The sequence below is a fragment of the Achromobacter sp. E1 genome, assembly GCF_037039475.1.
Classification (GTDB): domain Bacteria; phylum Pseudomonadota; class Gammaproteobacteria; order Burkholderiales; family Burkholderiaceae_B; genus Achromobacter; species Achromobacter mucicolens.
Genome location: NZ_CP146253.1, coordinates 3,845,912 through 3,902,439 on the forward strand (window position 1 = coordinate 3,845,912; position 56,528 = coordinate 3,902,439).

Here is a 56,528-nt window from a genome sequence, read left to right on the forward strand (position 1 = left end):
CGCGCCGGGCACGGCAAAGATCCTGGCCGACCAGATGCTGGACGGCAGCGCCACGGCGCGCCATCCGGCCTTCCGGCCCGGCCGCTTCATCTAGCGTTTACGCCACCTGTGCCACGTCCCAGCCGTCAAACAGCGCGCCGTACTCGTCGGCCAGGTCATTGAAGGCGTCGCAGCGCCGGAAGAGCTTGTCCGCGGGCAGGATCTCGACCATGCTCACGCACATCGTCCAGCCGCCGTCTTCGTCATCGGCCTGTTCGAGGCTTTCCAATAGGTACTTGCTGTCGGCGATCTTGCGGAAGATCAGTTCCAGCGCGTGTTCCTGCGAGGCCATGAAGCAATAGCTCCATTTCAAGCGGCCGAACGTATCCCAACCGTTCTGCGCCATCTTGCTGTACATGCCGTCAATCGACGCCTGGCTGACTTCCATCGCTGCTGCTCTGCTTATCGTTTTTCAAGAGGCGGCGATGGTAGCAGAGGTCCGGCCCTGTGCTGGGCAAAAGTCCGGGAAAAAGTCCGGGCAGAAATTCGGGGCGAAAAAAAACGCGGTCCTTGCAGACCGCGTTGTCTTCGCCATCAACCCAGCAACAGGGCGTCGTCCGACAGCTTCTCGCCCCGCACCCGCTCGAACATGGCAAGCAGGTCCGGCACGTCCATGCCCCGGCGCTCGTCGCCGGACACGTCCAGCACGACCTGGCCCTGGTGCAGCATGACCGTGCGGTCGCCGACGTCCAGCGCCTGGCGCATGCTGTGCGTGACCATCATGGTGGTGAGCTTGTTTTCGGCCACGATGCGCGCCGTCAGTTGCAGCACGAAGTCCGCGGTGCGCGGGTCGAGCGCGGCGGTGTGCTCGTCCAGCAGCAGGATGCGCGACGGTTGCAGCGCCGCCATCAACAGGCTGACCGCCTGACGCTGGCCGCCGGACAACAGGCCGATGCGGTCGGTCAGGCGGTTTTCCAGGCCCAGCCCCAGTGTGGCCAGACGCTCGCGAAAGCCGGCTTTCATCGAGGCCTTCACGGCGCGGCTGTAGCCGCGCGATGCGCCGCGCATCTGCGCCAGCGCCATGTTTTCCTCGATGGTCAGGTCTTCGCAGGTGCCCGCCATGGGATCCTGGAACACGCGGGCCACGCTGCCGGCGCGCGCCCACACGGGCTGGCGCGTCACGTCCACGCCATTGATGTCGATGCGGCCGGAATCGACCGGCAGGTCGCCCGACACGGCGTTCAGGAACGTGGACTTGCCCGCGCCGTTGGAACCGATCACGGTCACGAACTGGCCCGACGGGATTTCCAGCGTCAGGCCGCGCAGCGCGCGGGTCTCGATGGGCGTCCCCGCGTTGAAGGTGATTTTCAGGTCTTTTGCGGACAACATATCAGCGCCCCTTCTTGCCGACCAGGCGGCGCTTGAGCATGGGGATGACCAGGGCGATCGTGACGAGCACCGCGGTGACGAGGTTCAGGTCCTGCGCCTTCAGGCCGATGAAATCGCTATTGAGCGCCAGGGCGATGAAGAAGCGGTAGACGATGGCGCCGATGATGACGGCCAGCGTGGCCAGCACCAGCTTGCGCGACGGCAGGATGCTTTCGCCGACGATGACCGCGGCCAGGCCGATCACGATGGTGCCGATGCCCATCGAGATGTCCGATCCGCCCTGCGTCTGCGCAAACAGCGCGCCCGCCAGCGCGACCAGCGCGTTGGACAGCGCCATGCCGCCCAGGATCATGCGGCCGGTGTTCACGCCCTGCGCGCGGGCCATGCGGCCGTTCGAGCCCGTGGCGCGCACCGCCAGGCCGGTCTGTGTGGCAAAGAACCAGTCCAGCGCCAGCTTGCACAGGATGACGATCACGATCAGGATCAACGGGCGGGCGACATAGTCGGAAATCCACGCCGGCTGCAGGATCGTGAAGACGGTGGGTTCGGTGATCAGCGGCACGTTGGGCTTGCCCATGATGCGCAGGTTGATCGAATACAGGGCGATCATCATCAGGATGCTGGCCAAGAGATCCATGATCTTGAGCTTGACGTTCAGCCAGCCCGTGACCAGACCGGCCGCCGCGCCCGCGATGGTGGCGATGATGGTGGCGGAAAACGGATCGGTGCCCGATGCGATCAGCGTCGCACAGACTGCGCCGCCCAGCGGAAAGCTGCCGTCCACGGTCAGGTCCGGGAAGCGCAGCAGGCGAAAGGAGATGAAGACGCCCAAGGCCACCAGGCTGAAGATCAGCCCGATCTCCAGTGCGCCTAACAACGAGAACAATGACATGGGTCAGATCCAATCAAGATAAGAAACGAGCATATTAAAGAAGTGAAACGCGCGATTTCTTGCGTTCACGGGTCAGTTTTACCCGAGCTTTCGCAATAAACGTTTCCCGGCATGGATTTTCTCTCGTTTCCCGCCCACGTGTCTTCCCGCCGGCGGCGCCAGCGGACGTGCGAGACCTGTCAAGGAAGCAACAACGCCGGGCCGCGAACGTCTTGTGAACGCTGCCGCCCTATGGAACATCGGGTAAGCCAGACACCACGAAAAACGCAAGAAAAACCCCGCGCACGCCGGATAGGCATGGCGGGGCCGATATCGCGCCGTATTATTTCACGACCACCGCGGCCGACTTGATCAGCGCGTCGGACAGGGTCACGCCCTGCTTGGCGGCCGCGCCCGGATTCACGTAGAGCTCAAGCTTGGAGCTGGTTTCAGACGGAATCGCGCCGGGCTTCTCGCCCTTCAGGATGCGCACGACGATCTTGCCGGTTTGCACGCCCAGATCGCGGTAGTTGATGCCCAGAGCGGCAATGCCGCCTCGTTTGACGCTGTCGGTGTCCGAAGCGATCAGCGGGATCTTGGCGTCGTTGCCCACCTTGACCAGCGACTCATACGCCGACACGACGTTGTTGTCGGTGTTGGTGTAGATGACGTCGACCTTGCCGATCAGGCTGCGGGCCGCCGAGGCCACGTCCACCGAGCGCGGGGCGGCGGCTTCGACCAGGCTCATGCCCGACTTGGGCAGGATTTCCTGGAGCTTCTTGACGACCACGACCGAGTTGGCCTCGCCCGGGTTGTAGACGATGCCCACGCGCTTGGCGTTGGGCAGGATCTTCTTGATGAGCTCGACTTGCTTGTCCAGGGCCAGCAGATCCGACACGCCGGTCACGTTGGTGCCGGAGGCGTCCATGCTGGACACGAGTTGCGCGGCGACCGGATCGGTCACGGCGGAATACACCACCGGCACGTCCTTGGTGGCGGCAACGACAGCCTGCGCCGACGGCGTGGCGATCGCGACGATGGCGTCCGGGCGGTCGCCGACGAATTTGCGGGCGATCTGGGCGGCGGTGCCGTTGTTGCCCTGAGCGCTTTGATACTGCCACTTCAGGTTCTTGCCCGGCTCGTAGCCGGCTTGCTTGAGGGCGTCCTGCACCCCGTCACGCACGGCGTCCAGCGCCGGATGCTCGACGATGGCGGTCACCGCGACGGACTTTTGCTGCGCGGCGGCCGGCGCGGCGATAGCCATTGCCAGCGCCATCGCGCCAACCGTCAGAAAATGGTGTTTTCCGATCAGCATATGTTTGCTCCTTGAACCCGTGGTATTGCTTGTTGAAGTTGCCGGTGTCTTCATGGCCGCCGCGGGATTTGCCACCCGGGTTTGCCACCCGTTCGGCCAGCCATAAAGCCGTATAGTCTAACGTGCCGCCCACCAAATGGAGTTGGGGGGAATCCCTGTAATGGTGCATGCATAACGGCCTGCCCCGCCACGGGGCAGCGGCGTGAATATACTGACCACCGCCGGGCGAACGCCGTTCATCCCGTTCCGCGCGCCCGGCGACGGCATCCCGAGGCCAGCCATGATCAAACGCGCATTGGGCCGATCCGGCCTGCAGGTTCCCCCGCTCACATTCGGCGGCAACGTCTTCGGCTGGACCGTCGACGAGGCCGGCACCTATTCGCTGCTGGACGCGTTGCTGGACGCCGGCCTGAACTTCATCGACACGGCGGATATGTATTCGCGCTGGGTGCCGGGCAACCAGGGCGGCGAATCCGAATCCCTGATCGGCAAGTGGCTAAAGCGAACGGGCAAGCGCGATCAGGTTCTGATCGCCACCAAGGTTGGCATGGAAATGGGGCCTGGCCAGAAGGGGCTGTCGCCCGCCTATATCCGGCGCTCGCTGGAGGCGTCGCTGGCGCGCCTGCAGACCGACTACGTGGACCTGTACCAATCCCATCAGGACGACCCGGACACGCCGCTGACCGACACCCTGGGCGAATACGCCAAGCAGATGGAAGCCGGCAAGGTGCGCGCGATCGGCGCGTCCAACTACACGGCCGTGCGGCTGTCCGAAGCGCTGATCGCCAGCGAACGGCACAGCCTGCCGCGCTATGAAAGCATCCAGCCCGAGTACAACCTGTACACGCGCGAGCCCTTCGAATCCGGGCTGCAAAGCCTGGTGAAGACCCAGCAGATGGGCACGATCAACTATTTCGCGCTGGCCAGCGGCTTTCTTAGCGGCAAGTACCGCAGCCCCGGCGATGCGGGCAAGAGCGCGCGCGGCAAGAAGATCGTCGAGACCTACCTGAACGACCGCGGCTACCGCATCCTGAAGGCGCTGGACGAGGTGTCCGAGGACGCCGGCTGCACGCCCGCGCAGGCCGCGCTGGCCTGGCAGATCGCGCAGCCGGGCATCACCGCGCCCATTGTCAGCGCCACCTCGCTCGCCCAGCTGGACGAACTGGTCAAGGCCGCCAGCCTGACGCTGACGCACGACCAGCTGGCCCGGCTCAGCCAGGCCAGCGATTGGCGGTAAGGCGCTAGTCCAGCGTGACGCCGGAGTCCTTGACGACCTTGGCCCAGCGCTGGACTTCGCTGTCGACGAACTTGCCGAACTCGGCGCCGGTCAGCGTGGGCACGCCGGTGCCGTTGCCCGCCCAGGTTTCCTTCAGCTTGGGCGTGTTCAGCGCCTTGGTGATCTCGGCGGCCATCCTTTCCGTGGCCTCCTTGGGCGTGCCGGCGGGCGCCCAGATCGCGTACCAGGTCGACACGACGTAGTTCGGCACGCCGGCCTCGGCGGCAGTCGGCACGTCGGGCAGCGACGGCGAACGCTCCGTGGCGGCCACGGCCAGCGGCTTGATCGCGCCGGCGCGGATGTGCCCGGCGGACGAGCCCAGTCCGTCGAAGGCCAGATCCACCTGCCCGCCGATCAGCGCCGACAGCATCGGGCCCGCCCCCTGGTACGGCACGTCCACCAGCTTGACCCCGGTCTGCATGGCGAACAGCTCGCCGGCCAGGTGGTGCGTGCTGCCCTTGCCCGCAGTGCCGAAGTTGATTTCGCCCGGACGCTTCTTGGCGTAGTCGATGAACTCCTGCAAGGTCTTGACCGGCAGCTTGCCGGCATTGATGACGACGACCTGCGGCGGCTGCGCCACCAGGGCGACCGGCACGAAGTCCTTCTGGATGTTGTAGCTCAGGCTCTTGTACAGGGACGGCGCCAGCGCATGGTGCGCCCCGCCCATGAAGAACGTGTAGCCGTCGGGCTTGGCCTTGGCGGCAACGCCGGCGCCCACGGTGCCACCCGCGCCGCCCTTGTTGTCGATGACCACCGTCTGGCCGAGCTGCGTCGTGAGCTGCGCGGCCAGCGGACGGGCGAACGTGTCCGTGCCGCCACCGGCGGGGAACGGAACGATCAGCGTGATGGGGCGTTCGGGCCATTGCGCGGCGGCAACGCCGCCAAAACCCAGGGCTGCCACGGCAAACACGGCCGCGGCGGTGGTGCGATAGTTCATTTTGTCTCCTCTTGCTGCATCGGGGGACGGCGCCTGTTTTTTGGCGTCTCGTCGCTGGAATATCTTTTTCTTCTGAATGCTGAGGGCAGGTCTTCTCGGGGCATTGGATGGGGATGAGTCTCCTTGGATGCGGTAAAAAAATGCCGGTCCCGCAGGGGACCGGCACGATGTGGGGTTATAGCGCCTTGTAGGTGTCGCGCAGCACGTTCTTCTGCACCTTGCCCATGGTGTTGCGGGGCAGCTGGTCGATGATATGCACGCGCTTGGGCACCTTGAAGTTGGCAATGCGCGATTTCAATTCCGCCTGCATCGCCGAGGCGTCCAGCGACGCGCCGTCCTTGGGCACCACCACCGCCACCACGGCCTCGCCGAAGTCGGGATGCGGCACGCCGATCACCGCGGATTCCGACACGCCCGGCATGTCGTCGATCAGCGTCTCGATCTCCTTCGGGTACACGTTGTAGCCGCCCGAGATGATGAGGTCCTTGCTGCGGCCGACGATCGACAGGTAGTCGTCGGGCGCGGCGCGGCCGGCGGACTCGCCGCCCCAACGGCCCACGTCGCCCGTCTTGAACCAGCCATCTTCCGTGAATTCCTCGCGGGTCTTTTCGGGCATGCGCCAGTAGCCCGAGAACACATTGGGGCCGCGCACCTGCACATTGCCGATCTCGCCCGCAGCAAGCGGCTTGCCGGCATCGTCGACCACGCGGACCTGCACGCCGGGCAAGGCGCGCCCGACGGTGCCGGCCAGACGCTCGCCCAGCGCGGGGTCGTAGGGATTGGACGTCAGCATGACGGTCTCGCTCATGCCGTAGCGCTCAAGAATGGGATGGCCGCTGCGTTCCTTGAAGTCCGAGAACGTCTCGGCCAGCAGCGGCGCCGAGCCCGAGATAAAGAGGCGCATGTTGGCGCACACGTCGCGGTTGAATCGCGGATCGGCCAACAGGCGCACGTAGTACGTCGGCACGCCCATCATCACGGTGCTCTGCGGCAGGTAGTGCAGCGCCTGGTCGGCGTCCAGCTTGGGCAGCCAGATCATCCGGGCGCCCGCCAGCAGCGCGCCATGCGAGGCCACGAACAAGCCGTGCACATGGAAGATCGGCAGCATGTGCAGCAGCACGTCGTCCTCGCGCCAGCCCCAGTATTCATGCAGGGTGCGCGCATTGGCCGCCAGGTTGCCGTGCGAGAGCATCGCGCCCTTGCTGCGGCCCGTGGTGCCCGAGGTGTAGAGGATCGCGGCCAGGTCGTCCGGCTTGCGTTGAACCGTCTTGAAGGTTTGCGGCAGGCTGCCGGCGGCCTCCAGCAGCGTGCCGGTGCGGTCCTCGTCCAGCGTGAAGACGTGCGGGCAGCCGGCCTTGTCGGCGGCGCGCTTGACCCAGTCCAGGTTCTTGCTGGCGCACACGACGACGGACGGCTCGGCGTTGCCCAGGAAGTATTCGATCTCGGATTCGCGGTAGGCGGTGTTCAGCGGCAGGTACACCAGGCCCGCGCGCAGCGTGGCCAGGTACAACAGCAGCGCCTCGGGCGACTTCTCGACCTGCACGGCCACACGCGCGCCGTCGGGCAGGTTCAGCGATTGCAGCAGGTTCGCCAGGCACGCGGTCGCGCGTTCGATGTCGTCCCAGGTGTATTGGAGGTCGGGCGTTTCCAGCGCGACTTTGCTGCGGTCTTTGGGAAAGCCGCCTTGCAGGACAGCGTATAGGTTGGCGTTGCTCACCTGTCTAGTCTCCGGAAAAGGAAGGGTCTTCGCCGGCCAGGAAGGCACGCACGCCTTCTCTGTGGTCCCGGCTTTCGGCATAGGAGAAATAATCCTGGTACTCGTCTTCGGTCAAGGCCGCGCCCATGGCGAGCCTGGCGGACAAGCGCTTATTGATGCGGGCGGCCAGCGGCGCGCCCTGGGCGATGCGGTCGGCGCTGCGCCGGGCCGCAGCCGCGACCTCGCCATCGTCGACGATGCGGGTCAACAGGCCCAGGCCGCGCGCCTCGTCGGCGCCGAACACCCGGCCTTCCAGCAGGATGGCCAGCGTCGCCGCCCGGCCGGCCAATGCCAGCAGGCCGCGCATTTCGTCCGGGGCCATCGGAAAGCCCAAGCGGTTGATCGGCACGCCGAAGCGGGCCGATGCGCCGGCGATGCGCAGGTCGCATTGGCTGGCGATTTCAAGACCGCCTCCCACGCACACACCTTCGATCTGGGCGATCACGGGTTGCGGGCATTGCGCCACGGCCTGCAAGGCGGGGGCCAGGATCTCGCGGTGATAACGCTGCACGCCGGCCAGATCGGCGCGCTCGGCGGGAAACTCGCGGATGTCGGCGCCGGCCGCGAAATTGCCGCCCTCGCCGCGCACGATCACGCAGCGCACGGCATCGTCCTGCGCGATGCGCGTGAAGACCTCACGCAGTTCGCGCCACATGCCGACCGTGATCGCGTTCAGGCGTCCCGGATGCGACAGCGTCACCCAGGCCAGATGCCCTTCGCGCTCAAGCCGCACACGGTCTTGGCCTTGGCCATGGCCAGCCACGTTCTCCGTCATGTCCCCTGCCCTCGTTGTTGTTGTTGATGGAATCCGCCGCCGTGTTTCCGGCGGTCAGGCCACGCGCCCCACGCCGCGGCTGATCTGGGGCTTGCCGTCGTTCAGGCGCTGAAGGTTGGTGTCCAGTTCGTCCAGGTCATACAGGTAATTGACCATCATGGCGCACGATTGCTTCAGGCCCTTGGGAGACGTATCCGCCGCCCAGTTCAGCCGCTCGATGCGCGCGCCGTTGCCCAGGTGAAAACGCGCCACCGGGTCCACCGGCAGGCCGTTCTTCATGGTTTGCAGATAGCAGGCCGCCAGCCGGAATCCGGCGCGCTTGACGACGTCGGGCGCCTTGCCCTGCGCGGCCTTGGCCAGCCGCGCGACCCAGCGCTGCCCGTCCGGCACGCCCTCGCGGTTGCGGTCCTTGGCGCGGCTCTTGTCTTCGCGCACGATGGCCTCGACCGCCTGGGCGTCCTGCTTGCCCAGCCAGTCGGTAAAGCCCGGGATGGGCGACAGCGTGGCAAAGGCCTTCAGCTTGGGCAGCTCTTCCAGCAGCTGCTCGACCACGCGCTTGAGCAGGAAGTTGCCGAAACTGATGCCCTTCAGACCGGGCTGCGTGTTCGAAATCGAGTAGAAGATCGCCCAGCGCGCCTTGTCCAGGTCCTGCGGCGGCAGCGTGCTGTCCAGCAGCACCTGCACGTTGTCGGCCATCTGGCTGGCAAACGCCACTTCCACGAAGATCAGCGGCACGCCCGGCATCTGCGGATGGAAATAGGCGTAACAGCGGCGATCGGGCGCGACGCGGTGGCGCAGATCGTCCCAGGACTTGATCTCGTGGACGGCCTCGTAAAGGATCAGCTTTTCCAGCAGCGATGCCGGCGAATCCCAGGTCAGCGGGCGCAGTTCCAGCAGACCCACGTCGAACCAGGCCGACAAGAGGCCTTCCAGTTCCTTATCCAGCGACTGGATGCCCGCCACCTGCTTACGCCAGCGCAGCATGTCGGCGCGCAATTCAACCAGGAAGCGCAGGCCCTGCGGCTGGGCGTTGAAGCGCTTGAAGAGGCGCACGCCTTCGCCGCCCTCGCCCGCATAGGTGGCGCGGATCTGCGCCAGCGCGGCCAGCATCAGGCGGCGGTCCTTGCCGTCGGCTGCCGAGTACTGCTCGCACCAGCGGCGCGCCAGCTTGTTGGCGGCGACGTCGGTCAGACGCGCCTCGAACAGGCGGCGGACTTCCGACTCGCTGGGCAGGCGGCCGCGATCCCACAGCCGGCCCAGCCGGGTGATCAGGCTGGCGCTTTCGGCCGCGGCGGCGGCGTCGACGACATCGGCCTCGGGCTCAGGCGTGCGTGCGCCGCGCGCGGGCGCGAGATTGGCGGGTGCGGACATGGGCGGGCTCCTCGATGACGATGGGATCGGACGGCGCCGCATCGGCGGCGTCTTCGTTGCTGAGAACGCGCAGCGCTTCAAGCTGACGCATCAAATGGGTGTGCGCCAGCGTCTGCGCGGCGTCGGAATCGTGGGCCTTCAGGGCCTCGAAAATGGCCAGGTGTTCGGCGCAGGACTGGTCGATGCGGCCGGGCCGGGACAGGCTGCGATGGCGCGACAGACTCAGGACCTTGCGCAGGTTGCCGACCATGTCGGACAGCCATTGATTGCCGGCCAGCGCCTGAACGGCCTCGTGAATGAGGTAATTGGTCTTGTAGTAGGCGTCGATGCGGCCGGCCTTGGCATGGCCGGCCAGCGCGGCGTGCAGCGGCTCCAGCTCGGCCAGTTGGGCATCGGTGGCCTTGCGCGCGGCCTCGAAGGCGCAGCGCCCTTCCAGCATCGCCATCAGCGGGAAGATATCTTCCAGGTCCTGCGCCGACAGCTCGTTCACGAAGCAGCCGCGGCGCGGCTCCAGCCGCACCAGCCCTTCCGTGGCCAGCACTTTCAGCGCCTCGCGCAGCGGCGTGCGCGAAATGCCCATTTCGCCAGCCAGCCGCAATTCGTCGATCCACTCTCCGTTGCGAAGCGACCGCGCGTGGATCATGCCGCGCAGGCGGTCCGCGACTTCCAGATACAAGGCTTGCCGGACGATGGGATGGTTCATGGGCAGGCGGCGCGGGAAACGCCGTAATTCATAATTATGAATAAGCCGATGATAGACCCGGGGTTGGAGAAAGGTAAACCCCCGGGAGACTCGGGACCTTCCCTAACCCGACGCGACGCGGAACGCAAAAGCTGCCACGCCATCACGGAACACCGCAACCGAGCCGAAATAGGACTGAATTAAGCCTACAATCAGTCCGATCGCGTCTACGATTTTGGAGTGCAACCCATGAAATACTCCACTCAAGTGAAACCTATCTCGTATCTCAAAAGTCACACTGCGGAAATCGTGACCACGCTGACCGAAACTCGTGAGCCCATGCTCATCACGCAGAACGGAGAGGCCAAACTCGTCGTCATGGATGTGCGCAGCTTCGAGGAGCAGGAGCAAGCCATGGCCCTCCTGCAACTGCTGGCGGGCGGCCGAAAAGATATCGAAGAAGGACGCGTCATTCCGGCTACGGATGTATTCGCGCAGATTGAAGCGATGGATCGGGATGATTCGGAATGAACCGAACGGTGGTTTTTCTGAAGACGGCCGCAGAAGATCTTTACGAGATCCGCCGCCATATCAGAAAAAACTTTTCTCAGCAGGTCTGGCTCGACTCATACGCCCGGATCAAAAATGCCATTCTGAATCTCGAACAATTCCCGCACGCCGGGCACTCCCTCCCGGAGCTGCCCGCAACACATTTCCTGCAAATTATCGCGGTCAAGAACCGGGTCATTTATGAAGTTGTCGCGGACAAGGTGTATATCCACCTTATCTGCGATAGCCGACAGGACTTGAAGATCAAACTTGCCCGCCGACCCCTTAGGACGCTGCATCCCTGACTTCAAAAATGCAAAACGCCGTCCACCGCATGCCGCGTCAGCGAACGCGCCCAGCGGCGAGCGGGTAGCCCGTACTTGCCTTCCACCACCTCGGCGCGGGCCAGCAAGTCAGCGGGCGTAATCGCCAGGCTTGGGCCGGAGAAGGCCAACACGATCTGATTGCCGGCCTCGACTTCGGGCAGCAGCACGATGCGGTCATCGAACGCCTTGGACAGGTTGTCGATGTTCTTGCCGAAGCTTTCGTGCCGGCCAAAAAGGTTCACCGCCAGGATGCCGACCTCGCCCAGCACGCGGCGGCAGTCGCGGTAGAACTTCACGCTGTCGCGCACCGGCCCTTCGGCGGCGGCGTCGTACAGGTCCACCATCAGCACGGGGCAGCGCCCGGCGTTCAGCGGGTCGGCCACCCAGGCGCCGGCGTCGGTGTGTTCGACCTGCAGCCGGTTGGCGCCCGGCAGGCGGAAGAACATGTGGCAGGCAGCAGTCACGCGCGGGTTCCACTCCACGGCCAGGAGCGGGCTGCGTGTGTGCTTGGCGCAAAAGCGCGCCAGCGAGCCCGCGCCCAGGCCCAGCATGCCGATGGCCTCTTCCTTGGGCGGCTCCAGGAACAGCAGCCAGGCCATCATCTGCGCCGTGTACTCCAGCACCAGCGCAGACGGATTCTTGATGTGCATCGCGCCCTGCACCCATTCGGTGTTGAAGTGCAGATAGCGCACGCCGTCCACTTCGGAAAGCGTCGGCTGGTCGAGTTCGGAGGGAAAGTTGGATTTGTGCATGGGCGCGATTGTAGGCCCGCGGCCAGCCTCTTCCGCTACGCCGCCGCTTCCCAGATGCGCTCCAGCAGATCGTGGCCTGGCACCTCGGCCTCCAGGCTGGCATCCAGCCGCAACACGCGCTTTAAGTAAAGATGCGCATCGCATTCCCACGTGACTCCCAGCGCGCCGTGGACCTGTATGGCGTTTTGCGCGACGCGCCGGCTGGCCTGCCCGGCCAGCAGCGGCGCGAACAGACAATCGCGCGACGCGGATGCCGCTCCGGTATCCAACGCGGCCGCGGCGGCCCACCCCGCTAGCCGCGCGTCGTCCAGCGCCATCCAGTCCTCGGCCAGACGATGCTTGATTGCCTGGTTGGCGCCGATGGCGCGGCCGAACTGCTGGCGTTCGCGGGCATATGCCGCGGCGATATCCAGCGCCGCCGACGCCGCGCCCAGCATTTCGGCAGCGCGCAACACACGCAACCGCGTGCGCAGAACCTCCCACGTGCCGGGATCGGTTTCGATATCCGCGCTGGCCACGACCTGCGGATTGGCCGCGACCGCGACGGCCATCGTGGGATCCAGGCCGCCGACGCCGCACACGGGCGACAGCAGCATCAGGCGCAATGACGCCGCGCCCGTCTTACGCATGGCCAGTGCGCGCACGTCGTCGCACGCGCCTTCGATGAAGGCCGACCCGTCGGGACGCAAGGCCGCGTCGGCATACCAGGTGTCACCCGCCATCATGTCGCCGGCCCACCCGGCGGGCACGCCCCGCGCCTGGCACAGCGTGGGCAGCAACGCCATGTTGGCCACGAGCGGCAGGCTCAGCAGATGACGGCCCGCCTCCTCGGCCACGATCCAGGCCTCGCGCATGCCCAACCCCAGCCCGCCATGGCTCTCGGGCGCAAGCAAGGCCGGCCAGCCCTGCTCCGCCAGGTCGCGCCACAGGGCGTGGCGCGCCGCCGCGTCCTGCCCGATTGCGGCGCGCGCCACGGCCACGGGATGGCGCTGCGACAGGAAACGTTGCGCGGCATCGCGCAACATGCGCTGGTCTTCACTGAGATGCAGATTCATGAGGCGTCAGGCCTTGGGCAGGCCGAGCATCTGCTCGGCAATGATGTTGCGCTGGATCTCGGACGTGCCGGCCAAAATGGTTTCGGCGCGCGACCATAGATAAGCGTGCGTCAGTTGTGCGGCGCGCGCATCGGGGGCGTCCACGCCCAGGCTGGCGTCTTCGCCCAGCAGTTGCAGGGACAGCTCGAGCAGACGCTGGTGCGCCTCGCTCCAGTGGATCTTGGTGGACGACCCTTCCGGTCCAGGGGGATCGCCGCGCATCGCGCCCGCCAGCGCGCGCTGTGACTTGAGCGCCAGCACATGGCTGTCGGCGGCCAGCCGCGCCCAGCGGTGGCGCAGCGGCGCCGACGAGGCGGGCGTGCGCCCGTGAGCGTCGGGCTGCAAGGCCAGCTCGCGCACCTGCCGCAGTTCTTGCGCAAAGCGCACGAGCCGAGGAATGAAATACGTGCCGCGCTCGAAGCTGGCGGCGGCCATGGCGATTCGCCAGCCCTGGTTCAATTCGCCCAGCAGCGCGTCCTGCGGCACAAAGACGTCATCGAAGAACACCTCGCAGAATTCGGCCTCGCCCGTGATCTGCCGGATGGGTTCCACGCGCACGCCCGCGCTGCGCATGTCCACCAGCAGGAAGCTCAACCCCTTGTGCCTGGGCGCGTCGGGATCGGTGCGCGCCAGCACGAAGCACCACTGCGCCCGGTCCGCGAACGACGTCCAGATCTTGTGGCCGTTCAGGCGAAAGCCGCCCGGCTCGGCCTGCGCCCGCGTGCGCACGGCAGCCAGGTCGGACCCCGCGCCCGGCTCCGAATAGCCCTGGCACCACACCTCGCGGTTCGTCAGGATGCCGGGCAGAAAGCGCTGCTTCTGCGCCTCGGTGCCAAAATGCAGCACGGTGGGCGCCAGGATGCCGTGGCCGATCAGGTTCACACCCAGTGGCGCGCCGCAACGGGCGTGCTCTTCATGAAAGACCGCCTGGCGCGACAAGGGCAGCGCCTTGCCGCCGTAAGCCTGCGGCCAGCCCAGCCCGGACCAGCCGTTTGCGCACAACGTGTCTTCCCAGGCACGCCGGTAGTCCAGGTTGCGCGGATCGGCGCCGCCGGGCCACGACCGCGCAAAGCCGGCGTAGGCCGCGTCGAGCCACCGGCGCAGGTCGCGCCGGAACGCTTCGTCTTCCTGCGCCGCGCCGTCCTGCGCGGCGGTTTCCAGCATCGTCATGCGGTCACTCCAGCCGGATGTTCGAGTCACGCGCGACCTTGGCCCACGTCGCCACATCCTGCTGGATGAACGCGCCGAAGGCCTTGGGGTCGCTGCCGATGATGTCCAGCCCCAGACCCACGAACTGCTTTTTGACCTCGGGCTGCTGCAGGATCTGCGCGATGTTCTGGTAGAGCTTGTCGATCACCGGCTGCGGCGTGCGCGCCGGCGCCACCAGGCCCAGCCACGGCATGGCCGAATAACCAGGCAGGCCGGAGGCGTCCACCGTCGGCAACTCAGGCACCGAGGCCGACGGCTTGGCGGTCGTGACCGCCAGGGCGCGCAGCTTGCCGTCCTTGACGAAGGGGCCGGACGATGCCCACGCATCGAACATCACCTGCAGGCGTCCGGCCACCAGATCGTTGAGCGCCGGCGCACTGCCCTTGTACGGAATGTGCGCCATCTGGACCCCGGCCATGCTGTTGAAAAGCTCGGCCTCCAGGTGCGTCGAACTGCCCGTGCCGACCGAGCCGTAGCTGACCTTGCCCGGATTGGCCTTCAGGTAGGCGATGAGCTCGCCAACGTTCTTGGCCGGCACCGACGGATGAACGCCCAGCACGTGCACCACCGACGCCACCTGCGAGATCGGCGCAAAGTCCTTGATCGGGTCGTAGTTGACCTTGGCGTAGATGCTGGGCGCGATTCCCAGCGAGGACGCGGCCATCAGCAACGTGTAGCCGTCCGGTTCGGCGCGCGAGACATAGTCGGACGCGATCATCGTGCCGCCGCCCGGCTTGTTCTCCACGATCACCGGCTGGCCCAGCCTGCCGCTCAGTTTTTCCGCCAGCAGGCGGCTCATGATGTCGGTCGCGCCGCCAGGCGAGAACGGCACCACGATGCGCACGGGGCGGCTGGGGTAGTTGTCCTGGGCGTGGGCGGCGCCGGTGATGCCCATGCAAGCCAGTGCGACGCTGGCCAATGCTCTCTTGATCATGCTTGTCTCCTCCTGGGGGGGGTGCGCGATCGCGCTACGGGGTTGCGGGCAGGATCAGGGCGTCCAGCACCGCGACGCCCTGCCCTGCCTCTTTGATAAGCAGTGGGTTCACTTCGATCTGAGACACGTGCGCGGGCGCGGCCAGCAAGGCGTTGCCGATCGCCACGATGCGCTGGCACGCCGCCGCCACGTCGCCGCGCGGCTTGCCGCGAAAGCCGTCCAGCAACGCAAACGCCTTGAGTTCGCGCAACATCTGCAAGGCGATGTCCTCGTCCACCGGCAAGAGGCGGTGGCTGGTGTCCTGGTAGATCTCGGTCAGCACGCCACCCAGCCCCACGGTCAGCACGGGCCCGAAGACCGGATCGCGCGTGGCGCCGACGATGATCTCGGCGACGCCACGTTCCATTTTCTGGACCATCACGCCGTCGATGCGCGCGCCCGGCTGCGCACGGGCCGCCGCCCGCGTCACGTCCGCCCAGGCCGCGCGCACCGCCTCGTCGTCCGCCAGGTTCAGCGCAACGCCGCCAGCTTCGGTCTTGTGGGCAATGTCGGGACTCAGGATTTTCACGGCGACGGGATAGCCCACGCGGCGCGCGTCGCGCACCGCCTCGTCCGCGCTGCGCGCCACCCCGGTGGCAGCCTCGGGTACGCCAAACGCGGCCACGTAGGCGCGCGCCTGCGCCTCGTTGCACGGCAAGGCCGGCACGGCCACCGTGTCCAATACCGGTTGATCCGCCTGGCGCCGGGTGGCGCGGGCGTCGCACCACAACAGATAGGGCGCCAGCGCGGCCACGGCCAGACCAAGGTCCTCGAACACCGCCACTTCGGCCTCGCGCAGCGCCGCGCGGCTTTGCGCCAGGCCCGTGTCGATGGCCACGAACAAACGCCGGTGCTGGCGCGATGCCTCGGCCAGCGCGTCGGCCATGCGGTCAAGCATGTAGCCGGGCGCATACACGACCACCGCGTCGATGGCGTCCGACGTGCCCAGCGCCTGGAGCACGGTGCGCACGAACGCCGGATCGTTGACCACATTGCCGGTGACGTCCACCGGATTGCCCACCATGCCGTAGTCGGGAATTCCTCCGCGCAGCACCTCCTGCAGGTCCGGCGGCAAATCGGGCAACGACAGCCCCGCACCGATGAACTTGTCAGCCAGGATGGCGCCCAGCGCACCCGACATCGTCAACACAGCCACGCGCTTGCCCGCCGCGCGGTGCCGAAGCCTCGCCAGGCTGGCCAGATGCGCCATCTGCGCGAAGTCCGTGGCCTCGATGACGTTCAGTTGCCGGAACGCCGCCGCATACACGCGGCGATCGCCGGCCAGCGCAGATGTGTGCGACTGCACCGCCTGCGCGCCTTTGTCGGTGGCGCCCGCTTTCAGCGCGATCAGCAGCTTGCCGCGCCGCTCGAGTTCGCGGCACGCCCGCACGAAGCGGCCGCCATCGCGCAGCTGTTCGATGTAGCCCAGCACGATCTCGGTCTGCGGATCGGCCGCCAGATATTCCAGATACTGCGAAAAATCCAGGCAGGCCTCGTTGCCCGTGTTGATGAAGTGCGAGAACGGCAGCCCCACACGGCGCGCGATGGCGTACACCGCGGCGCACACGTTGCCGCTCTGCGTCAGCAGGCTGACCGACCCCGGCCCGTCCTGCGCGGGCGCAGTCTTGAACACCGAGGCAAAGGCGGTGTGCGCCTGCGTATTCAGGTTCGCAAACCCCATGCAGTTCGGGCCGGCAACCGCCATGCCGCTTTCCGCCACAAAGGCTTCCAGCTCGGCCTGCAGGCGCGCGCCCTCGCCGCCCGCCTCGGCAAACCCCGCGGCATAGACGATGGCAGCGGGAATGCCCTTGGCGTGACAGCGGCGCAGCATGGGCGTCACCTCCGCCGCCGCGATGGCCAGCACCGCCAGGTCCACCGGCTCGGGCACGGCTTCGATGTCAGGCCAGCAACGCAGGCCAAACACTTCCTGGTACTTCGGGTTGACGGGATAGATGCCGCCCTCAAAGCCGAAGCGGGTCAGCAATTCGAGCGGCATGCCGCCGATCCTGCCGGGATTGCCGCTGGCGCCGATCATGGCGATTGATCGGGGATTAAGCAACGGTTCAAGGCGGGACGTCATGCGGTTTCACCCGTCTTTCCCGAGACCGCGCCGGACTGTCCGGCCGCCTCGTGCGCATCGCGCGCAGGCAGGTCCTTGTTGCGCTGGATGGCCTGGGCCAGGCCGCGCTGGCGCACCGCCTGGAATTCCTCGGTAAGGTGAGAAAGCTGATGCGTGTCGAAATGCGCCGACAAGGCCGTGCGAAAGCCCTGCGCGTCGGCCGTGCGATTGAGCGAACGCTTCAGGAGGCGCAGCCCGAAGGGCGGCGCCTGCGCAATGCGCTGCGCCAGGCCAAGCGTCGCAGCCTCCAGCTCCGCCTCGGGCACCACCCGGTTGACCATGCCGATGCGCAGCGCTTCCTCGGCGCCGACCTTTTCGCCGGTGTAGAGCATTTCCTTGGCCTTGCGCAGCCCCATCACCCAGGGATGGATCAGCACCTCGGTGGCGGCCGCGGCCAGGGTATGCCCCACCGGGTCAGAAAAGTACGCAGTGTCGGCGCACACCACCAAGTCGCACATGTTGGCGATCATGAAGCCGCCGGCCACGCACGCGCCCTGCACCTGCGCCACGACGGGCTTCGGAAAGTCCCAGATGCGCAGGCAATAGCCGTAGTAGCGGCGCGACTCATAAGCCCAGCGTTCCTCGACGGTAAAGTCCGCGCGCTTGGCCTGCGCTTCCTTCAGGTCGTGCCCGGCCGAAAAATGCGCGCCGCGGCCGGCCAGGATCACCACCCGGATTTCGTCGTCGTCTTCAGCACGCGCCAGCGCGTGGTCCAGCTCGTCCAGCATCTGCTGGCTTTGCGCGTTGCGCGCGGATTCGCGGGCCAGGCTGATGCGGCATACCGCGTCAAACCGTTCGACGGCCAGGGTGGCGTATTCCATGGTCTCCTCGTCCTTGTAATGCCGCGCCATCGAATGCGGCGCGATCGGCTGGATTGAATTAACGCACCACGAATCCTAAAATACAAAATATTCAATCAATTATTCCCACAATATGAACACTACCGGATCAACCGGGGGAACCCAGAGCATGCGCCGCGCGCTCGGCCTGCTGCGCGTGCTGGCGCAGCACCAGGAGGACGGCATCGATCTGCAGGGTGTGATGACCGCGACCGGCCTGGAGCGCTCCACCGCCCACCGCCTGCTCAGTTGCCTGCTGGAAGAACAATTCGCCGAACGCGACCGCGCCACCCGCCGTTATCGGCTGGGCGTGGATTCGATGCAACTGGGGTTTGCCGCCTTGCGCCGCACGCCGCTGCTGGACGCGCTGCGGCCCTTCGCGCAGAAGCTCGCCCGCCTGTCGGGCGACACGGTCTTTCTGGTGATCCGCCAGGGCGACTACGCGCTATGCCTGCTGCGCGAGGCCGGCTCGTTCCCGGTCAAGGTCTTCACCATCGACCAGGGCGAGCGCCGCCTTCTTGGCGTGGGCGCGGGCGGCCTGGCGCTGATGGCGGCACTGCCCGACGAGGAGATCGCCGCGCTGTACGCCCGGCACGCCGCCAGTTACGCGCACATCCGCGTGTCCAGCTCCGCGCTGATGAAGGCGGTCCGGCAGACCCGGGCCGCGGGTTACGCCGAGATCGTGGACACCATTACGCCGGGCGTATCGGGCGTGGGCGTGGCGTTTCCCGTGTCCGAGCTGACGTGGGTGGCGTTCAGCTTTGGCGCCATCAGCAGCCGGCTCGACGCGCCCCGGCGCGCGCAGATGGGCGCCCTGCTGCACGCCGAGTGCCAGGCGTGGACCAAGGACTACCTGGGTCAGGACGGCAAGTAAAAAGCCCGCAACGCCCCGGCGCTACCGGGACGTTGCGGGCTTGCGGCCCGTAAAGAATCAGACCCGTTCGAAAATCGCCGCGATGCCCTGGCCCCCGCCGATGCACATGGTGACCAGCGCATAGCGGCCTTGCACGCGCTGCAGCTCATGCAGGGCCTTGGTGGCGATGATGGCGCCGGTTGCGCCGATGGGGTGGCCCAGGCCGATGCCGCTGCCGTTCGGGTTCACCTTGGCCGCGTCCAGCTTCAGCTCGCGCGACACCGCGCAGGCTTGGGCGGCAAATGCCTCGTTGGCCTCGATGACGTCCAACTGGTCGACCGTCAGGCGCGCGCGCTTGAGCGCCGCCTGGGTGGCGGGCACCGGGCCGATGCCCATGATGTCCGGGTCCACACCGGCGTGGGCGTAGGCGACCAGGCGCGCCAGCGGCTTGATGCCGCGCTTGGCCGCGACCGAGGCGTTCATCAGCACCAGCGCGCCCGCGCCGTCGTTCAGGCCGGACGCGTTGCCCGCGGTGACCGTGCCGTTTTCTTTCTGGAACACCGGCTTCAGGCTGGCCAGGCTGTCGGCCGTGACGTCGCGGCGCACGTGTTCGTCGGTGTCGAACACGATCTCGCCTTTGCGCGACTTGATCTTCACGGGCACGATCTGGTCGCGGAAGTGGCCAGCATCGATCGCGGCCGCGGCGCGGCGGTGCGATTCCGCGGCCAAGGCGTCCTGGTCCTGACGGTTGATGCCGAACTTTGCGGCCACGTTTTCCGCCGTGACGCCCATGTGCATCTTGCCGAACGGGTCGGACAGCGCGCCGGTCATCATGTCCAGCATGACGCTGTCGCCCATGCGCGCGCCCCAGCGCTGGGCCGGGGCGATGTACGGCGCGCGGCTCATGCTCTCGGCGCCGGCGCCCACGGCGATGTCGGCGTCACCCAGCATGATCGACTGCGCGGCCGACACGATGGCCTGCAGGCCCGAGCCGCACAGCCGGTTGACGTTGAAGGCGGGCGTCTCCTTGGAGATGCCGGCATTCATGGCGGCCACGCGCGACAGGTACATGTCGCGCGGCTCGGTGTTGATGACGTGGCCGACGGCGACATGGCCCACTTCGTCGCCCGAGACGCCCGCGCGTTCCAGCGCGGCGCGGATGACGGTGGCGCCCAGATCGCAGGGCGGCACATCCTTGAGCGCGCCGCCGAAATCTCCGATGGCGGTGCGGACGGCCGAAGCGACGATGACTTCATTCATGGTGTTTCCTCCTTGTGGTGCGTTTTGAGTCGCGCGGTGCGTGACTTGAAGTGCGGTCAATCATACTGCCGGGCCGCCGCGCCCGCGTTTCGGCCGCCGATACCGAAGCCGTATCAGAAAGGCAAAAAATACTATTGGACAGCGTTCGCCGCGTTCCCCGATAGTGGCCACCGGCGCCCCTTGCGGCGCCGTTGTCCGACCCGGAGCGCCTGATGATCGATACGCTGGAACTGACTGCCATTCCCCCCGAGGACGAAGCCTTGCGCACCGAGGTGCGCGCCTTCCTGGCCGATGCGCTGGAAGGGCTGGAGCCCGATGAGCGCGCGCGCTCCTGGATGGGGTTTGACGCCGGATTCAGCCGTCAGCTTGCCGAACGCGGCTGGCTGGGTCTGACATTGCCGCGCGAATACGGCGGCGCGGCGCGCGGCCATTTCGCGCGGTTCGTGCTGTCCGAAGAATTGCTGGGCGCGGGCGCGCCCGTGTCGGCGCACTGGATCGCGGACCGCCAGAGCGCACCCCTTATCCTGAAGTACGGCACGCCGGCGCAACGGGACTTCTACCTGCCGCGCATCTGCGCCGCGCAGGCCTTCTTTTGCATCGGCATGAGCGAACCGGGCTCCGGTTCGGACCTGGCCAGCATCCGCACGCGGGCCGAGCCCGATGGCGGCGGATGGCGCCTGAACGGCAGCAAGATCTGGACGACCAACGCGCACCGCTCGCACTACATGATCGCGCTGGTGCGCACCTCGGGCACTGTCCAGGACCGGCACCAGGGGCTGTCGCAGGTCATCGTGGACCTGTCTCTGCCCGGCGTGTCGGTGCGGCCCATCGAAGACCTGGCGGGCGACGCGCATTTTTCGGAAGTGTTCTTCGACAACGTGGCCTTGCCGGCCGATGCGCTGATCGGCGAGGAAGGCGCGGGCTGGGCGCAGGTCAATGCCGAACTGGCCTTCGAGCGCAGCGGCCCCGAGCGTCTGTATTCCAGCATCGCGCTGCTGGAATGCTGGCTGGCGCACTGCCGCGAGCGCGACGCCGACGCCGCAAGCCGCGCCACGCTGGGCGCCATCCTGTCGCAGATGGCGGTGCTGCGCGCCATGTCGCTGGCGGTTGCCGGCAAGCTGGCCGCCGGCCTGAGTCCCGCCACGGAGGCGTCGCTGGTCAAAGACCTGGGCACCGAGCTTGAACAGGCCATCCCGCGCCTCATCGGCGATACGCTGGGCCGGCATCCTGGCCGGCCCGTGCCCCTGCCGCTGCTGCGCACGCTGGCGTATCTGGAACAGGTTGCACCCACGTTTTCGCTGCGCGGCGGCACCCGTGAAATCCTGCGCGGGATCATCGCCCGCGGACTTGGCCTTCGATAAGGACGACCGCCATGGACAACATTTTTGGCGATGCCGCCGAACGCCTTTTTGCCCAGACCTGCACGCCCGAGGTGATCCGCCGGACCGAACAAGGCCAGCCGCCCGCCGCCGCGTGGCAGGCCTGCGAGGACGCGGGCTTTGCGGACGCGCTGGTTCTGGAAGCGCATGGCGGCGCGGGCCTGGGCCTCGCAGACGCGCTGCCGGTCGTGCTGGCGGCGGGCCGGCACCTGTGCCCCTACCCCATTGCCCACACCCTGCTTGCGCGCGCCTGGCTGAGCCGCGCGCAGCGTCCGCAAGCGGCCGGGTCGATCGCGCTAGCGCCGCACGGCCTTGCCATCGATGACGGACGCATCGCCGGCGTCAGCGTGGCCTGGGCGCGCAGCGCCGACTACGTGCTGGCGGGCATCGGCGGCCAGACCTGGCTGTTGCCCATGCAGGCGGCGCGCGTCGAACCGAACGGCGTGCACGGCAGCCTGGATGGCGGCGCGTCATGGGCGCTTGGCGACGCCGAACGTATCGAGGGTCCCGCGCCGCTGGACACGCTTGCAGCCGCCGCCTACGCCGGCCTGATCGCCGGCGCGATGGACCGGGTGCTGGCGATGACGCTGGCGTACGCGAACCAGCGCGCGCAGTTCGGCAAGCCCATCGGCCGCTTTCAGGCGGTTCAACAGCAGATCAGCGTGATGGCCGAACAAGTGTGGGCCGCCCGCATGGCGGCAGAGCTGGCCTTTCAAGGCGACGACGGCCTGCCCCGCCCCTTGCTTGCCGCGTTGGGCAAGGCCCGCGCAAGCCAGGCCGTGCCGCAGGTGGCCGACATCGCGCACGCGGTGCACGGCGCCATCGGCGTCACCGAGGAGTTTGACTTGCAGCTTTACACCCGCCGGCTGCGCGATTGGCGGCTGGCGGCGGGATCGGAAGCCCACTGGCACGAGCGCATCGGGGCGGACGCGATCACCAGCGGGGCCGATGCGCTGACCTACCTGCGCACGGCGTTGTACGCCCGGCCAGCCGCCTAGCTACGCCACGCGTTTCGCGACAACAACGCGAAACAACGCGTCGCGCTTGCGGCAATCCCGCAGGCAGGCTTAGGATGGAGCATGGTTCGTTTCGGGAGCACATCGTGAAGACAGTTGCTGAGCTTCTCAGGGAAAAGGCCAATCACGCCGTCGTGACGGTTTCTCCGGATTCGTCGGTCTTTGACGCGATCAAGACGATGGCCGACCGCGGCATCGGCGCGGTGGTGGTGGTGGAAGGCGACGTGGTGCTGGGCATGCTGACCGAACGCGACTACGCGCGCAAGATCGTCCTGCAGGACCGCTCATCGCGCACGACCAAGGTGCGCGACATCATGACGGAGTCGGTCTACTACGTCGGTCCCGCCGACACGCGGGAACACTGCATGGCGATGATGACCGAACGGCATTTCCGCCACCTGCCCGTCATCGACAACGACAAGCTCATCGGCCTGCTGTCCATCGGCGACCTGGTCAAGGACGTGATGAGCGAGCAGAAGTTCATCATCCACGAACTGGAACGCTACATCACGGGCGAACGGGGTTAAGGGAGAGGACCGGCCGCACCTAGCCGGCCGCACCTAGCCGGCCGCCAACATTCTCGACGCGGGGACGATCAGGCCCAGGCCTGCGGCCAGCAGCAGCACGAACACCATGCGCTTGACCGTCTTCATCGAATTCTCGGTGCTGTAGCGGCGCGCGAACCACGTCACGCCGATCACGACCGGCAGCGCCTGCACGCTCATCCAGAAAGACGACGCCATGAAGGCGCCCTGCCCGGTCACGAGCGCAAGCCGCACCGTGGCGTTGAGCGAAAAGAGGATCAAGAGGCTGTTGCGGATGGTGGCCAGCGGCAGCGGCTGGCGGTACAGGTGATAGACCATGGGCGGACCGGCGCTGGAAAACAGGCCGCCCAGCACGCCCGACACGCCCCCGAAAAACACACTGGACGTGCGCGAAGACAACTGCGCCAGCGGCTGGGTGCGCGTCACCAGCAAGATGGCGCAGGCCAGGATGGTGACGCCAAGCAGCAGTTGCAACAGCACCGCCATGGATCCGCTGATCCACGTCAGCGCGGCCACGCCCACCCCCACGCCGGCCAGGCTGCTGACCGCGGCGGGCGTCAGCAGCGACCAATTCACCTGCGGTCTGGCGCGCAGCAGCGTGACGCCCGCATTGACCAGCGACAGCACGCTCACCACGTTGGCGACTTCGGCGACCGAGGCCAGCTGGAACACGCCCGACAGGCCCAGCAGCACCAGGCCAAACGCAAAGCCCGTCATCGTCTGGGCATAGGTGGCAAGCGCCACGCAGGCCAAAAACAGCAGGTGTTGATCGATGCTCATGCGACGGGTGGAGCCAGACCTCGGCTCTGCCCGGCTGCGCGCCGGGGCGGCAGTGAGCGGATCGACGGGAAACGGCGTGGTAACAGGTTAACGAGTTAACGGGCTAAAGCTTTTCGGCGGGAATGATAGCACCGGGGCAATGCGGTGATCCGGCCCCCGTCGCGCCGAATGCACACAGTTGGTCACAATCTGATGCGCTCATGCACCCCGGCCATGCCGCGCGGCCGCTATCCTTGCCGCCCGGCTATCCCCTGCCGCCCGCCGCGCCGACCTCGTTCGCGCAGCGCTGGCGGCCCGCCTGCGTACCGAGAATGACGCCCAAACAGACCACCATCAATACGGTGACGCTGACCTGCTCCACCTGCGGCAGCGCCCAGTTCACCAAGCTGGACACCAACGAATACCAGTGCAGCCACTGCCACGCGGTCACGCTGGTCGAGGACAACGTGGCGCAGCGCCTGGAAAAAATCCTGCGCAACATCCAGAAGCCTCAGCCGGCGCCCATCAAGCCCGTGGCAATCGTGGCGATCTCGGTGGCGATCCTGGCCGCGGTGATCGTCCCCCTGGTCGTCTCCACGCTGGGTTCGCGCCCGCCATCCGCGCCCACCCGCATTGCCGAGCCGCCCATCGACGCCTCGCTGGTCAAGCTGACCGACGTGCAGGAAATCAAGACCCGCGGCCGCACCGAACTCGTCATGATCGTGCGCAACGAAACGGGCCGCAAGATCGACGTGCCGCGTGTATCGGCATCGTTCTTCCAGGGCGACCTGTCGCTGGCCACCGTGTCCGGCTCGGCGCCCGCGCGCTCGCTGCAACCGGGGGAATACACGCCCCTGAAGATCTCGGCGCCGGACAAGGCGTTCAGCCGCTATGACCTGCAGGTTGCCACGCCGTCGCCAGCGCGTGGCAAGAACAACGACGTGGCCGCCAGCAAGGTGCAGCTCGTCCGCAACGACGGCGCCTACCGACTGGTTGGCCTGATCCGCAACCAGGGCGTCCAGCCGGCCAGCAGCACGCAGATCACGGTCATGCTGTACGGCGCCGACGGCAGGCTGATCGGCACCGGCAACGGCTACGCCACCGCCAGCCCGCTGGCCCCGGATGCGCTGACGTCGTTTGACGTGCGCTGCGAGATGCTGCGCGACGGCGAGGTCGCCGCCTACGATTACATGGTGCAAAGTGAAAGCTGATCGCTCCCCCTCCGGGCGCCTGTCGCGGCCGGCCCTGGCCGCGCTGGCGCTGATCCTGTTTGCGGCGGGCGCCTACGCCGCCTGGAAGTTCACCGCCCTCGGGCCGCGCAGCCAGCTCCCCGCGCAAACCGCCGCCAAAGCCGCGCCGGCCGCGGCCGAACCGCCCGCCAGCCGCATCGTGCGCGTCAGCCCGGCCAACACGCGGGTGATCGACCATGTCCGTCTGACCACCGAGGAATTGCTGGACCCGGACTTCGCGCTGTTCGACACCGGGGCGCTAAAGCTGTCGGCCCCGCGCCGCCTGCTCGACGAGATCGAACGGCCCGTGCTGTATGCGGAACTGGTCAACACCAGCAAGGAATACGTGGCGCTGTCGCCGCGCGCCGAAATCGCGGTGTTCGACGGTTCGCGCCCCCTGGATCTGCGCCAGTCCTGGAGCCTGCCGACGTATCTGTATCCCGGCGAGCGCGTGCCCGTGGCGCTGACCGGGCGCGTGGAGCGCTTTTCCGAGGTCAAGACGAACTGGCTGCCCGCCAAGCGCGCCGCCTTGCCCGGCCCGCGGCCGCAGCTTGCCGTGACCGTGGAAAACACCGAAGCCGCCATTGGCACCGGCACGCTGAACTTCACCTACCGCTTCCGTTACAAGTACGTGACGGTGCATGGCCGGGTGCGCAACGACAGCGAGCGCGAGGTCGAGAAGGTGCGCGTGTGGGTCAGCCTGTACGACGCCCAGGACCAGCTCACCGGCGCCACCTTCAAGGAATTGCGCGTGCCGCGCCTGCCGCCTGGCGACAGCGCGCCCTTCGAGGTCGACGTCAAGCAGTACGGCGGCAATTTCGCCCGGGTCGGGGTGGTCTACGACGCCACCGCGCCCTAATCTCCCGACTGAAAGGCGTTTCCCCGGGGCGGCCATGCGGCCGCCCTTTTTCGTGGCGCCCGGCCTGATATCCGGCCCATTAACGCCGCCCCGCCCTCCCGGACGTCGCCGCCGAGCAACAGGCTATCGGCTCAAGTCTTATATAAGATATAAGACATTTGCTACCGGCCCCCACTTGCTTCTACAATTCCGGCCGACAACCCTTCTTCCAACCCGACTTTGAGCAGGCCTCACATGCTGGATACTTACCGCCAACACGTTGCCGAACGCGCGGCTCTGGGGATTCCCCCGCTGCCCCTTACGGCCAAACAAACCGCTGAACTGATCGAACTGCTGAAGAATCCGCCCGCTGGCGAGGAGCAGAATCTGGTCGAGCTGCTGACGCACCGCGTGCCGGCCGGCGTGGACGACGCCGCCAAGGTCAAGGCCTCCTACCTGGCCGCCGTGGCGCTGGGCAAGGAAGCTTGTGCGCTGATCAGCCGTGCCAAGGCGACGGAACTGCTGGGCACGATGCTCGGCGGCTACAACATTGGCCCGCTGGTCGACCTGCTGGATGATGCGGAAATCGGCACCATCGCCGCCGATGCGCTCAAGAAGACCCTGTTGATGTTCGACGCCTTCCACGACGTGAAGGAAAAGGCCGACAAGGGCAACGCCAACGCCAAGTCCGTGATGCAGAGCTGGGCCGACGCCGAATGGTTCACCAGCCGTCCGGAACTGCCGGAAAGCCTGACCATCACGGTCTTCAAGGTTCCGGGCGAAACCAACACCGACGACCTGTCGCCCGCCCCCGACGCCACCACCCGTCCCGACATCCCGATGCACGCCCTGGCGATGCTCAAGAACAAGCGCGACGGCGCCGCGTTCGAGCCGGAAGAAGACGGCAAGCGCGGCCCGGTCAAGTTCATCGAATCCCTGAAGGAAAAGGGCCACCTGGTCGCCTACGTGGGCGACGTGGTCGGCACGGGTTCGTCGCGCAAGTCGGCCACCAACTCGGTGCTGTGGTTCACGGGCGAAGACATCCCCTTCGTGCCGAACAAGCGCTTTGGCGGCGTCTGCCTGGGCAACAAGATCGCCCCGATCTTCTACAACACGATGGAAGACGCCGGCGCCCTGCCGATCGAGCTGGACGTGTCCAAGATGGAAATGGGCGACGTGGTCGAGCTGCGCCCCTACGAAGGCAAGGCGATCAAGAACGGTGAAGTCATCGCCGAATTCGAGGTCAAGTCCGACGTGCTGTTCGATGAAGTGCGTGCCGGCGGCCGCATTCCGCTGATCATCGGCCGCGGCCTGACCGCCAAGGCCCGTGAAGCCCTGGGTCTGCCGCCCTCGACGCTGTTCCGCCTGCCCAAGGATCCGGTCGACTCCGGCCGCGGCTTCACGCTGGCCCAGAAGATGGTCGGCCGCGCCTGCGGTCTGCCGGAAGGCCGCGGCATCCGCCCGGGCACCTACTGCGAACCGAAGATGACCTCGGTCGGCAGCCAGGACACCACCGGCCCCATGACCCGCGACGAACTGAAGGACCTGGCCTGCCTGGGCTTCTCGTCCGACCTGGTGATGCAGTCGTTCTGCCACACCGCCGCCTATCCCAAGCCCGTGGACGTCAAGACGCACCACACGCTGCCGGAATTCATCAGCACCCGTGGCGGCGTGTCGCTGCGTCCGGGCGACGGCGTCATCCACTCGTGGCTGAACCGCATGCTGCTGCCCGACACCGTCGGCACCGGCGGCGATTCGCACACGCGCTTTCCCATCGGCATCTCGTTCCCGGCCGGCTCGGGCCTGGTGGCCTTTGCCGCCGCCACGGGCGTCATGCCGCTGGACATGCCGGAATCGGTGCTGGTGCGCTTCAAGGGCAAGCTGCAGCCCGGCGTCACCCTGCGCGACCTGGTCAACGCCATTCCGCTGTACGCCATCAAGCAAGGCCTGCTGACGGTTGCCAAGCAAGGCAAGAAGAACATCTTCTCCGGCCGCATCCTGGAAATCGAAGGCCTGCCCGACCTGAAGGTCGAACAAGCCTTTGAACTGTCGGACGCTTCCGCCGAACGTTCGGCCGCCGGCTGCTCGGTGCGCCTGAACAAGGAACCGATCATCGAGTACATCAACAGCAACATCGTGATGCTCAAGTGGATGATCGCCAACGGTTACGAAGACGAGCGCACGCTGGGCCGCCGCATCAAGGCGATGGAAGCCTGGCTGGCCGACCCCAAGCTGCTGGAGCCGGACGCCGACGCCGAATACGCCGCGGTCATCGAGATCGACCTGGCCGACGTGCATGAACCCATCGTCGCCTGCCCGAACGACCCCGACGACGTGAAGACGCTGTCGGAAGTCGCCGGCGCCAAGATCGACGAAGTGTTCATCGGCAGCTGCATGACCAACATCGGCCACTTCCGCGCGGCGTCCAAGCTGCTGGAAGGCAAGCGCGACATCCCGGTCAAGCTGTGGGTCGCTCCGCCGACCAAGATGGACGCCACGCAACTGACCGAGGAAGGCCACTACGGCGTGTTCGGCACCGCCGGCGCCCGCACCGAAATGCCGGGCTGCTCGCTGTGCATGGGCAACCAGGCGCAGGTCCGCGAAGGCGCGACGGTCATGTCGACCAGCACCCGCAACTTCCCGAACCGCCTTGGCAAGAACACCAACGTGTACCTGGGCTCGGCCGAACTGGCCGCGATCTGCTCGAAGCTTGGCCGCATCCCGACCAAGGACGAGTACATGGCGGACATGGGCGTCATCAACAAGAGCGGCGACCAGATCTACCAGTACCTGAACTTCGACAAGATCCCCGACTACAAGGACGTGGCGGACGTGATCGAGGTCTGATCCTGATCCCCCAGCCAGGCCTCGCGGCCTGAACAACGGCCCCGTGCAATCGCCCGGGGCCGTTTTTTTTTTGCCTCTGTCTGAGCGATTGGGATCATCAGGCAGCCTGTATAACGAAACGTTTCAATACAATCCAGGCATGCCGGTGAGACGTCGGCCGCCATCGCCGGGAAAGCCCCGGCGCATTTTTCCTGGAGGAAGCCTGCCAATGATCCGGCTATTGCCGCCGACGCTGTTGCTGACGCTAGCCGGCTGCGCCACCGCGCCGCCCTCGAATCCCGACAACATCTGCGCCATCTTCCGCGAGAAACCGGAATGGCACGACGCGGCGCTGGAGGTGCAGAAAAAATGGGGCGCCCCGGTGCCCGTGCCGATCGCGATGATGTACCAGGAGTCGTCCTTCAAGCACGACGCGCTGCCGCCGCGCTATTACTTCCTGGGCTTCATCCCGTGGGGCCGCGTGAGCTCGGCGTACGGTTATGCGCAGGCCAAGGACGAGACCTGGGCCGACTACAAGCGCGAAGCGGGCGGCTGGACCTCCAGCCGCGACAACTTTGCCGACGCGCTGGACTTCATGGGCTGGTACATGAACAAGACGCAGCGTATCAACGGCATCTCGAAGTGGGATGCGTATGGGCAGTATCTGAACTACCACGAGGGCTGGACCGGCTACCGCAACCGCAGTTACGACCGCAAGGCTTGGTTGAAAACCGTCTCGCAGAAAGTGCAGGCGCGCGCCGAGAAGTTCACGGCGCAGTACAAGAGCTGCGAATCGAGCCTGTCGCGAGGCGGATGGCTTTGGTGAAGGGCCGCTGAATCGCCCGGGTGTCTGACACCCGCTGAATTGCCCCGGTGTCTGACACCCGCTGAGACATCGCCGCAGGCTGAAGATCATCTCCCCTGGGTGTCAGACACCTCCAACACATCTTCAACCCGCCTCGCGCTGCATGAACGAAAAAAAATCCCGGCGGGCCGGGATTTTTTCTGCGTGGACGGTCGCCCGCAGTAATCAGAAGTCCATGCTGGCCGACAACGAGAACGTGCGCGGGCCGCCCAGGACGAGGTAGCCATTGCCCGGATAGCCGCCCACCGACGACCAGTAGTTGCGGTTGGCGATGTTGTCCACGCGGGCGCGCAGCGTCAGGACGTGGCCGTCCACGTCCATCATGTAGCGCAGGCCGGCGTCAAAGCGCGTCCAGCCCGGAACCTTGAGCGTGTTGGCGTCATCGGCATACGACGAGCCGGTGTAGACCACGCGGCCGTCGATGGCCAAGCCTTCGACGCCCGGGATGTCCCATTCCACGCCCATGTTGGCCTGGAAGCGCGGCACGCCGATCACGCGATTGCCGTTCAGCGAGGCGTTGCCCGTCGACACCTGCTTGGCATCGAGCCAGGTCAGGCCGCCCAGCAGGCGCACGCTGCGCACGGGTTCGCCGAATACGGTCAGCTCGACGCCTTGGTGGCGGTCCTTGCCGGAATTGGTCAGCTCGTTGGCGGCGTTGTAGGCCGCGCGCGGCTTTTCCGTCGAGAAGAACGCCAGGCCACCACCCAGGCTGTCGCCTTCGTACTTCACGCCCACTTCCTTCTGCTTGGACACGAAGGGCGGCAGGCTCTGGCCCACGTTCGGCACCGGGCGGCCGCCTGCGGTTGCGGGCGCGGTCGGGCCGGCAACCAGGGCTTCGATGTAGTTGGCATACAGCGATACGCTGGGCGCAACCTTGACCACCAGACCGAAGGCGGGCGAATTGTGGCTGGCGTCGTAGGCGCCGCTTTCGTTGCCGGTGTTGTACGCGTAATCGCGCTGCGACATGCGCTGATGGCGGATGCCGGCCGTGAACAGCACCTTGTCGTCCAGGAAGGACATCGTGTCGCCGATGGCGTAACTGCTCAGGCGGGTACGGCCCTGCAGCGCGGGGTTGTCCAGATCATTGCCGCGCAGCGCGCCTGCGCTGAAGGCAGGCTTGTCGTACGAGATGGGATCGTAAATGTTCGTGGGGAACGTGTTGCGGAAGTCCATCACGTACGCGTTCTTCTTCTTCAGATCGAACCACGAAGCAGACACGACGAACTCGTGCCCCACGGGCCCCGTGCGCAACTTGCCGCGCAGGCCGATTTCACCCGTGTTGACGCTGTCTTCACGCGTGTTGTCGAAGCGGTAGAAGTTGCCGGCGCCGGTGCTGCCATTGGTCAGCGTGATGTTGCCCAGGGAGTTGGCTTCGTCGCTGCGGCGCATGCCAAACGCGCCGTACGCGGTCAGCTTGTCGCTGAAGTCGTGTTCCGCGCGCAACGTGCCGAAAACGTCGCGCTCGTTGGAATACGTCCACGGCTGCGCGTAGTTGGAGCTGGCGTCCGGCGCATCGGGCACGGTCGTGACGCCGGCGCCCAGCGTCACGTTGGGGCGCGGGCGCTTGAGCTTGTTTTCCTGCCAGCCGATGTCGGCGGACAGGCGCGTGTCGGCGGACCGCCAGTCCAGGCCCAAGGAGACCACGCTGGTGCGGCTATGTTCGTCGTCGATGGCCGTGTCGCCACTGCGCTGCGCGGCGTTCAAACGGATGCCGGTGCTGTCGTCCGGGCCAAAGCGGCGGGCGATGTCGGTGGACAACTGGAACTGGCCACCGCTGGCCACACCCGTCGTGACCCGCGTCAGCGGCTCGTTCGGCGCGCGCTTGGGCACCAGGTTGATGACGCCGCCAATGCCGCCGCCACCGGGCGTGGCGCCGGTCAGGAAGGCCGTCGCGCCGCGCAGCACTTCCACGCGCTCGAAGAGCTCCGTGGCGATGTATTGCCGGGGCAGCAGGCTGTACAGGCCGTTGTAGGCCACATCATCCGAACTCAGAATGAAGCCGCGAATGAAGTAAGACTCCTGGAAGTTGCCAAAACCGCGCGCCACGCGCACACCCGAGTCGTTCTGCAGCACGTCGCCCACGCTCTTGGCCTGGCGATCCTGGATCAGCTCGTTGGTATAGCTGGTGACGCTGAACGGCGTGTTCATGAAGTCCTCAGTGCCGAGGATGCCGACACGGCCGCCGCGGGCCACCTGCCCGCCCGCGAACGGCGCGGACAGACCGCCGGCCGATGCGTCCGCGCTGGCCTCAACCCGGATGGCGTCCATCGAGGTTACGGAGCCGCTGGTCGTGGCGGGCTGAGTCTGGGGAGCGGTCTGGGGGGCGGTCTGGGCGTGGACGGCGCCAAAGCACGGCAAGGCGGCAGCCATGCAAGCGAGAGTTCTGATTTTCATATCGGGGCGCTGATAAAGCGGAAGCGGGTCCGCGTTGCGGTGGGGAGATCCGCAAAAACCCGATTCGAATCGCGTGGCTATCCGGGGTGACCGGCGCCATCCAAGCACATTCGCGGTTGGGGTCTTGAGGTCTGACCGCGACGATGTTACCAAAGGAGAATCGTTCTCATTGATTCTCTCAAACAGAATTGAGGCTCGGCGTTGCGACCAAGCAACACATTCCGCGACGATTCAGCAGGTCGTCAGCGCATCGGCCGGTTCGGTTTCCCCATACGCCGCCAACGCCTCGGCAAGCGCCCCGTCCGCGTCGGGCAACGCCGCGCCCCCCTGCTGCGGCACTTCCCCCACCGCCGATCCGGCCACCAGCACGAAATGCACGGGCTTCTTGCCGGCCATCAGCAACAGGACCCCTTCTTCACCGCCCCGCGTGGCGCCCGCTACCGCGGCGCTGCCGGCGGGCACGACCGCAAAGTCCGGATCGCCGCCCGCCACCTTGGGCAGCGGCGTCGCACCCTTGCTGCAATGCCTGGCGCGCACGCCCAGGTCGCCCTGGATGGCGTAGAACCAGGCGGTCCAGCCGGGCGGCATGGGCACCAGGGTGGTCGCACCAGGCCGTAGCGAGCCGTCCAGTATCAGCAACGGTTCGGGCGTGCGCAAGGGCGACTCCAGCCCCCCGAAGCTGCCCGCCACGACCCGGACCTTGCCCGAAGGCGCCTGGATGGCAGGCATGTCCGCAGCGCGCAGCATCGAGGTCATGGGCGGCAAGGATTTCAGGTGCGCCGGATGATTGATGAAGATCTGCAGGCCGTGCAGCCGGGCCTCGCCCACTGGCCGCTGCGCGTGCACGCTGCCGCGCCCGGCCTGCGTCCAGTGCAGGTCGCCCGCGTGAATGTCCTGGTTGTTCTCGATGCCGTCCAGGCTTTGCATGACGCCGGTGCTGTCTTCCAGCAGCAGCGTTGCGGCGCTGATGCCCGCGTGCGTATGCGGTTCGAAGGTCGGCCCGGTCATGACGAAGTGATTCACCAGCACCACGGGCGAGATGCATCGCGAGAAATCGGTAGGGCGAAACTGGCGAATGGTGCAGGCGTCGCCCATGTATCGGCTGGAGCCCGGAACGACGGCGCTAAGGTGAAGAGTCAAAAATGCTGCCTTGCTGGTTGCTGAACATGTATTGCCGCGACAGCTTATGAGTTCGGACCGCCGGACAGTAGGGGCCAATTTCAGGAATAATTGTCCCGGCTGTCAGGACAATGCCAGCCAATATTCCGAATTCCCCTATTAAAACGCTGTATGCCTAACTACGTTCACCGCCTTGAAGACCTGCTGCTTTTCAGCGAAGTCGTTGAAAAAGGCGGCTTTTCGGCGGCCGCACGTGTGTTGAATATGCAACGTTCCAAGCTGAGCCGCCGAGTCGCCGAGCTGGAAGCGCGCCTGGGCGTGCGGCTGCTTCAGCGCAATACGCGCCGCGTGTCGCTTACCCCGATGGGCGAACAGATTCATGCCCACGCCAAAGCGCTGGCCCGCGAAGCGCGCAGTGTCTTCGACCTGGCCGCGTCCATGGGCGATGCGCCCGCCGGGATGCTGCGCATCACCGCGCCCTCGCCGCTTGCGACCCGGATTCTGGGCGGCTTGGTCGCCCGCTTCTGCGCTGAGCACCCCCGCGTGCGCGTGCTGCTGGACACGCGAGACCAGATCATCGACCTGGTCGGCGAAGGGTACGACCTGGGCTTTCGCGCCCAGTCATCGTCGCTGACCGACGCCCGATTGAATGCGATCGAAATCTCCGCCGTGCCGATGGCGTTGGTGTGCAGCCCGGCGATGGCCAAATCCCCGCCGCGTCACCCGCGCGACCTGGCCACCCTGCCCCTGCTTGCCCACGGCACGCAGGACGGCCTGCACACCTGGCGCTTGACCGGCCCGGGCGGCGAAATGGAAGCGGTGGAATTCCAGCCCCGCAGCCTGAGCAGCAATATGGACACGCTGCGCGCCATGGCGGCGGCGGGCCTGGGTCTGGCGCTGGTGCCGCGCTATCTGTGCGGCGACGATCTCGATCAAGGCCGGCTGGCGCGCATCCTGCCCGACTGGACGCCCGCGCCCGCCCGCATCTACGCCGTCATGCCGGCACGTTGCGGCGAGCCGCTGGCCTTGAAGCGCTTCCTTGAATTCACGGCGGCTGAATTGCCCGCATACCTGACCTGAAGCGCGCCTTCCGGAGCACAGGGCCTTGCAGGCTTGGCGCGCGTCCGCCAAAGTAAGGGTTTCGCCGAATCCGAACCGGTCTGGCGCGATACGGGGCCGGAACTTTGACGTGCCGCTCAAGTCTTATATAAGATATAAGACACAAACCAAGATATAGACCCTCGGCAAACTTGTCCAAGAGACAATGACAAACTCGCCGAAACGCCTGAAAATGCCGCCTTCAGCCTGGGCAAAACCACGGAGTCCATCATGCCGCACAACACCCTAGACACACTCAAGAATTTCAAGATCGGCAACAAGTCCTGTCAGTTCTATTCGCTGCCGGCGCTGGGCAAGTCGCTTGGCATCGATGTGCAGCGGCTGCCGGTCTCCATCCGCATCGTGCTGGAATCCGTGCTGCGCAACTGCGACGGCAAGAAGGTCACCGAAGAACACGTCCGTCAGCTGGCCAACTGGCAAGCCAACGCCAAGCGCGAAGATGAAATTCCGTTTGTGGTCGCCCGCGTCGTGCTGCAGGACTTCACCGGCGTGCCGCTGCTGGCCGATATCGCCGCCATGCGTTCGGTCGCCGACAAGATGGGCAAGAGCCCCAAGAGCATCGAGCCCCTGGTGCCCGTGGACCTGGTGGTGGACCACTCGGTCATGATCGACTACTTCGGCACCAAGAACGCGCTGGACCTGAACATGAAGCTGGAGTTCAAGCGCAATCAAGAGCGCTACCAGTTCATGAAGTGGGGCATGCAGGCGTTCGACACCTTTGGCGTCGTGCCCCCGGGCTTTGGCATCGTCCACCAGGTCAACCTGGAATACCTGGCGCGCGGCGTGCACCAGGACAAGAAGAACAACGTCTATTACCCCGACTCGCTGGTGGGCACCGACAGCCACACCACGATGATCAACGGCATCGGCGTGGTCGGCTGGGGCGTGGGCGGCATCGAGGCCGAAGCCGGCATGCTGGGCCAGCCCGTGTACTTCCTGACGCCGGACGTGGTGGGCGTCGAGCTCAAGGGCCAGCTGCGCGGCGGCGTCACCGCCACCGACCTGGTGCTCACCATCACTGAAATGCTCCGCCGTGAAAAGGTGGTGGGCAAGTTCGTCGAATTCTGCGGCGAAGGCACCGCCAGCCTGACCGTGGCCGAACGCGCGACCATCGGCAACATGGCGCCGGAATACGGCGCCACCATGGGCTTTTTCCCGGTCGACGAACGCACCATCGACTACTTCCGCGGCACCGGCCGCACCGAAGAGGAAATCGCCGCCTTCGAGGCCTATTTCAAGGCGCAGAAGATGTTCGGCGTGCCCGCGTCCAAGGACATCAATTTCACCAAGCTGCTGACGCTGGACCTGTCCACCGTCGCGCCGTCGCTGGCGGGCCCGAAGCGCCCGCAAGACCGCATCGAAATCGGCAACGTCAAGAACACGTTCATCGACCTGTTCTCCAAGCCGGTCGCCGAAAACGGCTTCAACCAGCCCGCCGAAAAGCTCGACCAGACCTTCACGACCAGCGCCGGCACCAAGATCAAGAACGGCGACATCCTGATCGCGGCCATCACGTCCTGCACCAACACGTCCAACCCCAGCGTGCTGCTGGCGGCGGGCCTGTTGGCCAAGAAGGCCGTGGAAGCCGGCCTGACCGTGCCCAAGCACATCAAGACCTCGCTCGCCCCCGGATCCCGCGTCGTCACCGAATACCTGACCAAGACGGGCCTCTTGCCCTACCTGGAAAAGCTCGGGTTCGACGTGGCCGCCTACGGTTGCACGACCTGCATCGGCAACGCCGGCGACCTGACCCCGGACCTGAACGAAGCCATCACCAGCAACGACCTGGTGTGCTCGGCCGTGCTCTCGGGCAACCGCAACTTCGAGGCGCGGATTCACCCGAACATCAAGGCCAACTTCCTGGCCTCGCCCCCGCTGGTCGTGGCCTATGCGCTGGCCGGCACCGTGACGCGCGACCTGATGACCGAGCCCGTGGGCCGCGGCAAGAACGGCGACGTGTGGCTGGGCAACATCTGGCCGACCACCGAGGAAATCGACGCGCTGCTCAAGTATGCGCTGGACCCGGAGGCCTTCGAAGCCAACTACGGCCAGGTCAAGAGCAATCCCGGCAAGCTCTGGGAAAACATCAAGGGCGTCACCGGCGACACCTACAACTGGCCCGATTCCACCTACATCGCCGAACCGCCCTTCTTCGAGGGCTTCGGCATGACCCCGGGCGCGATGCCCACGGTCAAGGGTGCGCGCGCGCTGGGGGTGTTTGGCGATTCGGTCACCACCGACCACATCTCGCCCGCCGGTTCCATCAAGGAAAGCTCGCCCGCGGGCAAGTGGCTGAAGGAACACGGCGTCATGAAGGCCGACTTCAACAGCTACGGCTCGCGCCGCGGCAACCACGAAATCATGATGCGCGGCACGTTCGCCAACGTGCGGATCAAGAACCTCATGATCCCGGCGCTGCCCGACGGCAGCCGCTTCGAAGGCGGCGAAACGCTGTTCCAGCCCACCGGCGAACAGATGTCGATCTATGACGCCGCCATGAAGTACGTCGCAGCCGGCACGCCCACCGTGGTGTTCGGCGGCGAAGAGTACGGCACCGGCTCGTCGCGCGACTGGGCCGCCAAGGGCACCCAGCTGCTGGGCGTCAAGGCGGTCATCACCCGCAGCTTCGAACGCATCCACCGCAGCAACCTGGTGGGCATGGGCGTGCTGCCCCTGCAGTTCAAGGGCAACGACAGCGTGCAATCGCTGGGCATCACGGGTGAAGAAACTTACGACATCTCCGGCCTGGAAAACGGCATCAAGCCGATGCAGGACGTGACGCTGACGATCACGCGCAAGGACGGTTCCAAGCAGGACGTGACCGTGCTGCTGCGTATCGATACGCCGATCGAGGTGGATTACTACCAGCACGGCGGCATCCTGCCGTTCGTGTTGCGCCAGCTGCTGGCGGCGTAAAGCACCCCCACGCCGCACTCGCTTCGCTCGCTTGCTGCCCCCCGAGGGGGCGGCCCCGCCTTCGGGCAGCCGGGCGGCGGGGCGGCAATTCTTCTGCAGAACGCCCCGGGACCTTGCGGTTCCGGGGCGTTTTTCATTGGCCCTGCGTCATGAATCGGCAGGTGTCTGACACCCTCCGGAGATGGTCTTGGGCTTGCCGCTTTGCCTCAGCGGGTGTCAGACACCTCGTCATGATTCGGCAGGTGTCTGACACCCTCCGGAGATGGCCTTGGGCTTGCCGCTTTGCCTCAGCGGGTGTCAGACACCTGGTCAAACTTAATCGAACTGATAGGCGTCCATCGCCAGCGCGCCATACGACACTTCGTCGTTCAGGCGCTTTGCCTTTTCTCCACCCGCGCCCAGCGCCACGTACAGCGGCATCAGGTGGTCGTCGTGCGGGTGCGCCTGCATCGCGCCGGGCGCCTGCGCTTGCCAGTCCAGCAGGGCGGGCACGTCGTGGCGCGCCAGCTTGTCTGCGTACCACGCTTGAAATCCCGGCACGTAGTCCGCCGCCGGCGCGTTCAGCGGCATGCGGACGTGGCGCAGGTTATGCGTCAACGACCCCGAGCCGATGATCAGGATGTCTTCGTCGCGCAGGCGCGTCAGCGCGCGGCCCAGTTCCATCTGCCCTGCCGCGTCGCGGCCCATGTCCAGCGACAGTTGCACGACGGGCACGTCCACGTCGGGATACAGGTAGCGCAGCGGCACCCAGGCGCCGTGGTCCAGCGGACGCCGCGGATCGCGGTCGGCGGCGATGCCCGATTCCGCCAGCAGCGCCTGCACGCGCGCGGCCAGTTCGGGCGATCCGGGCGCGGCGTATTGCAGCGCATAGAGCTCGGCCGGGAATCCGCCAAAATCGTGCCAGGCAACCTGCTGGTCACGGGTCGACAGCGCCAGGCCTTCGCCCATCCAGTGCGGCGAAACCACCAGAATGCCGCGCGGTTTGCGGCCCTGCGCGGCGCTCCAACCGGCCAGCGCGGGGCCGGTCCGGCCGGGCTCGACGGCCAGCATGGGAGAACCGTGGGAAACGAAAAGCGTAGGCCAACGCATGGCGATGCCTCCAGAAGCAATTAACGATGCTCACATTGTCAGCCGATTCAAATGCGCAATAAACCCCCTTCACGGGGATTGTCTGTTGCCCGATCAGCATCAATCCGTCTTCTTGCGGATCCCGCTGGCCGCCCCGGCGGCGTCGTCCGGCGCAGGGCGAACCTCGCGCCCCCGCCGCGAGTGCCGGGCGTTAAACTACGTCGTTACACACTGAATGGACGTTCCCCGAAGTTATGGCCCGATCCCGCAGCCAATCCGCTCCCCGCATGACCCGTGACGCCACCCGGCTGGTCGCGCTTGCCCAGTCGCTGAATCGCTCGGGCAGCCGCGTCGAAGACGTCTTTTGGGAGACCCAGCTTGGCGAAGCGATCCCGAAGCTGCTCAAGGCCGGTCAGGATGCGCCGCTTGAAGCGGCGCTGGACCACCTTGCCCAAAGCGACGTAGGCGCCTACGAGGTCCTGATCGAACAGGCCGAAACCCTGTCCGAATCGATGAAGATCGAGAAAAACGGCGTCCGGTACGACGTACTGCTGATCGTCGCGCCCATCGTCGCCTGGACCCGCTATGCCATTCCGACCGGCTCGATTTCCGCCAGCGCGCAGCAGGCCCTGCTGGCGCAGCTTCATGGGCACGTCCTTTCCAGCAACGCGCGCACCGCGCTGATGCCCATGCTGGTCAGCGTGGACCAGATGCCGCGCACGTTCTCCGAGACCTGGCAGTGGCTGCAGCGCCTGGGCGCGCAAGCGCTGGGCGCCGAAACCACCAAGCCGGCGCTCAATACCGACACCGAAACGGCCAACATGCTGGCCGACACGCGCTACATCGTCGGCACGGTGGCCGTGCCCGAGGGCGAGCCGATCTTCCGCTGGCAGGAACACGTGGGCGATGCCGACGCCAGCCGCGATGCGTGCCTGGCGCAATGGGCGGCGCAAGCGCAGCCCACGCTAGCCGGGCTGCTGCCCGGCTGCGGTTTTGAAGCCCTGCTGCCCGATGCCTACTACGTCAGCAACCGCGAAGCCGATCGCCAGGTTCGTCCGCTGTCGCTGCGCGCGGCGGTCAGCTGGCTGGAAGGCGCCGTCAACCTTGAAGCCGCGCAATTGCGGGCCGTCGTGGCCGGCTGCGGCGAAGGCCGCATCGACGAATACCGCATCGGCTTTACCGCGCGCAGCAGCAACGACGTGTACTACGGCTGCGTCTGGCCGCTGTACGGCCGCGAGGAAGACCTGGTCATGGACGAGGGCCAGCCCGACGTGGTCGACGAGATCGCGGCGCTGCTGAAGGAATACGGCGTGACCGACGTGCGCCGCATCCCCGGCGTGCTGCCGCCCGAATACTGCGAGGACTGCGGCGCGCCCTACTTCCCCAATCCCCTGGGCGAACTGGTGCACGCCGAGCTGCCCGAGGACGCCGAGGCCGCGCCCGCCCAGTTCCACTAGGCCTGCCATGCAAGCGGACATCTTCTGCCGGGTCGTCGACAACTACGGCGACATCGGCGTGTGCTGGCGCCTGGCGCGCCAGCTTGCGCGCGATTTCCACTGGGATGTCCGCCTGTGGGTCGATGACCTGGCCAGTTTCGCGCACATCCAGCCAGGCATTGTGCCGGGCGCCGCGCGCCAGCAACTGGCGGGCGTCGATATCGTGCACTGGCCGGAAACGCCCGACGCCGCGCTGCAGGCGCGCGACGTCGTGATCGAAGCGTTCGCGTGCGACCCGCCCGAGGCATTCATCGCGTCCATGCGCCGCACCCATCCCGTCTGGATCAACCTGGAATACCTGAGCGCCGAGGCATGGGTCGAAAGCTGCCACGGCCTGCCGTCGCAGCGGCCGGACGGTCTGGTGAAGCACTTTTTCTTCCCCGGCTTCACGCCCGCCACCGGCGGCCTGCTGCGCGAGCCGGCCCTGGCTGCGGAACGCGAAGCGCTGCAAGGGTCGGCCGGCTTGCAGGAGGCCTTCCTGCGATCGGCCGGGGTGCCAGACGATGCGCTGGCCCTGCGACGCGATGGCGCCCGTACCTTGTCCCTGTTCTGCTACCCGTCCGCGCCGGCGGGTGAACTGGCGCAGGCGCTGGCGGCCGATGCGCGTCCCACCCTGCTGCTGGTTCCGCAAGGCGTCGCGCCGGCGCTGGAAGCCGCCAGCCAGACGACAGGATCGCCACGCGTCGTCCGCCTGCCCTTTCTTGCCCAGCCCGATTACGACCGCCTGCTGTGGTGCGCCGACCTCAATTTCGTGCGCGGCGAAGATTCCTTCGTGCGCGCCGCCTGGGCCGCGCGCCCGCTGGTCTGGCAGATCTATCCGCAGGACGAAAACGTCCATCTGGAAAAACTGGAGGCCTGGCTCGCGCGCTATCCGGCCCCCGAATCCGCCCACGCGCTGATCCGGGCCTGGAACCAGTCCGAACCAGGCCGCACGGCCCCGGCCATCACGGCCGCGCTGGCGCCCCACGCCTGGCAGGCATGGGTGGACGCGGCGCACGCCTGGAACGCCAGCCAGTCCGCGCTACCCGGTCTGGCGGAAAATCTGGCCGCATTCTGCGCAGAGTTGGCCAAGAAACGCTAGAATAGAGAGTTTTCTGAGTCGCCCTGAATGTGTCGGGCCTCAACTATGACGCCTCCCGGGGTGTGCAAAAGCCTGATGCGGCTTATGCAAGCACGGCGAGTGCACCCATCACCCCCGGAGTTTTATCGATGAAAACCGCTCAGGAATTGCGAGTCGGCAACGTGGTCATGGTCGGCAAGGATCCCCTCGTGGTCCAGAAGGCCGAATACAACAAGTCGGGCCGTAACGCCGCCGTCGTCAAGCTGAAGTTCAAGAACCTGCTGACCGCCTCGGCCAGCGAATCGGTCTACAAGGCCGACGAAAAGTTCGAAGTCGTTCAACTGGATCGCAAGGAATGCACGTATTCCTACTTCGGCGACCCGATGTACGTCTTCATGGACGAAGAGTACAACCAGTACGAAATCGAAGCCGAAAGCATGGGCGACGCCCTGAACTACCTGGAAGAAGCGATGCCCGTGGAAGTGGTCTTCTACGACGGCCGCGCCATCTCGGTTGAGCTGCCCACCACCATCGTTCGCGAAATCACCTACACCGAACCTGCCGTCCGTGGCGACACGTCGGGCAAGGTGACCAAGCCGGCCAAGATCAACACCGGCTACGAACTGAACGTGCCGCTGTTCTGCGCCATTGGCGACAAGATCGAAATCGACACCCGCACGAACGAATACCGCAGCCGCGTCAACAACTGATCCGGCCCAGCGTCAAAAAGCCAGACCTTTCGGTCTGGCTTTTTTTTGCGCTTGGCATAGTGCGGCAAGGTGTCTGACACCCTCTGGGACGGTGCCTCAAGCTGTAGATCACCCCCCCAGGGTGTCAGACACCTTGCCACAAGCTGCATCAACTCCTCTGGGAGTCAAACACCTTGCCGCAAGCTGCAGATCATCTCTTCAGGGGGACGGACACCCCGGCGCCTTACTGCAGCCGTTCGTCGTCCAGGAAGTCAGGCACGGCCATGACTTCAATGCCGTCTTCGGCCAGGGCTTCGCGTTCTTCGACGGTGGCGGTGCCGCGGATCGGGCGGTCGTCGGCATCGCCTTCGTGGATGCGGCGCGCTTCTTCGGCAAAGCGCGGGCCGACGTTTTCGGTGCTGCGCACCAGCGCCCGCACCTGACGCATGACGGCGGCCTGCAAGGCGGCCATCTTTTCGGCGTCGGACGCGCCGGGCGGCACCAGGGGCTGAGCGGCAGGCGCATGCAGGTGCGCGACGTTCAGGCGGGGCGCGGACAGGCGCTTGGTGATGGTGGCCGACCCGCAGACCGGACACGTGACGAGGCCACGCGCCTGCTGCGCATCGTAGTCTTCGTGCGAACCGAACCAGCCTTCAAAAATGTGGCTGTGGTCGCACTCGAGGTCAAAAACTTTCAGTGCCATGGCGTCTATATGGGGTGCCGCTCCCAGAGTACAAGGCGCGCAGCATTTACTTGCCCCGGTTTTGCGCTGGCGTATTGCCTACCTGCGCCTGCTGTGCCTGCAAGGCGTCGATCTGGCGTTGCAAGTCGCGCAATTGCTGACGCACATCCTTCTGCTGCCCCGCGAGCGCCGCGGCTTGCTCGCGCGATTGCGCCTGGCGGGCGGCGACCTGCTCTTCCTGCTGCAGGCGCGCCGTGCGGTCTGCCTGCAGGGCGCTCAGCTCGGCGCTGCGGCTGGCCAGCAGCTTCTCGGCGTGCGCATTCTCAGCCTGCATCTTGATGCGCTTGATGTCCACCTCGGCCAGCTCGGCCGACTGGGCCACGAAGGCGCGGTACGTCGCCTCGGCCTGCTTGTCCGACTTGGTCTTGACCACCCGCCAGAAATCCTTCTGCTGGAACAGGGCCACGTAATAGGTCAGGTCATCCGGCTTGAACAGCAGGCTGGCGCCGTAGGTGCCGTTGTAAGCGGTGCGCAGTTCCGACACCTGGCGGCTCTGGATCAACGCCTGCAGCTCGGACAGCGTGGAGGCCGGGCGCGCAGCCTGCGGCGGCGCGGGGGGAGTCACCGGCGTGGCGGGCGCCTGCGTGTCCTCGACCTGCTTCACCGTGGGACGGGGCGCTTCCTGCTGGGCGCTGGCGCACGCGGCCAGCCCCGACAGGGCCGTGCCCAGCAACACCATGCGGGCGGCGCCTCGGATAACTTGGACGTTCATGTTTCCCCCAAAAAAATGGTTGCGGCACTATATCAATTTATTTCTGAGCGCAGCGCAGTAGCCGCGTTTTCCGCACAAGAACTGTGGCTCGGTGCGGGCCATTCCCTATTGCGGTGTTCATACCGTCCCGGCGACGCCTTCGGCGGATTCGCCTTGGGCGCCGCCAAGCTGAAGCTTGCGCATTTTTTCCCAAAGCACCTTGCGGCTGATGCCCAACGTGTGGGCGGTGTCCTGGCGCCGCCATCCGTTGGCATCCAGCGCCGCCAGCACGCGTTCGCGCTCGGCGCGCTCGGCGTCGGTGAATGCGGCGGGTTCGGCCCGGGCCGGGGCGCCGCCCGGCCGCATCGGCCCCTCCAGCTGATCGAAGATGCGCTCGATCCGCGACGGATCCCACGCCTGGAACTGGCGCCGCACGATGGCAACGCGCTCGGCCACGTTCGAGAGTTCGCGCACATTGCCCTCGAAGCGCGTGCGCGCGACGCGTTCCAGCAGCCAGGACGGCGGCTCGTCCTTTACGCCCTGGTTCAGCAGCAAGGCACGAAAGATAGCGCCCTTCTCGTGCGGGCCGCGCTGTTCCAGATTGGGAATGCGCAGCTCGATGACCGCCAGCCGGTAATACAGGTCAGCACGGAATTCGCCCTGCCCCACCAGCCCCCGCAGATCCTTGTTGGTGGCCGCGACCAGCCGGAAGTCCACCGGCACCTCGGCCGTCGCGCCCAGCCGCGTCACCGTGTTCTGCTCCAGCACGCGCAAGAGCTTGACTTGCTGATACAGCGGCAGATCGCCGATCTCGTCCAGAAATAACGTTCCGCCCTGGGCCTGCTCGAAATAGCCCTTGTGCGCGCCGATCGCGCCGGTGAACGCGCCCTTGGCGTGGCCGAAAAAATGCGCTTCGAAAAGGCCTTCGGGGATCGCCCCGCAATTGACCGCGACGAAGGGGCCGTCGCGCCAGGCGGCCTCGTCATGCAGCAGGCGCGCGATGCGTTCCTTGCCCACGCCGGTTTCGCCGTGAACCAACACGTTGCTGCGGCAGTCCGCATAGATCTGCGCTTCGGCCAGCAGCTCCTGCATGGCCGCAGACACCGCCACCAGCGGCTGCTCGCGACGGGGCGCGGTGCGATCCAGCCGATTCAGGGTGCCCAGCAGTTCGACCAGCAGCTTGCGCAGATCCGCGCTGGTGAAGGTCAACGGCAGCGTGTACGAATACTCCGGCGGGTAGAAGCGCGGATCGCGTCCGCGCGCTTCCGCGGCCACCCAGATGACCGGCATCCCTTGCGCCGCCAGCCAGTCATAGCCGCTGAAGCGCTTGTCGCCCATCACCGATACGGACACCAGCGCCACCGCGCGCCGGGTCACATCGCGCGGCGGCGGAAACGCCGTGCCCGCGTCGGCGCGCACCAGCGACACGTCCATGCCGGCCAGGCAGCGCTCGGCGCGGCTGGCAATGTCGGAGGCGCCTTCCCAGACGTACACGTCGAACGCTTCGTGCGCGAAAGTCTCGCTCATCGCTTGGTCCATGCGGGAAAGAAGGGAACGAAAGTCAGGCACGTCGTCATCAGTACACCAGGCGGGGCTTGCCGCAATCCACGGAGATGAGGGAAACGTCGGTCTGGCCCACGCTCAAGCCCAGCACGCCGAGCAACTGTTGCAGCACGTTCGAGAGCGAACCGAGCAACGGGTCCAGCAGCACCATGACCACCGACAGCACGCCGCCGACCTGTCCGCTGCCGTTCAGGGCGAGCGAGCCGACCGCGTTGACCCGACACTGCCGGATCGCGTCGGGCGTCAGCGCCAAGGCGCACGTCACGTCGCTCAAGGGGGCCAGCAGCAACGAGTTCAGGATGCCACCCACCAGTTGCAGCGTGCCGCCCAACACGCCGGTCAGGCCGCCTGTCGTGAGGCGCGCACCCAACTGGTCCATCGCGGTCTTGGACCACTGCATGTCGTTGACGACTTTGGAAATCGTCTTGCCCGCGTTGTTCTTGTCGCCGCCCACCAACTGGGTTGCCAGGTCCTTGCGCTGCGTGTCGGTGAGCGGCGTGCCAGTATTGAAAAGGTCGCCCAGGATGCCGCCGATGAGCGCGTCCGACAGGTTGGCAGCCAGCTTGGACAGGTCCACGCTGGTGGCGTTGACCGTGGCGGTGGCGTCGGGCGACGGCGGCGCGGTCAGCGTGACGGGCACTGGCGCGGACGACCCGAACACCGGCAGCGTCACCCGCGCGGTCAGCGGCAGGATGCCCAGCACGTTCAGGACCTGATGGCGGCCAATGGCCCCGAAAGCGCTGGGCTCGCAGCGATTCGTGAGCGACTGGAAATTCGCGGCGCTGGCATCGGTGGCGGACGTCATGCCGGGAAAGCGCCCCAGACATACGCTGGCCGCGGCCGAGGTCACGTCGATCACCGCCTGGTTTTCCTTGAGCGGCGCCTGGCACAGCTGGCGCAGCGTGCCGGTGGACTGCGCCACGCCGATGATGATGGGCAGGTCCACCTGCGTGTTCAGGGTGCTTGCCAGCAACGGACCGACGAGCGGAATATTGCTGGTATTGACGCGCAGATACACGCGCAGCCCGGCGCTCACCGCCTGCGTGCCCACGCCGCCCACGCCCAGGGAGGGCGGTTCCACGATGCGCACGCGCGCATCCAGGCCCAGCAGCGGCACGCTCAATCCCAGGTTGATGAGATTGCTGCCGTTGGCGATGACCAGCGCGGTTTCGAGAAGGTTGCGCGCGTTGACCTCGGCTTGCAGCGCCGCGCTGGCGTCGCTGCCCACGACATGCAGATCCAGTACGGCGCCGTCGCCAAGCAGTTTCACGGGCAGATTCAGCGGCATCAGGGCGAGGACCGTATTGATGGCGTTGCGAAGCAGCGCGACGTCGGCGGTGGCCGTGGCCTGCTTGTCGATGACGCTGAGTGTCGCGCTCAGCAACTGGCCCAGCGTCAGCGAATTGAGCGCGGCGAGCTGTTCGGGTGTGCCGACGCCGGTTGCGGCCGACAGCGGCAGGCCCAATGCCTCCAGCAGGCCGGCGGGCGTGATGGCCACGTTGGCCAGTCCCGCGGCATCCAGGACGTCTAGCTGCGACGGCGAGGCGCCGGCCGTGGCCAGCAGTTGCGACAGCAGGCCGCCGCGTTCCAGACGCAGCAGCCGGGAACCGACCGTGAAGGCCGCCACGGGCGGCGTGCGCGTCGCTACCGCCGCCGCCGACGCCGTGACGCCGCCCACGCCGGGAACCAGATTGGCCAGCTGTTTGCGCACGGTGACGCGCACCGCGTTGTAGGCCTGCCCGCCCGCCGCCTCGAACACATGCATGCCGGTGGCGTCCGATCGCGCCGGATCCCACACCTGGCATGTCACCGTGAGGTCCGATTCCGAAAAGGTGTCCAGGATGTTCGGCAGATTGGCCAGCGCGGACGCGCGGCCCGCGGCAGCCGCCCGGGTGCAATCGGCGCTGGCGCCCAGGTTCAGGACCTGCACCGCCGACAGCGCTGCCAGATCCGCCGCCTTCTGCATCTCGCGCTTCATGTAGGCGCCATAGCCCAGCTGCAGAACGCCCAGCAACACCGCCGCGACCAGCACCGCGAACACGGCGGCCACGGTCATGCTGCCGCGTTGCCGCGGCGGCGGGCAAGGTCGAGGATAGCCGGCTGACATGCGTTTGCGACTCCGTCTTGGCCTGCGGCGGGAACGAACCGCGGGACAACCTATTGAACGTTGGGGATTTCCACGTTGCGGTCGAACCACACGGGAATGGGCTGCTTGAAACTTTCCAGATAACGGTTCCACGCCGCCGTGGACACTGGCCCCAGAATGGGCAAGGCATTGCCCGCGCGCCGGCCGTCGGCCTGCGCCGCCAGCAGGCCGCGCGTCACGTCGCCGAAGGCCTCCTGCCGGGCCGGGGTGGGTGACTCCACTGTCGCCGCCGGCGCGGAAGATGCCGTTGATGGTGCCGCTGCCGGCGGCAACGGCGTCTGCACCTGCTGCACCACCGGCCGGTCCGGCATCGTGGACGTCGCCGCCACGGCTGCCGACGCAGAAGCCGGCACGGCCGACATGCTGCCCGTCAGCGGGGCATTCGATTGCGCGTTTGCGGCGAACGGCGCCAGCGCCGCGCAGGCGCTGGCCAGAACGAAAACGGCGAGGGAAATCGGACGCGTCATGACGAAGCTCCTTGACCAGCGGTTAACGCACGATGGGACCATTGCCCAACCCTTCCATCAGCGGGCTCATCATCGGCAGGACGGCCTGCTCGCCTGCGGACACTCGCGTGGGCGACGCCTGGGCCGCAACCGGCGCGAGCTGGCCGCGGATCTGCGCGGCCAGCTGCAGCACCTGCCCGCGCGCTTGCTCGCCCAGTTGCGCGCGGTCCATCACCTGCTGCGCGCGCAGCGCATCGCCTTCCACCAGCAGCAGCACTGCCAGGTTCGCCAGCACCTTGCCGCTTTCCGGCGTCAGTTCCGCCGCCTGCCCCAGCGGCACGCGTGCGCCCGCCGGATCGCCCGCCCGCAGACGCGCGTAGCCCAGGTCGCCCAGGATCCGCGCGTCCATCGGCGACAGCCGCGCCGCCCGCCCGAGGTAGTCGGCCGCCTGATCGAACTGCCCGCGCGCACCGGCGATCAGGCCCAGCCCATGCCAGCCTTCGGCCGCCTGGTCGGTCGCGGTCAGCGCCCGGTAGGCCTGCTCGCTCAAGGCTGCCTGGCCCGTCTGGCGCAGCGCCTCGGCGCGCAGGACCGCCACACGCGGATCCTTGCCGAACTTCTGCTCGAAGCCGTCGATATACGCGAGCGAGGCGAAGTAGCGCTCCTGGCGTTGCGCTTCGACGATCAGCGACAGCATCATCTCCGGCTCCTTGGGCCGGCTGCGGTTCTCGGCCTCGTCCTCCTTCTGCCGCATCAACGCCTGTTCCTGCTGCTGTTGCTGAATCAGTTGCCAGGCCGATTCGGTCTTGTTGGTCTGGCATCCGCTCAAGCCCGCGCCAGCGACCAGCACCGAGGCAGCAAGCCCGCAACGCGCCGCGAGCGACCGGTTATTCGTTACGCCGTCCATCACATCCCCCCCATGCGCGACAAGCCGCGCAACACCGCGATAAATCCCGCACCGCCCGTCACGATCAACAGGGCGGGAAGCAGCGTCACGATCATGACGCCGGTCATCTTGACCGTGGTCTTGCCCACCTTTTCTTTCAGCTCCAGACGCCGCTTGTCACGCAGGCGTTCGCCGAACCGGTTCAGGGGCTCCTGCACCGCGCCCCCGTGCTGGTCCACCTGCGCAATGAGACGGCAGATCGCGGACAGGTCGTCGTTGTCGAAACCCGTGGCCATCCTGGCCAGCGACTGCTCGCGCGTGCGGCCGCGTACGTAGAGCTCGGAGGCCAGGCGCAGTTCCGACGACAGCACCGGCAACACCTGACCGAATTCCTTGACCAGCACTTGCAGGCTCTGGTCGATGGACAACCCCACGCCTTGCAAAAGGCGCAGCAGATCGATCAGCAAGGGCAGCTCGTCGGCCGCCTGCCGGCGGCGGCGCGCAAGACGCCGTTGCACCACCCATTTGGGCAACATGTAGCCCAACGCGAACGCCACGAACACCGCCACAACGGCACGTAGAGGAATCGCCGGCAACTGCTTGTGCAGGTCCAGCAGGATCACCGCGGCGGGCAGCAGCAGCGCCAGCCCGATCCGGATCAGGACGAAGCGCGAACGCGCCGTGGCGGGCCGCGCATAACCGGCCATGTCGACCAGCTTGCGGTCCTCGGCGGCCAGCAGCGCATCCGCAAGGCGGCCCTCGGCTAGGCGTTTGCCAACGGTGTCGGCCACCCGCGCTGCCGCGGCCAGCCTGCCCTGCCCGTCTTCACGCGACGCAGCGGGCGCCCCGCCCGCTCGCGCCGCCAGCGCCTGATCCACCACCTGGCGGCTGCGGTCCTGGCTACGCAGGCGCCGTGCCATGCCCAGGCCCAGCACCACCAGCCCGGCCGCCACCAGCATCAGCGCCATCGCCAGCACGGTAGACGCGTTCCAGGATTGCAGGATGTCCATGCGGCGCCTCCTCAGATGGCCTTGGCCATGCGATACAGCCAATAGCAGCCGCCGATCTGCAGGCAGACCGCCGTCAGTAGCATCTTGAAGCCCTGCGGGTCTTCCCACAGGCCCATGAACAGGTTGTTGTTGGCCACGATGATGAACCCGGCGACGCCGACGGGCAGCAGCGCCAGGATCCACGCCGACAGCCGCACCTCGGCCGAACTGGCGCTCAGTTCATTGCGCGCCTGCGCCACGTCGCGCATGAAGGCCGCCATGCGTTCCAGCACCTGGTCGCTGCGGCCGCCAAAGCGCATCGCCAGCGACACGACCGCCGCGATCATGTACAGCTCCTTCAGGCCATAGAGACGCGACACGTGCGCCAGCGCCGCGTCCAGTTCCTTGGAGCTGCTCAGGCTGGCAGCCGTTTCCACCACTTCGCGCAGGGGCTCATCGGTGGCCGCGGCCGCAGTCCGGAAGGCGGCGGCGATGCTGTTGCCGATGGTCAACAGGCGCACGATGTTGTCCAGGAAGGCAGGCAACTGCGAAATCATCCGGCGCTGGCGCTTGTCGGCCCGCAGCCACAACAGGAAGTAGGCAAACACGGTCAGCAGCACGAGCGTCACCGCGCCCGACAGCGGTCCCAGCAGTAGCCATGCCAGCGCCGCCCCTGCCGCAATGGGCAGCGCGATGCGCAGATACAGGCCGGCACTTTGCCGTAGACCGGCCAGGCGCAGCAGACGGTCCCAGCCGGCGTGGCCGCTGCGGAATTCGCGCGCGTTCTCGGCAAACGGCGCGTCGCCGGAAGCCGCTTCGCGGCCCCGCGCCAGTTGGCTTTCCAGGAAGGCGGAGCTGGCCGCGCGGCGGGCGCTGCGGTCGGCGTGGCGCCACAGCAGCACCGCGCCGGCAGCCAGCAGCGCGGCCAGGCTGGCAAGCGCGAAAACGTCCTGCATCAGCGCCTCCTGCTCCAGAAGCCGCCGCCCGCGCCATCGCGGTCGTCCGGCCCGTTGTCCTGGGCCTGCGCCTCGCTGCGCAGCTTCGCAAGCTTGGGCGTATGCGGGTGGATGCCCAGCCAGTTCCAGCGATCCCGCTCCTCGCCCTCGGGCGTCGCGAAGGCATCGTGGCGATAAAGTTCCTGGGTGGAAATCACGTTGTCGCCCATGCCCGTGACCTCGGTCACCGACAGCACGCGGCGCTTGCCGTTGGACAGCCGGCCGATCTGCACGATGAAGTCCAGTGCGCTCGCGATCTGGCGGCGCAGGCTGTCCTCGCTGCCCTGGAACCCCGCAAACCCGGCGAGCATCTCGATGCGGTACAGACATTCGCGGGGCGAATTCGCGTGGATGGTCGCCATCGAGCCTTCGTGGCCCGTGTTCATCGCCTGCAGCATGTCCATGACCTCGGCGCCGCGCACCTCGCCCACCACCACCCGGTCCGGCCGCATCCGCAGGCTGTTGCGAATCAGTTCGCGGATCGTGACCGCGCCGCTGCCGTCAAAGCCGCCTTGGCGCGATTCCAGCCGCACCACATGCGGGTGGTTCAGCGACAGTTCCGCGGTGTCCTCCACGGTCACCACGCGTTCCGACTCGGGGATGAAAAACGCCAGCGCGTTCAAGAGCGATGTCTTGCCTGAGCTGGTGCCGCCGGACACCAGGATGTTGCAACGGTGCTTGACCGCCTCGTTCAGTAGCCGGTAGATCGCCTCGTCGAACGTGCCCAGCGTCAGCAGGTCCGCGGGCTTGAGCGGATCCTGCCGGAACTTGCGGATCGACACCATCGGGCCGTCCACTGCCAGCGGCTCGATCACCACGTTCAAGCGGCCGCCGTCGGGCAGGCGCGCGTCCACCATCGGGCTGGACTCGTCCAGCCGCCGGCCGATCGGGGCCAGGATGCGGCGCACGATGCGCAGCACATGCGCGTTGTCGGTAAAGCGAAGCGCCTCGCGGGCCAGCACACCGCGGCGCGACACAAAGACGTTGTCGTAGCCGTTGATCAGGATGTCTTCCACCGCCGGATCCGCAAGCAGGTCCTCCAGCGGACCCAGACCCGCCAGTTCCTTGGTCAAGGCCTCGGCGATGGCGCGCATCTCGCTTTCGTTGATCGCCACGCGGCGCAGGCGCACGAAGCTCGCGACCTCGATGTCCACGAACTCCTGGATCGCCGACCGTGTCCACCGGCCAAACTCCGCGCCCAGCTCTTCGATGCGGGACAGCAGGTGCTCGTATGCCGCCGTCTTCACGTCCTGGTAGCGGTCCGACGCCGAAAAGCCTTTGTCGCCGTCGCCGCCGAACTCTATCGTCGCTGTCATCATCGTCTCGGATCCCGTCACCGTGCGTCTGTTTTCCCGTCAGCCGATCACCATGCGCCGGTGCACGCCTGGAAGCCAGGTGGCCAGCCAGCTGGCGTGCCCGCCGGACGCGGCTTCCTCGGCGCTCAGACGCTCGGCCAATGTCTGCACCGCTCGCACGTAGACATCGCGCTCGGCCTCTTCGTGCAGCAGATGGCCGCGGTTGGTGCACACCATCAGCGGCAGCGTGCGGTCCGGCAGCGTGCCCACCAGCTCCAGGTTGAAGCGTTCGGCGATCTGCCTGGCCGTCATGCCGTAGCGCTCGTCATAGCGGTTCACGATCAGGCCAAGGCTGGCCCGATCCACGTGCAGCTGCTCCAGTTCCTGCAGCAGCCCGGCCAGCGACACCAGCGCGCCCACGCTCTGGTCGGTCACGATCCAGTTCAGCTGAGAGGCGCGCGCCAGTCCCGACACGAACTCCGGGTTGGTGAACCCGCCGGCGTCGGCCACGACCACCGAGAAATGCTGGCGCATGCGTTCAAACACCAGCAGCGAATCCGACTGCGACACCTCGCGCATCTGCGCGAGATCGCGCGGCAGCGACAGCACGCTCAGGCCATTGGGCGTGTGCGCCATGGCCGATCCGAGCAGCGTGGAATCGAGTCGGCGCAGGTTGCGCGCCGCCTCGGCAAAATCGAAATCGCCGCCGATGTTCAGATAGAGCTGGCAATCGCCGACGGGCCAGCCCAGGTCCATGAGCGCCACGCGGCTGGACAGCGGCAGCGGCTCGCCCGGCGGCCGGGACGCCTTGGCCGCGCGCTGGTGGTATCCGGCCTTCAGGCGGTCCTGCAGCATGCCCGACAGGTGCACGGCCAGGGTGCTGGTGCCCACGCCGGGACGCGCGCCCAGCAGGACGACGCTGCGGCGTGTGCCATCCATGCGGCCCATCGACGGGCGGTCCAGCACGCGCCGCACCACGTCCCGGACCTCCTGCGGCGCGACCGACGGATCGACGAAATCGCTGGCACCCGCGCGCAGGGCCGCGATCGCCCCTTCGGGCTGACTGACGTACCCCACCGCCACGCGCGGCAGCGTCGGCGCGATGCGCGCCAGCAGGCGCGCCAGCTCAGCGGACTTGAACAGCTTTCCAGGTTCGTCGTCGCTGAGCGAAAAATCCAGGAACACCACCTGCGGCGCAAGCTCGGTCAGGCGACGCGCCAGTTCCTCGATGCGCGGCGACTCCTGGGTCAGCACGCCCAGGTCGCCCAAAGCCTGCCCCAATTGCGCGGCAATCGTGCTGCCCTGGGAACAAAACAAGAACCGCGTGCCGTTTTGCAGGCCCACTCCTTCACTGACATGTGTCTTCATATTGGTCACCGTGAAAATCCCGGCATCTGTTGACCGCTCGCGGAACCGGTCAGGTAATAGCCCCAGGCGTTGAATGCCGTATCCGTCTGCTCCTGCCGGGCGCCCGGCAATGGCAGCGCCACGCCACGCGCGATCGGGCGCACCAGACGCGGCGTCACGACGATGACCAGCTCGGTGTCCTCCTGGGAATAGTCGACGCTGCGAAAGAAGGCGCCGATGATCGGCAGGTCGCCCAGCATGGGCACCTTGTTGACCATGGCCTTGGTCTGGCGCGACACCAGGCCGCTGATCACGAAGCTTTCCCCATCGCCCAGCTCGACCATCGTGTCGGCGCGCCGGGTGCGAAGCGCCGGAATGATGGTGCTGGTGTCCGCGCTGGTGTTGATGGCGATGCCGTTGGTGTAGTCCAGCTCGCTGGCCTCGGGCGCCACCTTCAGCGAAATCCGGTCGCGCGACAGCACGGTCGGGGTGACGGTCAGGCCTATGCCGAAGGGCTTGAAGGTCACATTGACGGTGCCCAGCCCGCCCGCCTGCGGAATCGGCAGTTCGCCGCCCGCCAGGAAGCTGGCGCTCTGGCCCGTCAACGCGACCAGCGTGGGTTCGGCCAGCACACGCGCCATGCCGTTAGTCTGCAGCAGGCGCAGGCGGGCCGCGAAATTGTTCGAGTCGTAGAACAACGAAAATCCGGATGCCAGCGCACCGCCCAGGCTGGGGGGCACGGTGGAGCTGGCCACGCTCCAGGGGCCGCTCGTGGCCGCGAAGTTGATGCCGGCCGCCTTCATCACCGAACGCGACACTTCCACCACTTTCACTTCCACCTGCACCACCCCGCCTGCGCCGGCGGTGGACAGGTCCACCACGTTCTTGTCGCCGCCCACGGCAGAGGCCGCGATGGCCGACGACGCGATCTGCCCCAAGGGCGATTCGGCATGCCCGGACACGACGGCGTGGCCGTCCGCGATGTCCACGTTGGCGCCGCCGCCCAGGCCGCGGCTTGCCAGCGCGCCTTGCACGCTGCCGCCCACGCGCACGTTCCAGATTTGCGGCGCGGTACTGCCGGCCGTCCAGACCTGCAGCCGCGTGGTGCCGGGCTTCTTGCCGTAAAGCAGCACGGCGCCCGCGCGATTGGCCGCGGCGGGCAGCACCTTCACCTCCGCGACGTCGGGGTCGCCGATGGCAATGCGCGTGGGCGCGCCACGCTCGAGCATGACGGTCTGCTGCTCCCTGACCGCCATGGAAATCTCACTGACCGGTGCGGTCGCGCCCGTCGCGGGCGCCGCGGTCTGTGCCAGGCCAATGCCTTCATTCGTCAACGCCGCGGCGGCCGACAGAAGGCAGATCATGGTGGTGCGCTGAAGTTTCTTCATAGTGCAGGACCCGATGATGGAATTCGTCCCGCCGCGGGCAGCGCCTGGTGCGCCCGCGGCCCGTTCAGTAGCGCACGTGCTCGGATTTGTCTCCTCGAATGATTTCAACTGTCCGGCCGCCGACGGAAGCTTGCGGACGCGCCGAGCCCCGCGCTGCGGGCTCGCGCGCGGCAGGCGCCAAGGCGGCCGCGGTCGTGCCGTCCAGTTGCACGAGGCTCTCGCCGGCAAAGGCGCGGTTCGGGCCCGCGCGCAGCGACTCGCGCTGCGCGGGCGTCAGATCGGCACGCACCGGCAACACCGTGCCGCGCGGTGCGAACAACGTTGCGTCCGGCATGCCCTCGTCACCCACCGGCCGCAGCGCCAGCTGCAAGCGGCCCGCGCGGCTGGCCAGCAATAGCTCGTTCACGCGATCCACCGGTACCGCCAGCACCGCGGTGCGCGCCGGCTGGCCGGGGCCGCCCTGCTGCAGCGCCGGCTTTTCGTCCGGCCCTTCCACCGAGGCCTTGCCGTAGGCCAGGACGCGCACCTGCGATTGCAAGAGACGCGCCTGACCCATCGCCACCTCGGCGCTTTTGTCGATCATGAAGAAGACGTCCACCATGTCGCCCGGGACGATGCGGTTGCCGCCGCCGATGACCTCGTCCACCGCGATGGCAACGGCGCGCTCGCCCGCCTTGAGCTGGCGCGCCAGACCCTGCGTCAGCAGGCTGGGCACGATCGGATCGCCCACGGCAATGTCGACCTTCGTCACCGCGCCCTCGAGCGGAGCGGGGTCGGTGAAGCCGCCGGACAACGCGGCCTGCCACTGCACCACCGTCAGCATGCGCGCGCTGTCGATGCGCGAACCGGCCGCGATCGCCTCGCGGGCCACCACGACCGGATAGAGCTTGACGGGCTCGGCCGGCGGCGCCACCGGCGCGGGCGGCGCCACGCTGACTGCCGGGCGGGGAGGCGCCGAGGCGAGCCGCCAGGCCACGAAGGCAAGCGCCACGCCCGCCACCAGCAACAGCCCCGCGACGATCCTGCTCACACTGCTCATGGCGTCTCCTGCGCTATCTGCACGACGGCCTGCGAATGCAGCCTGCTGGGTAGCCAGTCGCGGTTCGCGCCCGGCAATGCCGTGACCAGCCCGCGCACGGTTTCCAGCAGCGGCCAAGTCTGGGTGTTGTAGGTCACGGCGACGGTCGCACAGTCGGCCTGTCCGCCCCCCGCCCCCGACCAGGCACACGGTGCGCGCGAGGCGCTGCATAGCACCGCCGACCCGGCGGAGAAGGTTCGCATCGCGGCCAGGCACGCCTCGGCCGACACATCGGACTGGCCGCTGAAACGCGCATGGACGGCGGCGCGCGCGCCATCGGCGGCGGCGGCGGCCAACTGCTGCTGCATCCAGAACAGCGCGCCGAACCCCACCACGCCGCAAATGAAGAGCAACAGCACCGTAAGCGTCAACGAAAACTCCAGCGCCGCGATGCCCCGCTGGCGACGCCGCGCCGGCGGGCGATTGGAAAGTCGTGGAAACGGGCGCATGTCAGCCTCCCGCGCCCAAGACATCGCCCAGATGCACCGTCGCGCGCGCACTCAGCACGCTGGAGGCCGGCATCAGGGCCGTGTTCAGGAACGGCACCGCCGGAATGAGCGGATGCGCGCCATAGGCATAGGACACGTTGACTTCGACCTGATCCTGCGCCAGCGGCAAGCCGCTGCAAGCGCCACCAGCCGCGCTGGTCAGCGCGCCGTCGCGGCCGCAAACGGCGACCCGCACCGGCCCGGCGGACATGGCGCTGATCCATGCGGCCTGGGATAGCGCCGAATCGCGCCCGGCTTCGGCCCGCGCCGCCAGCGATGCGGTGCCCGGCTGCCATTGAAGGATCTTGCGCGCGCCGTCCTGCGCGGCGAGCGTCACGGAATGCTGTGCGGCAACCACCAGGGAATACGTCAGAATCCCGTAGAACACCAGGAAGAACACCACGAATACCAGGGCGAATTCCACGGAATAAGTGCCGCGCTGAAAGCCCCCAGCCCCAGATATGCGGCGTAGGGAATCTGGCGCGCCCGTTGGCCCAACGCCCATAACCCGGAAACCGCCACGACCACCAGGCTGTGCAGCCCGGCCAGCACGCTGGCCAGCACCAGCGTCACCATCAGCGGCGCAAAACCCAGCAGCAGCCCGAGCACGGCGATGGCCTTGATGTCGCCTGCCCCCATCAGGCGCCAGCGCCAAAGCGGCAGGAAAAGCGGCGCTGACATAAAGCCTGCCAGCGTCGGCAACCAGCCGGTCCAGCGCGGAGGATAAGCCCACCCCGGTACCAGCGCGGCGGCCAGCAGCCATAGCAATTGCGCCGCGAACCCCAAGACGATCAGCCGGTTTGGGACGCGGCGATGGCGCAGATCGGCGTG

At 66.9% G+C, this 56,528-nt stretch carries 52 protein-coding genes (2 of these 52 running past the window's edge); 17 read left to right on the forward strand and 35 right to left on the reverse strand.

The features are described from left to right. A protein-coding gene (locus V6V88_RS17870; protein WP_223576524.1) for an FAD-binding oxidoreductase crosses the window boundary here: on the forward strand, positions 1 to 94 show its 3' end. 1,154 nt of this gene lie to the left of the window's left edge; 94 of the gene's 1,248 nt are visible here — the last part of the coding sequence; its start codon lies beyond the left edge, outside the window; the stop codon is at positions 92 to 94. Between the two features lie 3 nt (positions 95 to 97). On the opposite strand, the gene V6V88_RS17875 is transcribed toward V6V88_RS17870, so the two are convergent. From V6V88_RS17875 to V6V88_RS17890, 4 genes are all read right to left on the reverse strand, one after another. After that, positions 98 to 427, reverse strand: coding sequence for a ribonuclease E inhibitor RraB (locus tag V6V88_RS17875; protein WP_223576173.1), 330 nt, complete (start codon positions 425 to 427; stop codon positions 98 to 100). Positions 428 to 573: 146 nt separating this feature from the next. Further along, positions 574 to 1,368 (reverse strand): ABC transporter ATP-binding protein, encoded by a 795-nt coding sequence (locus tag V6V88_RS17880; RefSeq protein ID WP_056323852.1) that lies wholly within the window; start codon positions 1,366 to 1,368, stop codon positions 574 to 576. A 1-nt stretch (position 1,369) separates the two neighbouring features. After that, entirely contained in the window at positions 1,370 to 2,260 is an 891-nt protein-coding gene (locus V6V88_RS17885) for an ABC transporter permease (RefSeq protein ID WP_056323849.1), read from the reverse strand. A 322-nt stretch (positions 2,261 to 2,582) separates the two neighbouring features. Further along, complete coding sequence (locus V6V88_RS17890) at positions 2,583 to 3,554, reverse strand: ABC transporter substrate-binding protein (RefSeq protein ID WP_056323846.1); 972 nt, start codon at positions 3,552 to 3,554, stop codon at positions 2,583 to 2,585. Between the two features lie 280 nt (positions 3,555 to 3,834). Between V6V88_RS17890 and V6V88_RS17895 the strand changes: the two genes are divergently transcribed. Further along, positions 3,835 to 4,791 carry an aldo/keto reductase gene (locus tag V6V88_RS17895; protein ID WP_223576174.1) on the forward strand — a complete coding sequence of 319 codons (957 nt, stop codon included), beginning with the start codon at positions 3,835 to 3,837 and terminating at the stop codon, positions 4,789 to 4,791. 4 nt (positions 4,792 to 4,795) lie between these two features. Here V6V88_RS17895 and V6V88_RS17900 read toward each other — a convergent pair whose 3' ends face one another. The 5 genes from V6V88_RS17900 to V6V88_RS17920 form a co-directional block, all read right to left on the reverse strand. Further along, positions 4,796 to 5,767 carry a tripartite tricarboxylate transporter substrate binding protein gene (locus V6V88_RS17900; RefSeq protein WP_056323841.1) on the reverse strand — a complete coding sequence of 324 codons (972 nt, stop codon included), beginning with the start codon at positions 5,765 to 5,767 and terminating at the stop codon, positions 4,796 to 4,798. A gap of 175 nt (positions 5,768 to 5,942) precedes the next feature. Further along, positions 5,943 to 7,484, reverse strand: coding sequence for a malonyl-CoA synthase (locus V6V88_RS17905; protein WP_175155875.1), 1,542 nt, complete (start codon positions 7,482 to 7,484; stop codon positions 5,943 to 5,945). Between the two features lie 4 nt (positions 7,485 to 7,488). Beyond that, positions 7,489 to 8,298, reverse strand: coding sequence for an enoyl-CoA hydratase/isomerase family protein (locus V6V88_RS17910; protein ID WP_223576175.1), 810 nt, complete (start codon positions 8,296 to 8,298; stop codon positions 7,489 to 7,491). 54 nt (positions 8,299 to 8,352) lie between these two features. Then, positions 8,353 to 9,669: a malonyl-CoA decarboxylase family protein gene (locus tag V6V88_RS17915; RefSeq protein WP_223576176.1), complete on the reverse strand. Its 1,317-nt coding sequence runs from the start codon at positions 9,667 to 9,669 to the stop codon at positions 8,353 to 8,355. Further along, positions 9,620 to 10,372 carry a GntR family transcriptional regulator gene (locus V6V88_RS17920; RefSeq protein WP_056323830.1) on the reverse strand — a complete coding sequence of 251 codons (753 nt, stop codon included), beginning with the start codon at positions 10,370 to 10,372 and terminating at the stop codon, positions 9,620 to 9,622. The genes V6V88_RS17915 and V6V88_RS17920 overlap by 50 nt, the downstream gene beginning before the upstream one ends. A 228-nt stretch (positions 10,373 to 10,600) precedes the next feature. Between V6V88_RS17920 and V6V88_RS17925 the strand changes: the two genes are divergently transcribed. Both V6V88_RS17925 and V6V88_RS17930 read left to right on the forward strand, forming a co-directional pair. Then, a complete protein-coding gene (locus tag V6V88_RS17925) occupies positions 10,601 to 10,882 on the forward strand; it encodes a type II toxin-antitoxin system Phd/YefM family antitoxin (protein WP_063956328.1) in 282 nt (93 codons plus the stop codon). Beyond that, a complete protein-coding gene (locus tag V6V88_RS17930; RefSeq protein WP_223576177.1) occupies positions 10,879 to 11,205 on the forward strand; it encodes a type II toxin-antitoxin system RelE/ParE family toxin in 327 nt (108 codons plus the stop codon). Before V6V88_RS17925 ends, V6V88_RS17930 begins: the two co-directional genes overlap by 4 nt. A 2-nt stretch (positions 11,206 to 11,207) precedes the next feature. Here V6V88_RS17930 and V6V88_RS17935 read toward each other — a convergent pair whose 3' ends face one another. From V6V88_RS17935 to V6V88_RS17960, 6 genes are read right to left on the reverse strand one after another with little or no spacing between them, the layout of a single operon-like run. Continuing rightward, positions 11,208 to 11,978, reverse strand: a complete 771-nt coding sequence (locus V6V88_RS17935; protein ID WP_152384932.1) for a spermidine synthase — start codon at positions 11,976 to 11,978, stop codon at positions 11,208 to 11,210. A gap of 35 nt (positions 11,979 to 12,013) precedes the next feature. Beyond that, positions 12,014 to 13,033, reverse strand: coding sequence for an acyl-CoA dehydrogenase family protein (locus V6V88_RS17940; protein WP_223576178.1), 1,020 nt, complete (start codon positions 13,031 to 13,033; stop codon positions 12,014 to 12,016). 6 nt (positions 13,034 to 13,039) lie between these two features. Continuing rightward, positions 13,040 to 14,242 carry an acyl-CoA dehydrogenase family protein gene (locus V6V88_RS17945; protein WP_223576179.1) on the reverse strand — a complete coding sequence of 401 codons (1,203 nt, stop codon included), beginning with the start codon at positions 14,240 to 14,242 and terminating at the stop codon, positions 13,040 to 13,042. A 4-nt stretch (positions 14,243 to 14,246) separates the two neighbouring features. Next, positions 14,247 to 15,215 carry a tripartite tricarboxylate transporter substrate binding protein gene (locus V6V88_RS17950; protein ID WP_223576180.1) on the reverse strand — a complete coding sequence of 323 codons (969 nt, stop codon included), beginning with the start codon at positions 15,213 to 15,215 and terminating at the stop codon, positions 14,247 to 14,249. Positions 15,216 to 15,249: 34 nt separating this feature from the next. Beyond that, positions 15,250 to 17,334, reverse strand: a complete 2,085-nt coding sequence (locus tag V6V88_RS17955; protein WP_338615854.1) for an acetate--CoA ligase family protein — start codon at positions 17,332 to 17,334, stop codon at positions 15,250 to 15,252. After that, complete coding sequence (locus V6V88_RS17960) at positions 17,331 to 18,194, reverse strand: enoyl-CoA hydratase (RefSeq protein ID WP_338615856.1); 864 nt, start codon at positions 18,192 to 18,194, stop codon at positions 17,331 to 17,333. The genes V6V88_RS17955 and V6V88_RS17960 overlap by 4 nt, the downstream gene beginning before the upstream one ends. A gap of 112 nt (positions 18,195 to 18,306) precedes the next feature. On the opposite strand from V6V88_RS17960, the gene V6V88_RS17965 reads away from it, so the two are divergent. Then, positions 18,307 to 19,086, forward strand: a complete 780-nt coding sequence (locus tag V6V88_RS17965) for an IclR family transcriptional regulator (RefSeq protein ID WP_338615859.1) — start codon at positions 18,307 to 18,309, stop codon at positions 19,084 to 19,086. Positions 19,087 to 19,143: 57 nt separating this feature from the next. On the opposite strand, the gene V6V88_RS17970 is transcribed toward V6V88_RS17965, so the two are convergent. Next, positions 19,144 to 20,325, reverse strand: coding sequence for an acetyl-CoA C-acyltransferase family protein (locus V6V88_RS17970; protein WP_338615861.1), 1,182 nt, complete (start codon positions 20,323 to 20,325; stop codon positions 19,144 to 19,146). Between the two features lie 212 nt (positions 20,326 to 20,537). Between V6V88_RS17970 and V6V88_RS17975 the strand changes: the two genes are divergently transcribed. The 3 genes from V6V88_RS17975 (at position 20,538) to V6V88_RS17985 (ending at position 23,247) form a co-directional block, all read left to right on the forward strand. After that, the gene (locus tag V6V88_RS17975; RefSeq protein WP_338615863.1) at positions 20,538 to 21,686 is read left to right on the forward strand and encodes an acyl-CoA dehydrogenase family protein; all 1,149 of its coding nucleotides are present in this window, start codon (positions 20,538 to 20,540) and stop codon (positions 21,684 to 21,686) included. An 11-nt stretch (positions 21,687 to 21,697) separates the two neighbouring features. Next, entirely contained in the window at positions 21,698 to 22,702 is a 1,005-nt protein-coding gene (locus V6V88_RS17980) for an acyl-CoA dehydrogenase family protein (protein WP_280003769.1), read from the forward strand. Positions 22,703 to 22,806: 104 nt separating this feature from the next. Next, positions 22,807 to 23,247 (forward strand): CBS domain-containing protein, encoded by a 441-nt coding sequence (locus V6V88_RS17985; RefSeq protein WP_062839245.1) that lies wholly within the window; start codon positions 22,807 to 22,809, stop codon positions 23,245 to 23,247. Positions 23,248 to 23,280: 33 nt separating this feature from the next. Here the strand turns inward: V6V88_RS17985 and V6V88_RS17990 are convergent, their stop codons facing one another. After that, positions 23,281 to 24,045 (reverse strand): TSUP family transporter, encoded by a 765-nt coding sequence (locus V6V88_RS17990; protein ID WP_056323801.1) that lies wholly within the window; start codon positions 24,043 to 24,045, stop codon positions 23,281 to 23,283. A gap of 200 nt (positions 24,046 to 24,245) precedes the next feature. On the opposite strand from V6V88_RS17990, the gene V6V88_RS17995 reads away from it, so the two are divergent. The 4 genes from V6V88_RS17995 to V6V88_RS18010 all read left to right on the forward strand — a co-directional run bounded on the left by V6V88_RS17995 (position 24,246) and on the right by V6V88_RS18010 (position 29,743). Continuing rightward, the gene (locus V6V88_RS17995; RefSeq protein WP_338615868.1) at positions 24,246 to 25,235 is read left to right on the forward strand and encodes an FxLYD domain-containing protein; all 990 of its coding nucleotides are present in this window, start codon (positions 24,246 to 24,248) and stop codon (positions 25,233 to 25,235) included. Continuing rightward, positions 25,225 to 26,112 carry an FxLYD domain-containing protein gene (locus V6V88_RS18000; RefSeq protein ID WP_338615870.1) on the forward strand — a complete coding sequence of 296 codons (888 nt, stop codon included), beginning with the start codon at positions 25,225 to 25,227 and terminating at the stop codon, positions 26,110 to 26,112. Before V6V88_RS17995 ends, V6V88_RS18000 begins: the two co-directional genes overlap by 11 nt. Positions 26,113 to 26,346: 234 nt before the next feature. Next, positions 26,347 to 28,938, forward strand: coding sequence for a bifunctional aconitate hydratase 2/2-methylisocitrate dehydratase (gene acnB / locus V6V88_RS18005; RefSeq protein ID WP_223576188.1), 2,592 nt, complete (start codon positions 26,347 to 26,349; stop codon positions 28,936 to 28,938). A 208-nt stretch (positions 28,939 to 29,146) separates the two neighbouring features. Further along, positions 29,147 to 29,743, forward strand: a complete 597-nt coding sequence (locus tag V6V88_RS18010) for a hypothetical protein (protein WP_062839126.1) — start codon at positions 29,147 to 29,149, stop codon at positions 29,741 to 29,743. Positions 29,744 to 29,947: 204 nt separating this feature from the next. Here V6V88_RS18010 and V6V88_RS18015 read toward each other — a convergent pair whose 3' ends face one another. Next, complete coding sequence (locus tag V6V88_RS18015) at positions 29,948 to 32,176, reverse strand: TonB-dependent receptor (protein WP_338615873.1); 2,229 nt, start codon at positions 32,174 to 32,176, stop codon at positions 29,948 to 29,950. A gap of 231 nt (positions 32,177 to 32,407) precedes the next feature. Then, positions 32,408 to 33,316 carry a pirin family protein gene (locus V6V88_RS18020; protein ID WP_223576190.1) on the reverse strand — a complete coding sequence of 303 codons (909 nt, stop codon included), beginning with the start codon at positions 33,314 to 33,316 and terminating at the stop codon, positions 32,408 to 32,410. A gap of 150 nt (positions 33,317 to 33,466) precedes the next feature. Between V6V88_RS18020 and V6V88_RS18025 the strand changes: the two genes are divergently transcribed. Next, a complete protein-coding gene (locus V6V88_RS18025) occupies positions 33,467 to 34,375 on the forward strand; it encodes a LysR substrate-binding domain-containing protein (RefSeq protein ID WP_223576191.1) in 909 nt (302 codons plus the stop codon). A gap of 249 nt (positions 34,376 to 34,624) precedes the next feature. After that, on the forward strand, positions 34,625 to 37,330 hold the full coding sequence (gene acnA / locus V6V88_RS18030; protein WP_062839130.1) for an aconitate hydratase AcnA: 2,706 nt from the start codon (positions 34,625 to 34,627) through the stop codon (positions 37,328 to 37,330). A gap of 315 nt (positions 37,331 to 37,645) precedes the next feature. Here acnA and V6V88_RS18035 read toward each other — a convergent pair whose 3' ends face one another. After that, positions 37,646 to 38,419 (reverse strand): class III extradiol ring-cleavage dioxygenase, encoded by a 774-nt coding sequence (locus V6V88_RS18035; protein ID WP_280003775.1) that lies wholly within the window; start codon positions 38,417 to 38,419, stop codon positions 37,646 to 37,648. A gap of 233 nt (positions 38,420 to 38,652) precedes the next feature. Here V6V88_RS18035 and V6V88_RS18040 point away from each other — a divergent pair, with 233 nt between their 5' ends. From V6V88_RS18040 to efp, 3 genes are all read left to right on the forward strand, one after another. After that, positions 38,653 to 39,855, forward strand: coding sequence for a DUF2863 family protein (locus V6V88_RS18040; protein ID WP_338615875.1), 1,203 nt, complete (start codon positions 38,653 to 38,655; stop codon positions 39,853 to 39,855). 7 nt (positions 39,856 to 39,862) lie between these two features. Then, on the forward strand, positions 39,863 to 40,975 hold the full coding sequence (gene earP, locus V6V88_RS18045; protein ID WP_338615876.1) for an elongation factor P maturation arginine rhamnosyltransferase EarP: 1,113 nt from the start codon (positions 39,863 to 39,865) through the stop codon (positions 40,973 to 40,975). Between the two features lie 128 nt (positions 40,976 to 41,103). Beyond that, positions 41,104 to 41,664, forward strand: coding sequence for an elongation factor P (efp, locus tag V6V88_RS18050; protein ID WP_006220534.1), 561 nt, complete (start codon positions 41,104 to 41,106; stop codon positions 41,662 to 41,664). A gap of 223 nt (positions 41,665 to 41,887) precedes the next feature. On the opposite strand, the gene V6V88_RS18055 is transcribed toward efp, so the two are convergent. From V6V88_RS18055 to V6V88_RS18125, 15 genes are all read right to left on the reverse strand, one after another. Continuing rightward, the gene (locus V6V88_RS18055; protein ID WP_056323766.1) at positions 41,888 to 42,346 is read right to left on the reverse strand and encodes a DUF1178 family protein; all 459 of its coding nucleotides are present in this window, start codon (positions 42,344 to 42,346) and stop codon (positions 41,888 to 41,890) included. A 46-nt stretch (positions 42,347 to 42,392) separates the two neighbouring features. Continuing rightward, complete coding sequence (locus tag V6V88_RS18060) at positions 42,393 to 43,097, reverse strand: DUF2968 domain-containing protein (RefSeq protein WP_062839135.1); 705 nt, start codon at positions 43,095 to 43,097, stop codon at positions 42,393 to 42,395. 117 nt (positions 43,098 to 43,214) lie between these two features. Continuing rightward, a complete protein-coding gene (locus tag V6V88_RS18065) occupies positions 43,215 to 44,603 on the reverse strand; it encodes a sigma-54 dependent transcriptional regulator (protein WP_338615879.1) in 1,389 nt (462 codons plus the stop codon). Between the two features lie 49 nt (positions 44,604 to 44,652). Then, a complete protein-coding gene (locus V6V88_RS18070) occupies positions 44,653 to 46,695 on the reverse strand; it encodes a TadG family pilus assembly protein (RefSeq protein WP_338615880.1) in 2,043 nt (680 codons plus the stop codon). A gap of 101 nt (positions 46,696 to 46,796) precedes the next feature. Beyond that, complete coding sequence (locus tag V6V88_RS18075; protein WP_062839138.1) at positions 46,797 to 47,252, reverse strand: DUF3613 domain-containing protein; 456 nt, start codon at positions 47,250 to 47,252, stop codon at positions 46,797 to 46,799. Positions 47,253 to 47,274: 22 nt separating this feature from the next. Next, a complete protein-coding gene (locus V6V88_RS18080) occupies positions 47,275 to 48,138 on the reverse strand; it encodes a tetratricopeptide repeat protein (RefSeq protein WP_223576198.1) in 864 nt (287 codons plus the stop codon). Next, positions 48,138 to 49,127 carry a type II secretion system F family protein gene (locus V6V88_RS18085; protein ID WP_062839140.1) on the reverse strand — a complete coding sequence of 330 codons (990 nt, stop codon included), beginning with the start codon at positions 49,125 to 49,127 and terminating at the stop codon, positions 48,138 to 48,140. The genes V6V88_RS18080 and V6V88_RS18085 overlap by 1 nt, the downstream gene beginning before the upstream one ends. 11 nt (positions 49,128 to 49,138) lie before the next feature. Next, entirely contained in the window at positions 49,139 to 50,062 is a 924-nt protein-coding gene (locus V6V88_RS18090; protein ID WP_338615882.1) for a type II secretion system F family protein, read from the reverse strand. Then, entirely contained in the window at positions 50,062 to 51,417 is a 1,356-nt protein-coding gene (locus V6V88_RS18095; protein ID WP_223576201.1) for a CpaF family protein, read from the reverse strand. The genes V6V88_RS18090 and V6V88_RS18095 overlap by 1 nt, the downstream gene beginning before the upstream one ends. Positions 51,418 to 51,456: 39 nt before the next feature. Beyond that, a complete protein-coding gene (locus V6V88_RS18100; RefSeq protein WP_223576202.1) occupies positions 51,457 to 52,773 on the reverse strand; it encodes a pilus assembly protein CpaE in 1,317 nt (438 codons plus the stop codon). Then, positions 52,770 to 54,131, reverse strand: coding sequence for a pilus assembly protein N-terminal domain-containing protein (locus V6V88_RS18105; RefSeq protein WP_223576203.1), 1,362 nt, complete (start codon positions 54,129 to 54,131; stop codon positions 52,770 to 52,772). Before V6V88_RS18105 ends, V6V88_RS18100 begins: the two co-directional genes overlap by 4 nt. Positions 54,132 to 54,195: 64 nt before the next feature. After that, on the reverse strand, positions 54,196 to 55,170 hold the full coding sequence (gene cpaB / locus V6V88_RS18110; protein ID WP_223576204.1) for a Flp pilus assembly protein CpaB: 975 nt from the start codon (positions 55,168 to 55,170) through the stop codon (positions 54,196 to 54,198). Further along, positions 55,167 to 55,580 carry a TadE/TadG family type IV pilus assembly protein gene (locus V6V88_RS18115; RefSeq protein ID WP_338615883.1) on the reverse strand — a complete coding sequence of 138 codons (414 nt, stop codon included), beginning with the start codon at positions 55,578 to 55,580 and terminating at the stop codon, positions 55,167 to 55,169. Before V6V88_RS18115 ends, cpaB begins: the two co-directional genes overlap by 4 nt. 79 nt (positions 55,581 to 55,659) lie before the next feature. Next, entirely contained in the window at positions 55,660 to 56,121 is a 462-nt protein-coding gene (locus V6V88_RS18120; protein WP_223576206.1) for a TadE/TadG family type IV pilus assembly protein, read from the reverse strand. After that, positions 56,067 to 56,528, reverse strand: partial view of a prepilin peptidase gene (locus tag V6V88_RS18125; protein ID WP_338128469.1) — the 3' portion only. Its footprint extends 60 nt past the window's final position; the window shows 462 of its 522 coding nt (coding positions 61–522); the start codon falls outside the window, past its right edge — the gene reads right to left on this strand; it ends in the stop codon at positions 56,067 to 56,069. Before V6V88_RS18125 ends, V6V88_RS18120 begins: the two co-directional genes overlap by 55 nt.

Bases quoted from the DNA above. Each gene is read 5' to 3' on its own strand.
- V6V88_RS17875 (WP_223576173.1), bottom strand. From the start codon at position 427: ATGGAAGTCAGCCAGGCGTCGATTGACGGCATGTACAGCAAGATGGCG.
- V6V88_RS17880 (WP_056323852.1), bottom strand. From the start codon at position 1,368: ATGTTGTCCGCAAAAGACCTGAAAATCACCTTCAACGCGGGGACGCCC.
- V6V88_RS17885 (WP_056323849.1), bottom strand. From the start codon at position 2,260: ATGTCATTGTTCTCGTTGTTAGGCGCACTGGAGATCGGGCTGATCTTC.
- V6V88_RS17890 (WP_056323846.1), bottom strand. From the start codon at position 3,554: ATGCTGATCGGAAAACACCATTTTCTGACGGTTGGCGCGATGGCGCTG.
- V6V88_RS17895 (WP_223576174.1), top strand. From the start codon at position 3,835: ATGATCAAACGCGCATTGGGCCGATCCGGCCTGCAGGTTCCCCCGCTC.
- V6V88_RS17900 (WP_056323841.1), bottom strand. From the start codon at position 5,767: ATGAACTATCGCACCACCGCCGCGGCCGTGTTTGCCGTGGCAGCCCTG.
- V6V88_RS17910 (WP_223576175.1), bottom strand. From the start codon at position 8,298: ATGACGGAGAACGTGGCTGGCCATGGCCAAGGCCAAGACCGTGTGCGG.
- V6V88_RS17915 (WP_223576176.1), bottom strand. From the start codon at position 9,669: ATGTCCGCACCCGCCAATCTCGCGCCCGCGCGCGGCGCACGCACGCCT.
- V6V88_RS17920 (WP_056323830.1), bottom strand. From the start codon at position 10,372: ATGAACCATCCCATCGTCCGGCAAGCCTTGTATCTGGAAGTCGCGGAC.
- V6V88_RS17925 (WP_063956328.1), top strand. From the start codon at position 10,601: ATGAAATACTCCACTCAAGTGAAACCTATCTCGTATCTCAAAAGTCAC.
- V6V88_RS17930 (WP_223576177.1), top strand. From the start codon at position 10,879: ATGAACCGAACGGTGGTTTTTCTGAAGACGGCCGCAGAAGATCTTTAC.
- V6V88_RS17935 (WP_152384932.1), bottom strand. From the start codon at position 11,978: ATGCACAAATCCAACTTTCCCTCCGAACTCGACCAGCCGACGCTTTCC.
- V6V88_RS17940 (WP_223576178.1), bottom strand. From the start codon at position 13,033: ATGAATCTGCATCTCAGTGAAGACCAGCGCATGTTGCGCGATGCCGCG.
- V6V88_RS17945 (WP_223576179.1), bottom strand. From the start codon at position 14,242: ATGACGATGCTGGAAACCGCCGCGCAGGACGGCGCGGCGCAGGAAGAC.
- V6V88_RS17950 (WP_223576180.1), bottom strand. From the start codon at position 15,215: ATGATCAAGAGAGCATTGGCCAGCGTCGCACTGGCTTGCATGGGCATC.
- V6V88_RS17955 (WP_338615854.1), bottom strand. From the start codon at position 17,334: ATGACGTCCCGCCTTGAACCGTTGCTTAATCCCCGATCAATCGCCATG.
- V6V88_RS17960 (WP_338615856.1), bottom strand. From the start codon at position 18,194: ATGGAATACGCCACCCTGGCCGTCGAACGGTTTGACGCGGTATGCCGC.
- V6V88_RS17965 (WP_338615859.1), top strand. From the start codon at position 18,307: ATGAACACTACCGGATCAACCGGGGGAACCCAGAGCATGCGCCGCGCG.
- V6V88_RS17970 (WP_338615861.1), bottom strand. From the start codon at position 20,325: ATGAATGAAGTCATCGTCGCTTCGGCCGTCCGCACCGCCATCGGAGAT.
- V6V88_RS17975 (WP_338615863.1), top strand. From the start codon at position 20,538: ATGATCGATACGCTGGAACTGACTGCCATTCCCCCCGAGGACGAAGCC.
- V6V88_RS17980 (WP_280003769.1), top strand. From the start codon at position 21,698: ATGGACAACATTTTTGGCGATGCCGCCGAACGCCTTTTTGCCCAGACC.
- V6V88_RS17990 (WP_056323801.1), bottom strand. From the start codon at position 24,045: ATGAGCATCGATCAACACCTGCTGTTTTTGGCCTGCGTGGCGCTTGCC.
- V6V88_RS17995 (WP_338615868.1), top strand. From the start codon at position 24,246: ATGCACCCCGGCCATGCCGCGCGGCCGCTATCCTTGCCGCCCGGCTAT.
- acnB (WP_223576188.1), top strand. From the start codon at position 26,347: ATGCTGGATACTTACCGCCAACACGTTGCCGAACGCGCGGCTCTGGGG.
- V6V88_RS18010 (WP_062839126.1), top strand. From the start codon at position 29,147: ATGATCCGGCTATTGCCGCCGACGCTGTTGCTGACGCTAGCCGGCTGC.
- V6V88_RS18015 (WP_338615873.1), bottom strand. From the start codon at position 32,176: ATGAAAATCAGAACTCTCGCTTGCATGGCTGCCGCCTTGCCGTGCTTT.
- V6V88_RS18025 (WP_223576191.1), top strand. From the start codon at position 33,467: ATGCCTAACTACGTTCACCGCCTTGAAGACCTGCTGCTTTTCAGCGAA.
- acnA (WP_062839130.1), top strand. From the start codon at position 34,625: ATGCCGCACAACACCCTAGACACACTCAAGAATTTCAAGATCGGCAAC.
- V6V88_RS18035 (WP_280003775.1), bottom strand. From the start codon at position 38,419: ATGCGTTGGCCTACGCTTTTCGTTTCCCACGGTTCTCCCATGCTGGCC.
- V6V88_RS18040 (WP_338615875.1), top strand. From the start codon at position 38,653: ATGGCCCGATCCCGCAGCCAATCCGCTCCCCGCATGACCCGTGACGCC.
- earP (WP_338615876.1), top strand. From the start codon at position 39,863: ATGCAAGCGGACATCTTCTGCCGGGTCGTCGACAACTACGGCGACATC.
- efp (WP_006220534.1), top strand. From the start codon at position 41,104: ATGAAAACCGCTCAGGAATTGCGAGTCGGCAACGTGGTCATGGTCGGC.
- V6V88_RS18055 (WP_056323766.1), bottom strand. From the start codon at position 42,346: ATGGCACTGAAAGTTTTTGACCTCGAGTGCGACCACAGCCACATTTTT.
- V6V88_RS18060 (WP_062839135.1), bottom strand. From the start codon at position 43,097: ATGAACGTCCAAGTTATCCGAGGCGCCGCCCGCATGGTGTTGCTGGGC.
- V6V88_RS18065 (WP_338615879.1), bottom strand. From the start codon at position 44,603: ATGAGCGAGACTTTCGCGCACGAAGCGTTCGACGTGTACGTCTGGGAA.
- V6V88_RS18070 (WP_338615880.1), bottom strand. From the start codon at position 46,695: ATGACCGTGGCCGCCGTGTTCGCGGTGCTGGTCGCGGCGGTGTTGCTG.
- V6V88_RS18075 (WP_062839138.1), bottom strand. From the start codon at position 47,252: ATGACGCGTCCGATTTCCCTCGCCGTTTTCGTTCTGGCCAGCGCCTGC.
- V6V88_RS18080 (WP_223576198.1), bottom strand. From the start codon at position 48,138: ATGGACGGCGTAACGAATAACCGGTCGCTCGCGGCGCGTTGCGGGCTT.
- V6V88_RS18085 (WP_062839140.1), bottom strand. From the start codon at position 49,127: ATGGACATCCTGCAATCCTGGAACGCGTCTACCGTGCTGGCGATGGCG.
- V6V88_RS18090 (WP_338615882.1), bottom strand. From the start codon at position 50,062: ATGCAGGACGTTTTCGCGCTTGCCAGCCTGGCCGCGCTGCTGGCTGCC.
- V6V88_RS18095 (WP_223576201.1), bottom strand. From the start codon at position 51,417: ATGACAGCGACGATAGAGTTCGGCGGCGACGGCGACAAAGGCTTTTCG.
- V6V88_RS18105 (WP_223576203.1), bottom strand. From the start codon at position 54,131: ATGAAGAAACTTCAGCGCACCACCATGATCTGCCTTCTGTCGGCCGCC.
- cpaB (WP_223576204.1), bottom strand. From the start codon at position 55,170: ATGAGCAGTGTGAGCAGGATCGTCGCGGGGCTGTTGCTGGTGGCGGGC.